The organism is Mesotoga sp. BH458_6_3_2_1 (genome assembly GCF_003664995.1).
GTDB lineage: Bacteria > Thermotogota > Thermotogae > Petrotogales > Kosmotogaceae > Mesotoga.
On sequence record NZ_JFHL01000026.1, the window covers coordinates 1 to 57,671 of the forward strand.

Annotated in this window: 46 protein-coding genes (1 of these 46 running past the window's edge); 32 read left to right on the forward strand and 14 right to left on the reverse strand. The window is 46.9% G+C overall.

Annotation, left to right across the window (positions count from 1 at the left end; genetic code table 11):
• Positions 1-48: 48 nt before the first annotated feature.
• Complete coding sequence (locus Y697_RS11700; RefSeq protein ID WP_121551784.1) at positions 49-687, forward strand: tetratricopeptide repeat protein; 639 nt, start codon at positions 49-51, stop codon at positions 685-687.
• Between the two features lie 250 nt (positions 688-937).
• Here Y697_RS11700 and Y697_RS11705 read toward each other — a convergent pair whose 3' ends face one another.
• Entirely contained in the window at positions 938-1,780 is an 843-nt protein-coding gene (locus Y697_RS11705) for an alpha/beta fold hydrolase (protein WP_259462537.1), read from the reverse strand.
• A 1,358-nt stretch (positions 1,781-3,138) separates the two neighbouring features.
• Between Y697_RS11705 and Y697_RS11710 the strand changes: the two genes are divergently transcribed.
• Positions 3,139-4,194 (forward strand): LVIVD repeat-containing protein, encoded by a 1,056-nt coding sequence (locus Y697_RS11710; protein ID WP_121551785.1) that lies wholly within the window; start codon positions 3,139-3,141, stop codon positions 4,192-4,194.
• A gap of 342 nt (positions 4,195-4,536) precedes the next feature.
• Here Y697_RS11710 and Y697_RS11715 read toward each other — a convergent pair whose 3' ends face one another.
• From Y697_RS11715 to Y697_RS11725, 3 genes are all read right to left on the reverse strand, one after another.
• Positions 4,537-5,325: an alpha/beta fold hydrolase gene (locus Y697_RS11715; protein ID WP_121551965.1), complete on the reverse strand. Its 789-nt coding sequence runs from the start codon at positions 5,323-5,325 to the stop codon at positions 4,537-4,539.
• Positions 5,326-5,987: 662 nt separating this feature from the next.
• The gene (locus Y697_RS11720; protein WP_183083803.1) at positions 5,988-7,007 is read right to left on the reverse strand and encodes a DNA-processing protein DprA; all 1,020 of its coding nucleotides are present in this window, start codon (positions 7,005-7,007) and stop codon (positions 5,988-5,990) included.
• Positions 6,991-7,572: a ComF family protein gene (locus Y697_RS11725; protein ID WP_183083804.1), complete on the reverse strand. Its 582-nt coding sequence runs from the start codon at positions 7,570-7,572 to the stop codon at positions 6,991-6,993. The genes Y697_RS11720 and Y697_RS11725 overlap by 17 nt, the downstream gene beginning before the upstream one ends.
• 544 nt (positions 7,573-8,116) lie before the next feature.
• Between Y697_RS11725 and Y697_RS11735 the strand changes: the two genes are divergently transcribed.
• A complete protein-coding gene (locus Y697_RS11735) occupies positions 8,117-8,425 on the forward strand; it encodes a hypothetical protein (protein WP_121551789.1) in 309 nt (102 codons plus the stop codon).
• A gap of 245 nt (positions 8,426-8,670) precedes the next feature.
• Here the strand turns inward: Y697_RS11735 and Y697_RS11740 are convergent, their stop codons facing one another.
• Together Y697_RS11740 and Y697_RS11745 are read right to left on the reverse strand one after the other, a co-directional pair.
• Positions 8,671-10,491 carry an MGH1-like glycoside hydrolase domain-containing protein gene (locus Y697_RS11740; RefSeq protein ID WP_259462539.1) on the reverse strand — a complete coding sequence of 607 codons (1,821 nt, stop codon included), beginning with the start codon at positions 10,489-10,491 and terminating at the stop codon, positions 8,671-8,673.
• A 157-nt stretch (positions 10,492-10,648) separates the two neighbouring features.
• A complete protein-coding gene (locus tag Y697_RS11745; RefSeq protein WP_121551791.1) occupies positions 10,649-12,634 on the reverse strand; it encodes a S9 family peptidase in 1,986 nt (661 codons plus the stop codon).
• Positions 12,635-12,934: 300 nt separating this feature from the next.
• On the opposite strand from Y697_RS11745, the gene Y697_RS11750 reads away from it, so the two are divergent.
• The 20 genes from Y697_RS11750 to pepV all read left to right on the forward strand — a co-directional run bounded on the left by Y697_RS11750 (position 12,935) and on the right by pepV (position 38,583).
• Entirely contained in the window at positions 12,935-14,161 is a 1,227-nt protein-coding gene (locus tag Y697_RS11750; protein WP_121551792.1) for a DUF5050 domain-containing protein, read from the forward strand.
• Positions 14,162-14,546: 385 nt separating this feature from the next.
• Positions 14,547-15,953 (forward strand): DUF1254 domain-containing protein, encoded by a 1,407-nt coding sequence (locus Y697_RS11755; protein WP_121551793.1) that lies wholly within the window; start codon positions 14,547-14,549, stop codon positions 15,951-15,953.
• A gap of 452 nt (positions 15,954-16,405) precedes the next feature.
• Positions 16,406-17,173 (forward strand): SGNH/GDSL hydrolase family protein, encoded by a 768-nt coding sequence (locus Y697_RS11760; protein WP_259462540.1) that lies wholly within the window; start codon positions 16,406-16,408, stop codon positions 17,171-17,173.
• A 595-nt stretch (positions 17,174-17,768) separates the two neighbouring features.
• On the forward strand, positions 17,769-18,674 hold the full coding sequence (locus Y697_RS11765; RefSeq protein ID WP_121551794.1) for a helix-turn-helix domain-containing protein: 906 nt from the start codon (positions 17,769-17,771) through the stop codon (positions 18,672-18,674).
• Between the two features lie 329 nt (positions 18,675-19,003).
• On the forward strand, positions 19,004-20,077 hold the full coding sequence (locus Y697_RS11770; RefSeq protein ID WP_121551796.1) for a LacI family DNA-binding transcriptional regulator: 1,074 nt from the start codon (positions 19,004-19,006) through the stop codon (positions 20,075-20,077).
• Positions 20,078-20,081: 4 nt separating this feature from the next.
• Complete coding sequence (locus Y697_RS11775) at positions 20,082-20,897, forward strand: metallophosphoesterase (RefSeq protein WP_121551798.1); 816 nt, start codon at positions 20,082-20,084, stop codon at positions 20,895-20,897.
• 3 nt (positions 20,898-20,900) lie between these two features.
• Positions 20,901-22,175: an ABC transporter substrate-binding protein gene (locus Y697_RS11780; protein WP_121551800.1), complete on the forward strand. Its 1,275-nt coding sequence runs from the start codon at positions 20,901-20,903 to the stop codon at positions 22,173-22,175.
• Between the two features lie 33 nt (positions 22,176-22,208).
• On the forward strand, positions 22,209-23,102 hold the full coding sequence (locus Y697_RS11785; RefSeq protein ID WP_121551802.1) for a carbohydrate ABC transporter permease: 894 nt from the start codon (positions 22,209-22,211) through the stop codon (positions 23,100-23,102).
• Positions 23,099-23,932 carry a carbohydrate ABC transporter permease gene (locus tag Y697_RS11790; RefSeq protein WP_183083805.1) on the forward strand — a complete coding sequence of 278 codons (834 nt, stop codon included), beginning with the start codon at positions 23,099-23,101 and terminating at the stop codon, positions 23,930-23,932. Before Y697_RS11785 ends, Y697_RS11790 begins: the two co-directional genes overlap by 4 nt.
• A gap of 1,016 nt (positions 23,933-24,948) precedes the next feature.
• Positions 24,949-26,553: a peptide ABC transporter substrate-binding protein gene (locus Y697_RS11795; RefSeq protein WP_220665748.1), complete on the forward strand. Its 1,605-nt coding sequence runs from the start codon at positions 24,949-24,951 to the stop codon at positions 26,551-26,553.
• A gap of 91 nt (positions 26,554-26,644) precedes the next feature.
• Positions 26,645-27,565: an ABC transporter permease gene (locus Y697_RS11800; protein ID WP_121551804.1), complete on the forward strand. Its 921-nt coding sequence runs from the start codon at positions 26,645-26,647 to the stop codon at positions 27,563-27,565.
• Positions 27,566-27,574: 9 nt separating this feature from the next.
• Complete coding sequence (locus Y697_RS11805) at positions 27,575-28,504, forward strand: ABC transporter permease (RefSeq protein WP_121551806.1); 930 nt, start codon at positions 27,575-27,577, stop codon at positions 28,502-28,504.
• Positions 28,505-28,520: 16 nt separating this feature from the next.
• On the forward strand, positions 28,521-29,564 hold the full coding sequence (locus Y697_RS11810; RefSeq protein WP_259462541.1) for an ABC transporter ATP-binding protein: 1,044 nt from the start codon (positions 28,521-28,523) through the stop codon (positions 29,562-29,564).
• 1 nt (position 29,565) lies between these two features.
• Positions 29,566-30,537 (forward strand): ABC transporter ATP-binding protein, encoded by a 972-nt coding sequence (locus Y697_RS11815; protein WP_121551810.1) that lies wholly within the window; start codon positions 29,566-29,568, stop codon positions 30,535-30,537.
• Between the two features lie 1,466 nt (positions 30,538-32,003).
• Positions 32,004-33,392, forward strand: a complete 1,389-nt coding sequence (locus Y697_RS11830) for a TldD/PmbA family protein (protein WP_121551814.1) — start codon at positions 32,004-32,006, stop codon at positions 33,390-33,392.
• A 5-nt stretch (positions 33,393-33,397) separates the two neighbouring features.
• A complete protein-coding gene (locus tag Y697_RS11835) occupies positions 33,398-34,753 on the forward strand; it encodes a TldD/PmbA family protein (RefSeq protein ID WP_121551816.1) in 1,356 nt (451 codons plus the stop codon).
• A gap of 90 nt (positions 34,754-34,843) precedes the next feature.
• The gene (locus tag Y697_RS11840; protein ID WP_121551818.1) at positions 34,844-35,461 is read left to right on the forward strand and encodes a transcriptional regulator; all 618 of its coding nucleotides are present in this window, start codon (positions 34,844-34,846) and stop codon (positions 35,459-35,461) included.
• 28 nt (positions 35,462-35,489) lie between these two features.
• Positions 35,490-35,957 (forward strand): RidA family protein, encoded by a 468-nt coding sequence (locus Y697_RS11845; RefSeq protein ID WP_121551820.1) that lies wholly within the window; start codon positions 35,490-35,492, stop codon positions 35,955-35,957.
• Between the two features lies 1 nt (position 35,958).
• Complete coding sequence (locus tag Y697_RS11850) at positions 35,959-37,170, forward strand: MalY/PatB family protein (RefSeq protein ID WP_121551822.1); 1,212 nt, start codon at positions 35,959-35,961, stop codon at positions 37,168-37,170.
• Positions 37,171-37,182: 12 nt separating this feature from the next.
• Entirely contained in the window at positions 37,183-38,583 is a 1,401-nt protein-coding gene (gene pepV, locus Y697_RS11855) for a dipeptidase PepV (protein WP_121551824.1), read from the forward strand.
• Between the two features lie 876 nt (positions 38,584-39,459).
• Here pepV and Y697_RS11860 read toward each other — a convergent pair.
• Entirely contained in the window at positions 39,460-39,891 is a 432-nt protein-coding gene (locus tag Y697_RS11860; protein WP_259462542.1) for a hypothetical protein, read from the reverse strand.
• 343 nt (positions 39,892-40,234) lie between these two features.
• On the opposite strand from Y697_RS11860, the gene Y697_RS11865 reads away from it, so the two are divergent.
• From Y697_RS11865 to Y697_RS11905, 9 genes are all read left to right on the forward strand, one after another.
• Positions 40,235-42,268, forward strand: a complete 2,034-nt coding sequence (locus tag Y697_RS11865; RefSeq protein ID WP_121551826.1) for a 5'-nucleotidase C-terminal domain-containing protein — start codon at positions 40,235-40,237, stop codon at positions 42,266-42,268.
• Positions 42,269-42,647: 379 nt separating this feature from the next.
• Positions 42,648-44,966, forward strand: a complete 2,319-nt coding sequence (locus Y697_RS11870; protein ID WP_121551828.1) for a penicillin acylase family protein — start codon at positions 42,648-42,650, stop codon at positions 44,964-44,966.
• A complete protein-coding gene (gene lipB, locus Y697_RS11875; protein ID WP_259462543.1) occupies positions 44,963-45,649 on the forward strand; it encodes a lipoyl(octanoyl) transferase LipB in 687 nt (228 codons plus the stop codon). The genes Y697_RS11870 and lipB overlap by 4 nt, the downstream gene beginning before the upstream one ends.
• A gap of 1 nt (position 45,650) precedes the next feature.
• Entirely contained in the window at positions 45,651-46,508 is an 858-nt protein-coding gene (gene lipA, locus Y697_RS11880; RefSeq protein ID WP_121551832.1) for a lipoyl synthase, read from the forward strand.
• A gap of 223 nt (positions 46,509-46,731) precedes the next feature.
• Positions 46,732-47,175 carry a nuclear transport factor 2 family protein gene (locus tag Y697_RS11885; RefSeq protein ID WP_121551834.1) on the forward strand — a complete coding sequence of 148 codons (444 nt, stop codon included), beginning with the start codon at positions 46,732-46,734 and terminating at the stop codon, positions 47,173-47,175.
• Between the two features lie 9 nt (positions 47,176-47,184).
• A complete protein-coding gene (locus Y697_RS11890) occupies positions 47,185-48,156 on the forward strand; it encodes an SDR family NAD(P)-dependent oxidoreductase (protein ID WP_121551836.1) in 972 nt (323 codons plus the stop codon).
• On the forward strand, positions 48,140-49,756 hold the full coding sequence (locus Y697_RS11895) for an NAD(P)/FAD-dependent oxidoreductase (RefSeq protein ID WP_121551838.1): 1,617 nt from the start codon (positions 48,140-48,142) through the stop codon (positions 49,754-49,756). Before Y697_RS11890 ends, Y697_RS11895 begins: the two co-directional genes overlap by 17 nt.
• A gap of 114 nt (positions 49,757-49,870) precedes the next feature.
• On the forward strand, positions 49,871-50,500 hold the full coding sequence (locus tag Y697_RS11900) for an NUDIX hydrolase (RefSeq protein ID WP_121551840.1): 630 nt from the start codon (positions 49,871-49,873) through the stop codon (positions 50,498-50,500).
• Positions 50,487-51,038, forward strand: coding sequence for a peptide deformylase (locus Y697_RS11905; RefSeq protein WP_121551842.1), 552 nt, complete (start codon positions 50,487-50,489; stop codon positions 51,036-51,038). The genes Y697_RS11900 and Y697_RS11905 overlap by 14 nt, the downstream gene beginning before the upstream one ends.
• Positions 51,039-51,053: 15 nt before the next feature.
• On the opposite strand, the gene Y697_RS11910 is transcribed toward Y697_RS11905, so the two are convergent.
• From Y697_RS11910 to Y697_RS11940, 7 genes are all read right to left on the reverse strand, one after another.
• The gene (locus tag Y697_RS11910) at positions 51,054-51,680 is read right to left on the reverse strand and encodes an SGNH/GDSL hydrolase family protein (RefSeq protein ID WP_183083806.1); all 627 of its coding nucleotides are present in this window, start codon (positions 51,678-51,680) and stop codon (positions 51,054-51,056) included.
• A gap of 69 nt (positions 51,681-51,749) precedes the next feature.
• Positions 51,750-52,643 carry a carbohydrate kinase family protein gene (locus tag Y697_RS11915; RefSeq protein ID WP_121551844.1) on the reverse strand — a complete coding sequence of 298 codons (894 nt, stop codon included), beginning with the start codon at positions 52,641-52,643 and terminating at the stop codon, positions 51,750-51,752.
• A gap of 270 nt (positions 52,644-52,913) precedes the next feature.
• Positions 52,914-53,117, reverse strand: coding sequence for a hypothetical protein (locus Y697_RS11920; RefSeq protein ID WP_121551845.1), 204 nt, complete (start codon positions 53,115-53,117; stop codon positions 52,914-52,916).
• A gap of 422 nt (positions 53,118-53,539) precedes the next feature.
• The gene (locus tag Y697_RS11925) at positions 53,540-55,024 is read right to left on the reverse strand and encodes an FGGY-family carbohydrate kinase (RefSeq protein ID WP_121551847.1); all 1,485 of its coding nucleotides are present in this window, start codon (positions 55,022-55,024) and stop codon (positions 53,540-53,542) included.
• A 171-nt stretch (positions 55,025-55,195) separates the two neighbouring features.
• Complete coding sequence (locus Y697_RS11930) at positions 55,196-56,125, reverse strand: sugar ABC transporter substrate-binding protein (protein ID WP_121551849.1); 930 nt, start codon at positions 56,123-56,125, stop codon at positions 55,196-55,198.
• Positions 56,126-56,150: 25 nt separating this feature from the next.
• Positions 56,151-57,092 (reverse strand): ABC transporter permease, encoded by a 942-nt coding sequence (locus Y697_RS11935; protein WP_121551851.1) that lies wholly within the window; start codon positions 57,090-57,092, stop codon positions 56,151-56,153.
• Positions 57,085-57,671 carry the 3' portion of a sugar ABC transporter ATP-binding protein gene (locus tag Y697_RS11940; RefSeq protein ID WP_121551853.1) on the reverse strand. 928 nt of this gene lie beyond the right edge of the window, so the window shows 587 of its 1,515 coding nt (coding positions 929-1,515); its start codon lies off the right edge, out of view; its stop codon occupies positions 57,085-57,087. The genes Y697_RS11935 and Y697_RS11940 overlap by 8 nt, the downstream gene beginning before the upstream one ends.

The window sequence follows — 57,671 nt, forward strand, 5'->3', positions numbered from 1 at the left end:
GGCTAATGCTTGTATACTATCGACTACTATAAGAGGTAACTGGAAACAATGGAAAGCCTGGTGAAGAAGGAGCCCGGCAGGACAGACTGGCAGAGAGATCTTGGAGTGAGCCTGAACAACGTTGGCAGAATATACGAGAATCTGGGCGAAGGCGAGAAGGATCTCGAGTACTATAACAGGTTACTGGAAACAATGGAAAGCCTGGTGAAGAGGGAGCCCGGCAGGACAGACTGGCAGAGAGATCTTGGAGTGAGCCTGAACAACGTTGGCAGAATATACGAGAATCTGGGCGAAGGCGAGAAGGCTCTCGAGTACTATATGAGGTCTCTTGAGATAATGGAGAGTCTGGTGAAGAAAGATCCGGAAAGAACCGACTGGCAGAGCGACCTGGGAGTGAGCCTTAACAACGTCGGCAGAATACACGAGAGTCTGGGCGAATGCGAGAAGGCTCTCGAGTACTATAGCAGAGCACTTAAGATAAAAAGATTACTTGTGGAAAAAGAGCCGGAAGTTGTCGATAGATACATTGGTCTGGCCTTTGCTCTACTAGATATGTCTAGAGTGACTGAAGATGAAGGCATGAAAAGAGAATTCGTTACGGAAGCATACACAATAACCAAATCACTTGTTGATTCAGGTGTTACGCATCTTCAGCTTGTCGATCTAGCAAAGATCTTATCGTTGTGATCTTAGAAAAGTAGACAAGTTTAGATCAATATTAGTGATTGTTCTTGGACCCAAGAAATCACGTATTTGGCCAAGTAAAATGATGAACTAGTTTCTAATCTGCAGCGCTTGTCAGTTTGTCGTTAGAATTTGCCGTTCTGTTCTCTGAATCCAATGTCTGTAGTTATTATCATGCCCCTTTTCTCAGAGAGTCTTCGATCAAATAAAAGAGTCTTCGTGAGAGGCTATCCTTTCTCAAGCCAGGCTTCTACTATCCTGTAGAACTCTTCTCTTGCATGTCTTTCCATCCAGGGCATGTGGCCGCATCTTTCCAGAAGCCTGAACTTGAAATCCTTGAAAGCGGGATCTCAACACCCTCTGCAGGATGGGGGTCGAAATCGCCATGGACTGCAAGGACGGGACAGCGAATTTTCTTGCCACTCTCGAGAAGCTCTCCGCTCTGTCTCATCTCTGAGGCCTCAGTCCAAACGCTCTTGTATATCTCTGCATCAATATTGACTTCTACTCTTTCTGCATCTTCGAGAAGATCAAAGTGGTCTGTCTTTGCCAGGAGTTTTCTGAATTCAGATAGCATTTCTCTATCTTTGAGTTCTGCATTGCTCAAGAGGCTCATGAGCTCTTCGGCTCTAGCCTTTTCTTTTGCGCCAAGACGATTCAAGCGAGTATTCATAATACCAGAAGCGTAGTGCTGTTCGAAAGGACCGCTGCTTATGAGTATTATCCTATGCACAAGATCGCTATACTTTGCCGCAAACAAGAAGACGAGCCATGCACCCCAAGAATGTCCCAAAAGAATAACCGGAGGAGAGCAATACTTCTCGACAGTCTCCCTCAATTCCTCTATTTGTCCTGATACTGTTTTCTTTGTCTGATAGGGCTCTACAACTCCCCGCTTCTTCCCCAGCTCTCTCGCAAGAGGCGCGACTCCTCCGGCCGCTCCTGGCCCTCCGTGGGCGACGACAACTCTGAATGGAGGGTTACCGTACATTTTGAGATTATCCATTTTTTTCGCCTCCGGTTTGGAGTGTTCTTCTCTGCGCTTTGCAGTTACCTCTCTTTCACTGCTGTATTCTACTCCTACTTCGACCGACATGATACTGGCGTTATATTAACTCAACTTTGACAGTAAGGAATCTGAAGATAGCCTAGCAAGCTGGAAAATGAAAAGAGAAACAAACGTACCACCACAGTGGTCGACTATGAAATATCTTTGAGTAGATCCCGTGGTCTTGTTTTGAGTTCTTTGAAAGCATCGTGAGCATTGCCCGTTATCTTGGTACATGAAAGTCCATGTATCAAGAATTAGAAGAAAATACTTGACACTAGACTTTTCAGGATTTGCTGATCTCAATCGATGGATTGGATACTCTCTCTTCAATTCATCTGTCCTAATGAGTGTACTGACAAAGAAATTGAAGGATACTTGACTGAACGAGCCGTATTCAGTCGGGAAGCTGTTCTCGAGATTGGAACTCTGGTGTGAGTCGACTATTCGGGAAGATATGGTCATATTCTTAACGAGGTTACAAAATCCTAGCGCCTTATCCAAAACGCTCTAAAATCTGTATATTGATTCATAGTTATAATTATGCGGATCTTTCCCTCTCAAAGTAATGAACTCATGCATTTTGCTTACCTTTGTGATGTCGAATTTCGTCAACTAGTGTTGTTTATGTCCATTTAAAAGCCGTTTCTTTGGATCACTTCGAGTTTGTGGCCTCTTAACACGAGGATTCATTGTTGGTCCAGATGTTTTTGGCACTAGGAAATACAGTACTTGGCCAAATAAAAATCCAGAACCCGGGATTAACTGTTTAGCCTCTAATGATAGAGTCTCCAATCTTTAAATCTGCAGACAAAAGTCGGGACTCCATTTTTTGAAGATCGGCTCTTTGTTCCGGAGCTAGGAGCTTTGTTCTTCGTTCGCAAGAGCGGAAGAGCGTCAAAACACGAGATGAAGAGAGAGGACGAGAAAAAGAGGGTTCTTTTCTCTCCTGAGCGAAGCGAACTCTCGAAATCTCTAGTGATCTCTCTTGGCTCTTAAAAGAACTCTCGACAAGAGATCGGAACCCGAGAAACCGGGGATTCTTTAATTTTGAAGTAACGCTTTCCTTTTCGGCTTCTACATTGCTTATCTGTCAATGTTTACAGACATTCATAACCGTTATGTTCTTCTTAAAGTGTTACCATCAACTTCGGAGCAAATGTACCCATTGATCCTTCAAAACAGGTTTATTGTAATGGTGGAAGGCAACTCTGACGTTTCAGTAAGCGCCGAAAATTGTCTCAAAATTTGAAAAAAGATATCAAGCTTTTGCTCCACTTAACCCTTTGCTCTTGCCTATCAGCGTCAGGAAAGGAGGTGTGAAGTCTGCTGAAGAGAACGTAAGAGAAAGGAGAAGTCGGGAGTGACAAGAGCGAGAAAATGAATCGATCAAAGGAGGGATTGTAATGAGAAAGTGGGTATTGGTTTTGATGCTACTGACTCTTCTGGTGATTATGGTTACCGCAAAGGAAGGAGTCTACGCATTTATGGGTATGGTAGGTACTGAAGGCCAGAGCAACGCTTATGTCCTCGATGTGACTGATCCCGCAAATCCCATAGTTCTCTTTCAGTCGAGTGAAATGGATGTTCCAGATGTCACTATAATCGGTGATTACGCCTATTTTGGGACAACATACGTTATGGACTTCTATGAATACGCTGACCTTGTAGTGGTTGACATCTCAGACATAAAGAAACCGGAGAAAGTCGGATACCTCAGAGACGACCAGGGTCAGTTCTTGCGTATGGTTACCAGGGATAACTATGCCTTTACTGCAGGCTACATTTCGGGACTCCATATCCTAGACCTTTCCGAACCGTCCAAACCTTCTATTATCAAGACTATGAAGTTCGACGACTTCAATGGCGATGACGGCGTAAGGGACGTATTGATCAACGGTAATTATCTCTATCTTTCAGGAGCGACGATAACCCCAGAGATGTACTATACAGGTGCGAACAGAATGGGTATATATGTTGCAGATATCTCAGATCCTGAGAATCCCGAGATCGTTGGTTTCGTCTACACAGGTCTTTATGGAGTGATTCAGTTCAGAATCCGAGAAAACTACCTGTATTGCTGCTCTGAAGGAAAGGGCATAGACATCTTCGACATCTCTAATCCGCGAGCGCCGGCTCATGTTAGAACTGTCTACTACACCAACGCCGGTCCCGAATGCATTGCTTTCCACGGAAGGTATGCTTACGTAGCAGACTTTATGGACAAAGGAATCCTCATATTCGACGCCACAAATCCGACAGATCTACGACTGCTCAATCTGGTTGCAACACAATCAAAGATGGGGTTTGCCGTGGATATCCTTGACGGGATGCTATATGTAGCAGACGGTCCGTCGGGCCTGCTAATTTACAGTCTAGAGAATCCCGAAATGCCGCAGTTTGTTGGTCAGTTCAGTATCGAAGCGGGGTTGGCATTCACCGTGAAGGTTATCAAACGGTAGCACCGATTGAAAACTAATACCGTATCAAGCAACTGGCGTCTGTCATTCGACAGGCGCCTTTTCTTTGTCAGAGAGGTTTGCTCAGTATCGCTCACAGAAGAATTAAGTCAATTTCTCATTTGGTATTGACTTAATTAAGGTCAGACTCCTATTTATGATTTGGCGAAGAGGATTATTGAATTCCGTTTGCACTTGGATTCAGAATGATTGCATCAAGCTGTTTATGAAGCCTTTCACTCCCCAGGCGCATTTGGGGTTGTGACTCCTTTTCTGCGAGATCTTGCTGAACCAATCGGTGTTTTTCTGTCAATTCCAGCTTCGTCATATTTGAATGTCGAGAGACTATCCTTCTTCAAGATCGGCTTCTACAATTTCGTAGAACTCTTCTCTTGCATGTCTTTCCATCCAGGGCATGTGGCCGCATCTTTCCAGAAGCCTGAACTTGAAATCCTTGAGTACCCTTGAAAGCGGGATCTCAACACCCTCTGCAGGATGGGGGTCGAAATCGCCATGGACTGCAAGGACGGGACAGCGAATTTTCTTGCCACTCTCGAGAAGCTCTCCGCTGCTTCTCATCTCTGAGGCCTCAGTCCAAACGCTCTTGAATATCTCTGCATCGATATTGACTTCTACTCTTTCTGCATCTTCGAGAAGATCAAAGTGATCTGTCTTTGCCATGAGTTTTCTGAATTCAGATAGCATTTCTCTATCTTTGAGTTCTGCATTGCTCAAGAGGCCCATTAGCTCTTCGACTCTAGCCTTCTCTTTTGCGCCAAGACGGTTCAAGCGAGTATTCATAATACCGGAAGCGTAGTGCTGTTCGAAAGGACCGCTGCTTATGAGTATTATCCTATTCACAAGATCGCTATACTCTGCCGCAAACAAGAAGACGAGCCATGCACCCCAAGAATGTCCCAAAAGAATAACCGGAGGAGAGCAATACTTCTCGACAGTCTCCCTCAATTCCTCTATTTGTCCTGATACTGTTTTCTTTGTCTGATAGGGCTCTAGAACTCCCCGCTTCTTTCCAAGCTCTCTAGCAAGAGGCGCGACTCCTCCGGCCGCTCCCGGCCCTCCGTGGGCAACTATAACTTTGAATGGAGGATCACCGTACATTCTGAGATTATTCATTTTTTTCGCCTCCAGTTTGGAGTGTTCTTCTCTGCTCTCTGCAATTACTTCTCTTTCACTGCTGTATTCTACTCCATCCTTATCCATGGTACTGGCATTCTCTTAGCTACATTAACGCCAAGAGAGTTTCGAACAGGGTATTCGAATACCGGTTGTTACATCCAAGCTTTGACAAAAACAAATTCTGAAGATAGCCAAGCTAGCTAGATAATTGGAAGAAAGAGATGATTATCTATCTCTTTGCCCTAGGGCATTATCAATATGATTCACTGCTTACTATGCTATATCAGCAGATAGGATGAGACTCCTATCCTTACCCCCAAAAAAATCTCACTTAGATCTCAACCTGATATTTCATACCAGTTCCATCGCTCTTTCTTTTCATTCGCTGAAGTCTAAGAACTGACAGGCAAACAGCGCGAAACCGTTTCCAAGCTTGAAGCAGAAGAGTGTCCAACCCACTTCGAAACCTGGCTTAACACCTAGTAACCCGCTTACAATCTTCACAAACTCCATAGCCCTTTCTGGGAAACTAACTCACGCGTCTTGTCTATCTATATGATGTCGAACTCTTGGAAATAGCCTGCTAAAAGAGCCCAGAGTATGAGGTTGAGGTCACAGAAAGGAGTCCCATTAATTATCAGACCAAGGATAGGAAGCTCTCAGAACCAAAGCGGAAGCTGTTTCACATTTTGACCAATGAACGGCTCCTCTTCACTGTCTCTTTCGATCATGCCGGATAACAGTCGGTATATGTCGGGCTCCCGGGAGATCATATCAATGTCAAGCGGTATCCCTCTCATATCTATTAGCTTTGCGTTTCCTCTTTCTTCCTTACCGAGGTCAAGCACAAACAGTGCGCAGTAATTCTTTTCAATGCATTCTGTAGCCCCTGACCAAGTCCCACCCTTTTCCAGATCACTTCGTACAACTACGCCAAAGTCGGAAAGCGAATAGATATATTTGTTTCTATCCATTGCCCTCCAAACAGTGAATTTTTCCCAAGGAGGGAACGCTGACAGCAATACGAGACGACCATCCCTAACAAATCTGGAGATCTCATCCTTTCTTATGAAACTCTTGAGAGAATCAGCTACAATACCGGCAGCAAGACCTCCGTTCTGAAGCGATCCCATCATAGCGTGCATATCAACACCTTTTGCAGCACCGGAAACTACTGTTACACCTGACTGGGCACATCTTTCTCCCAAGAGATGAGCTTGATCAAGCAAAGATTGAGAGGTTTTTCTGGAACCTACGATTGAAACCGCCTTATTGTTTAGTATTGAAAGGTCTCCCGCATAAAAAATCAATGGCGGTGCAAGATGCTTGAGCTTATCCAGCAGTTTGCTAGGGTACTCCGGTTCTGCACGCGATATCGCACGAATGCCTTTTTCTTCGAGATTTGAAAGCTCAATCGCGAGAGAGTGCTTCCTACTCAAAAGGCCAGCTATAAGCTTCGCAGATTTTTCGTCTATCTCAAGCTGCTCGCCAATTTGCGCTTCACTTAGCTCCAGGAGCTTGGAAGGCCTCGAAAGCGGAGAAGAGGCAATGCGCCTGGCAAGGTTGTTAAAGTTCTTCAAGTTGAGAGGTTTGAGATCGTTGTTCCGCTCTGCATCAAATCTGATTGTAAGGAGCATTATCGAATGCCTGTCGGATATGTAATCATGACTCGTCGTCATCATAACCACCTTCCCACGAAGCCGATAAAGCAAAGGGATAAACCGCACCGGCGTTTTTCTTCTTCAGCAGATAAGCTATTACTGTAAATGTCCATCTCGAATCGACAAGGTCGTCGACAAGGAGGACTCTTTTACCCCCAAGGTCAAGAGAAACATCAAAAGCGGAGAGTACATTTTCAAACTGCATAGATGAGTTTTTCATGGCCTTCTGTTCATGTGTTTCCTTTTTCTTCACGACACAATCCGGTATGTAACTCAGACCAATCTCTTTAGCCAAAGCTTCCGCAAATCTAGAGACCAGATAGGGACGTCTGAGAGACGGAACGGACACAACAATTTCTGGAAACGGTTCAGGCGACCAGTAATCGGTAATCAAGTCCTTAGAAGCGGCTACCAATTCACTTCTGAAATGTCCCCTTTCGTATTTATCCTCCTTAACCATTCTACCCCAACCGGCATCACCATAAATGCTCAACGAATAACCAGCTTCATATCTGAAGGGTTCCGGTATTTGTATCATGTCTTCAAATCGATAAGGGAACCTTTTCCTTGGCTCAATTCTCACGAATCTATTCTTAAGAAACTTCGCGGCTTTCTGAACGAGCTGAGGGTTTGTAGCCCTGGGTCGAAAATCCCCCGCACAGTTGCAGCATCTACCGCAATCTTAACTGAGATCATCAAAAAATCCAGCTTCACAAACCGTGCCCCCAAGAGCAAAGGATACCCTTCAAAGATACTGATTCACTCAGAAAGATGGATCTTCAATAGATCCTCCTAATTCTGTTTTCAGAGATTTAGAAGACGTTTCTTCAGATCACTTCGAGTCTGTGGCTCCTTCACACGTGTATTCGTTGTTGGTCCAGATTCACATTGGTTGCGAAGACGGTTCTATAAGAGTTTCTTTTTTGAGGTGGTTTTACTTGTCGAAAGCTTCATGTGCTAGACTTCCCTTGTCGGTCAAAGAATTGCTCTTAAACACCGGTAATCGAGGATTATTTCCTGAAGAGCCGAGATTATTCATATTGCATTAAGCAGCAGATGCAAAGGATAAATCACAGGGATATGCTCCTAACCGATTCGTGAATTCATAACAGCCCAGGGAGGCAATTATGGCCAACAAGAAAAGAGAAGAAGAATGGAAAGAAGTCAAGAAGAGATGCAAGGTCGGTGATGAAACGGTACGAATGGCGAAGGAACTGGGGATAAATCCAAAGACCCTGATCAAGAACATACCGAGCAAGGCCGAAAAGTGGAAGGCGCCCGTCGATGTCTGGATAAGAGAAATGTACGATAAGGTAAAAGAAAAGAGTGCAAAGAAAGCAAAAGCTAAGGCAAAGCGATTGCGGAAAGAAAGTGAGAAGTTGGCCGACAGTTCGTCTCGATTGGATTACAGCGATAAATCAGACAAGCAAGACTAAGGGTCGTCATTATAGAGATACACAGCCTAATGGCAGTCAAAGGACACGGGTCCCGATTGGTTATTTTGTATCTAAGAGACGAGGACCAGGAAGCGTAGATCGAATAACGGGACTTTCTATAGCTCCGAGATGAAAGATCTTCCGAGCAAAAGCCTCTACAGCTAGTGGAAACTATCACAGTTCTCTTAAGTTAGTTCGATAGCCAGAATGGTTTTTCAGGTCTTTCGAATGTCTAGAGATTCATTTCAGGCCGAATCAGGAGCCAGAACACTTGAGATCACAAAGAGCGTTCCAATTGACCAGAGCTGAGGGGAACAACTTGCGGGATATTCCGCAAGTCTCCCGGCTGTTTCAGACGTGGAGAGACCGCTGAAGAGTTCGGGGAGGCGATTGTCACGATACTTTTCCTTCGCTTTCAAGAGATCTGAGGCGAGCCTCTTTGCCTTTTCGAAAAAGCCGTAATTGGTAAGCCCAAGCATAATCAGCGAGTTGTCGTGCGGCCAGACGCTTCCGTTATGGTACGAGAAGGGATTATAGCGCTTCATCTTGCTCGAGAGAGTTCTTATTCCCCAGCCTGTGTACATATCCTCTGAGAAGAGTCTGTCTGCCAGAGCATCTGCTTTGTCTTCGTCCACTATTCCAGTCATGAGACAGTGGCCGGGGTTAGAGGTTATCGAATCTACCGGAGTTTTGTTCTTGTCGAGAGCCGTAGCAAAGTAGCTCTCATTTTCGAGCCAGAAATCACGGTTGAAATTGGGCTTCAGAGTTGCCGCTTTCGAAGCATAAAGAGAGGCCATCTCTTGTTTGTCAAAGAGAACAACGAGCTTCTCGAGGCATTTGAAAGCGTCGTACAGATAGCCCTGAACCTCTACGAGGGCAAGGGGAGGTTCGGCAAGCCTGCCGTCTGCAAAGTTCACCGAATCGGCAGAATCCTTCCAGCCCTGATTGACGAGGCCGCCGCCAGAAGGAGCAAATTCGACATATCCGTCGTTATCGGGGTCGGCATATTCATCGATCCACTTTGCGGCTGCCATGATGTTCTTCTCGATGGATTTAATGAAGTCAAGATCACCTGTCTGCCGGTAGTACCTGTGAGATAGCATTATGAAGAGAAGGGTCGCATCGATCGTTCCATAGTATCTTTCGAAAGGCAATCTTCCTGACAGAGAAAGCTCGTTCAGGCGGGTCTCGTGGACAATCTTTCCCGGCTGAGCCTCGGAATAAATCTCTTCTTCACAACTCTGGAGAAGAGAATGGATCTTCAGTATGTTCCTCGTGATCTCTGGAAGAAGATCGACCGTCTGGAGTCCGAAGATTAGACTGTCTCTTCCGAAGACGGTGGCGTACCATGGAAGTCCCGCGCCCGGAAAATCGCCATATACCGTCGGAATCATAAGCATCTTCAGATCTCCAATTTCCCTTTCGCCTACTTGATTAACGTTCCCAATCAACTGGAGATTCCCCACAGGTCTCTCTGAAAGCATATCCTTGAAGATCTCTTCTTTCTTCACGGCCTTGCTCAATCTCAGTTTGCCCGAGGCCGTCGCGCTTTGCCCCGGCCTGAGCTTTAGAGCGAGCGAGGGTAGCGAGTTTTCTATGACATCCTTTTCGTAGTCGCTTTCATACTCGAGGCTGTTGAGTGAAGAAGCAGATACCGTTCTGGACGTTTCCAGCCCACTGTAAGCATCGTTCTCTCCCCTTATCGTGAAGATATCATCGAAGGCGCAGCTGATTTCGTAATCGAAAGTCAGCTGAACCTCTTCAAGCGAATAGTTGCTCGCCATCAATTCTACGTACAACGTGTTTCCTACCACACGTAGGGTTTCAGACAGAAGGATATCGAAATGAGGAACTTCGGGCCTTGACCTTCCCAGATAGCGGGCTTCTGTTCGATCCCATGAGAAATCTATATGAAGTCTTTTGAGGTAAATCGAGGCTTTCAGAATCATTCTGGATATGAAGCGGGTATCTTCCAGATAAAGGCCTGCCGCCTTTTCGCTCTCACAGTCTATAATCCCTCTTTCATCGGTAACTGCCATGAGATTCCCGTTCTTCAAGATCTTCACGAGTTCACCTCTCTTGCCGATCGAGCTCGTAGATTCCGAAATCTTGTTTTGCATCAAAATTGGCCGCTTTCAGGACTTTGCTTTCAATAATCTCGACCAGCCGCCGTATTTTCGATTCGAAATCAAATAAGACAACTATGATAAGTATTTCTACTGGTTACTTCTCTTCGGTCTTCTCAATCTCTGACTGTTTAAGCATTAACGCCTCTTCGAGCGGTTCGTCGAGCAGATAGTGACTGAACCAGGCGAGATTCTGTCTCATTATCGCCCTGTGTATACCGGGCTTGTCTGCGCCGTGCCCCATTCCCTTGTATATCACGAGCCTTACAGGAACGCCCATCTCTCTCAACCCCTGATAAAGCTCAAAGGCGTTCGGTGGTGGAACTCTGGTGTCCGAGGCGCCGTGTTGTATGAGGGTCGGTGTCGAAGCATTCTTAATGTAAGTCATCGGCGATGTCTGCTCGTATATCTGAGGATCTTCCCAGGGGTTGTTGCCTAGGTGGCGGTGACAGAATTCATGAATATCGGTGTTAACGTGATAGGTCATCCAGTTGGATATCCCGGCTCCCACCGAAGCGGCTTTGAATCTGTTCCCGTAAGTCGCACAGAAGGCCGAGATGTAACCTCCCTGGCTCCATCCCATGACTCCAAGGAGGTCTTTGTCCACAAAACCTTTTTCGATAAGACGATCGACACCGCTAACCACGTCTTCATAATCTCCAATACCCAGGTTTCTGTAATTCAGCTTTCTGAAGTCTCTCCCTTGGCCTTCGCTGCCCCGGTAATTCGGCTCAAGTACGAGCACTCCTTTGGACACAAGCTGCTCCACAGGATAGTAGCTGCTCGTGATCATCGCCGCCAGGGCCGTCCATGTCGGACCGCCGTGTACAAGCACGACGAGCGGGTATCTCTTGGAGCTGTCGAAATCTTCTGGAAGATTGAGAACGCCGTGTATCTCCGTACCGTCGTAGCTCTTCCAGGAGATCCGTTCCTTCCTCACTCTTTTCCTATACGGGTAAAAAACGGCGATCTCCGTTATCTTCTTTCCATCTAAATAGATTTCAAGAGGCTCCGCATTGGTCCCCATCGCAGTCGCTATATGTTTACCATCAAGGGTCACGCTGGAGGTCAGGACCAACTCGTCCTGATCTGTCAGACGTTCGAGATGGCCATTCATGTCCAGAAGGCCAAGGCTAATTGTGCTGTTCTCGATCCAGCTGACGAAGAAGCCCCTCTCTGTCCAGGAGACCAGTTCAACGTTCAGATCGTCTTCGACGTTGATCCGTTCTTTTGAGAGATTGAAGAGATCTGCAATCTCAATAGCTCCGTTATCCATCCAGGGGTCTTCTCCATCTGGCACCACGACGGCGAGTTCCTTCGAGTCAGGAGAGAAGACGAAGCCTCTCGGATGCTTAAAGGGCAGTTCTTTCAGTTTTCTTTCGCTGTCCATAAGCATGACCTTGGCTTCATCGAAATCGTTGACGTCGCTTGTAGGCGGAGCCATGAGTGCGACGTAATTGCCGTCCGGAGAAAGAGAGATCGAAGAAACATGGAATTCCTTCTCATCTGTCAGTTTATCGAAGAGAGTCTCTTCAGATCTCATATCCTTGGGCAGTTCGAACCTTGAAAAGTACTTCTTCATCGCGCGTGAGAGATGAATGAAGAAAAGAGAGCTGTTTTTCGGTTCCTCGTCTATGTATTCGAATTCGCCGAAGTTCTCCTTCCTCTTTTTCAGTTCATCGCTTTCAGGAGAAGCGGCAACCAGGTAAAGCCCGTCGTTCTTTCTGCTCCACTTTATCTGACTTATGTCGTTTTCGAAAGTAAGCAGCTTGAAAGCTCGCTTCTCTTCGAAATCGAAGATCATGACGTCGTTCTTGTTTTCGCCGCCGGTCTTCTGGAGAAATGCAAGTTTACTCGAATCGGGAGACCAGTCGGGAAGTGAGCAGTCGAATTCATCGTTCGAGACATGTAAAATGGTCTTAATTGCTGCATCATAAACCACAACTGTTTGCAAATACTTGTTTGTGTTCCAGTCGGCGCGCTTCAGTATATAGGCAAGTTTCTTTCCATCGGGCGAAATTACCGGATTGTTTACGATCGGAAGCGAAAGCTGCTCTTCAATCGTGAGATATCTGTCGCTCAAATCATACCCCTCCCATCTAAGATAAGAAAACTATACTATCATAGTCTATCCTTTGGAAACAAACAAAATGCCTGCCAACAGCCTTCTCTCCGAATCAAAGTCTATTTCATGCGCCATGTCATGACATCACTTTAAGACACTAGATTCCGGCTCTCAGATATATAATCTTGAAGAAGCTACGTAGGAGAGGTTTTCTCTATCGTTCATATTTGCTATCTAATCCATTCTCTTGGCAGGATTCATTCGGGTTTCGGATAACAAATGTCAATCCCGCCTGAATGAACTAAAGGAGATGTTGGCATGAAGATTACCTTCCTTCCTCGCTCTCGATTAGGCAAGTGGGGCTTCTCTCTGAGTATGGCCTTCATCCTTTTGCTCTTTGCCCAGATACAGTTCTCATTGATTCCTTTGCCAGTCTTCTCTGTTATGACTCTAGGAGTGGCCGGCTTTGTCTTATCTATCATCGCTTTTATAAAGAGAGATAGAGCATTGGGAACACTGCTTTCCATAATTATCGGAGCCGTGATTATCTTCGTATTTGGATCGATACTGGTCATGTCTACCGACCTCTTCAAAGGCTTTCCCGTTGCGAAGGACTACCTGGAGAAGGCGGAAGGAAACGATATGTCAGGAGACGGAATGAATCTCGGAGATATTTCGCAGTCAGGAGAGCAGATCTTTTTCGTAGAAAAGAACAGGCTGTACACCATAAACATCGACTGGACGAATCGCAGAGAGGTAACGAATTCTCCGGTCAGTTCTATCTTTCTTTCCGGTGACTGGATTTACTTCACAAACGATCGAGATGTGAGCAACCTGTATAGAATGAGGAAGGACGGAAGCGAGCAAATGAAACTGAGTGAGGACAATGTCGCCCATTTCTACGTTCTAGGTGATCACATTGCCTACAGCACGAAGAAAACGCTGGCCGAGTTCAACGAAATAAAGAAGGAAGCGCTAAATACAGAAGACGCAACAGTGGAAAGCGATGTGGGGACACTATACATGATGAAAACGGACGGCTCGGAAAAAATCGCGCTCTGCAAAGTCTCCCTGGAGCCGGGCAGGGTAATGATATCCGAAGAGTGGATATACTTCGAAGACTATCAGAAGCTGTGCAAAATAAGGATCGATGGATCAGACTACACTTTGATCTCTGAAAGGGGAAGGTTGGGTTTCGTTGAGGATGGTTGGGTTTACTTCGTATCGGTTCTCGATCCAGAAACTCGAGCTTATGATGATCTTGAGATCTGCCGTATGAAGAAAGACGGATCCGAAACTACGGTTCTCTCCTCTGTGAACAAAGTTAGCAGCTCTTGTTTCGATAACGGTTGGTTCTATTACGTTCTCCATTCAGAAAAGGGTCTGTACCGAATGAGGCCAGATGGATCGGAAAGAGAGAAACTCAATGAAATAAACATCTGGCAATTCGACGGTGTAGCCGGAAACTGGATGTACATTACTGACTATGCCGGCCCCAGGTATCGCGTCAAGCTAGATGGCTCGGTAGGCACCAGAATAAACTGAACCCTTTCTTTTGACCGGGTTACACATTCCGCTTATCATCTTCAACAACCTTTTTTTACGAAGACCCGCAGATTCGAAATCCTTGTTCTTTTGCTGTATGAGTTTCCGGCCACGCTGATTTGGAGTGTCTCCCTGTATAATTGGCTCAAAGCTTGCACTCGCTTAATACCCTTTGACTTGCCGTATCTTGAATCGATCTTGAAATCGGTGAATTGGATGTAGTTCCTATAAAAAAGCAATTCCCGTCTCAAATTTGATCATCGCAGCTTCAGCTAAGTGTCACATTAGGCTAATTTGCTTTGGTTAGAAAGATAATTGAAGTTTTTATGATTGCCAAACCACACCGAACATTGGTCAGAGTTCCCAGGAAAGAGGAGGAATATTCGTGGTTTCAAAGAGACTGGTAATTACGTGCTTCCTACTGCTTGTGATGATCTCGAGCTTATTTTCCGTTCAGCCGGAGCTGACTCTTGATCCGGCTGAGGCAAAGTCCATAGCGAGAGAGGCCTATATTTTCGCCTACCCTATGCTTGAGAACTACAGAACAATGTACCTGCAATTATTGAGCTGGGGAAAGCCGAACGAATTCACACATTTCAAACAGCTGTACGGGCCCAAGAACACGATGATTGTCCGTCCTAACAACGACACCGTTTACTCAATGGTATGGATGGATCTTACGGTCGAACCAATTGTGATATCCATTCCAGAGATTCAAAACCGATACTTCGCATTCCAGCTAGTTGACATGTACACTCACAATCTAGATTATATTGGAGCGAGAACTACCGGCCCTGGCCCGACGACATTCATGGTTGCCGGTCCCAAATGGGAAGGGGAAATCCCCTCAGGGATAGATAAGGTGGTCTTCAGCGAAGGCAATTTCGTCTACTGTGTAGTGAGAACGGGCGTGAACAGTGAACTTGAAGGAGACCTTCAGAAGGTTCTCGAGATACAACAGCAGTACAAATCGCAAACTCTCAACGATTATTGCGGAAATCCCGTCATGGAAGAGAGTCACACCTTGGATCTTCCTCCTTTCGATCAAGCCGTTGCAGACTCGATCGGGTTTATCGGATACTTCAACTTTCTTCTCGGGCAGCTCGAGATACACCCTTCGGAGAAAGATCTCATTCAGGGTTTTTCGAAGATTGGAATCGGACCTGACTATCCGTTCGACCCCACAGGTTTTTCAGAACCGATCAGAGAAGCTATAGAGGCGGCGATTGTTGAAGCCCGGGATGAAATCTATGCAATGGAGACAAAGATAGGAACCATCCAGGACGGCTGGTCTCTGCCAGAGAGAATCTTCGGGAATAGAGAAAGGATGCAGGGACTATATCTGATGAGGGCGGCGGCGGCCCATCTGGGATTATATGGAAACGATCTCGAAGAGACTTTTTATCCTAACTGCCTGTTCGACGGTGATGGCGAAACGCTTGATGCTTCAGAATACAATTACGTGATTAACTTCAGTAAGGATCAGCTGCCTCCGGTTGATCCAAGAGGATTCTGGTCGCTAACAATGTACAACGAAGGCCAGCAATTTGTCGAGAATCCCCTAAATAGATACTCTATCGGCGATCGATCCAAACTGAAATATGGCGAGGACGGTTCTCTCGTTCTATATCTGCAACATGAATCTCCGGGAGCGTCGAAGGAGTCGAACTGGCTTCCGACACCTGACGGGGAGTTCAAGCTCACCATGAGAATCTACATACCGCTGCCCGAAGGTCTGGATCCTCTTTACTGTCCGCCGCCAGTTCAAAAAGCCGGTGCTGTCGGTGAGTAGTAAGCTGTTTACAAGACAACCCATGAACTCTACGGCGATTGGCAGGGACTGATTCTTAACCAAAACTGGAATACTTTGGCTCAACTTTGACAGCAAGGGATCTGCAAACAGCCGAGCAAGCGGGAAGACGAGAAGAAAAGGAGACGTGCCACCACAGGGATCTATGAGTGGATTGCGAAGCATTTTCTTGAGTGCTTTTAAGAGGTTCTATAAATGGGCGTCTTTCATAATGATGGACGCCGTTTTTGTTCTTGAAAGACTCTCCTTTCAACGATGCTAATCAGGGAGACCCTCCTTCCTATGAAACGCTAATTCCATTCAAATCAGATACGGAAATGCGGGGTAAGAAGTGTGTTTTAATTTCTTCCTATCTTGCATGTCTTTCACTTCGCACTATCTTCAAAGAGACGAAAGGCCTTCAAGCCGGTAGATTATCGAAGTGGGTAAAACGTATGAAAGACTATAATAGTTATGAATTGAAGATGAGGAGACTACACATGAATACTGTTGTCTGTATTGGAGATAGTATCACCTATGGCCGCGTGGGTGCAAGTTACTTCGAGATGCTGAAAAGTGAATTCGGGGGAAAGTTCAAGTTTATAAACAGTGGAATAAACGGAAATCTTTCTTACGACGTTCTCAAGAGAGTAGACGGAGTAACCAGTTTGAAGCCAGATATTGCTGTTCTCCTGGTAGGAACAAACGACGTGTGGGCGACCTACTCAGAAAAGACCATGAAAGCCTATATCAGAAAGAACAGACTACCCGAGAGACCTTCAAAAGAGAGCTACGCCAGAAACCTCGTAGAAATCCTGAAAAGGCTAAAGACCGCTCCCATTGCTCATATAGGAGTAATGTCGCTGCCTTTGATCACAGAAGAACCCGAACATATTCTCTTCAAGAGAAGCGTGGAATACTCTGAACTGATTAAGAGGATAACCTCACAGATGGACTTGTGCTATATAGATCTCAATGAACGTCAACGCGATTATCTGACAAAGGATAAGAAAAATCCTTCTTCAGGGCGGGAAGTCTCCTGGGAATTCACATTACGGATGATCTTCAAGCACATCCTATTGAGAAAGAGCTGGGACGAACTATCGCAGGAAAATGGATTTCTGTTGACGGTTGATCATGTTCATCAAAACAGCACGGGGGCGGCCTTGATCAAGGATTGCGCCTCTGAGTTCCTGAAAAAGCTTTCGCTTCCAGATGGCTGATTTCTTCAACGCACATACTTAGAATAGTGATCATTAGCTGTTCAATTATCCAATTCGATCGGGTTACTGTTTAGGGGAGCTCTTCCTTCTTCATAAATATGTTAGAACGAATCGTCTATAACGAACCGAAAGAGAGCACTGATAACGGAACAATATCTACTGTTTGATTCATCAAAAACCAGTAGATCCTGTGCAGAAGTACTAAAAGTGACCATTAAAGGAGCCTCAAACAGTAGCCCTGAACATGACCTCAAACAGAACCATTTTGGGGCAGGTTTTCAGGGCAGGCTATGCGGAATGATGAAGTAAGGAGTTGGTAAAGTCGCTGGAGACAAAGATCTTCTCTTTTTTCAGGTTATTCCCCTTCTCCAAGTCATTCTGAGATGATTCTGCTCAGAATCTCAACGCGAAAAAGTGAACAGCGGCAAGTACCAAGATCCAAGTTGTAAGTCATAAGTGCAAAAACTAAGAAGGCAGTTCTCGGCATAAGCAAGCCAAAAAAGGTTCTTCATTCATAATTGCATTTCTTATAGTGCAACTCAGATCAAGAATTCGACTCTCATTTCAGATATATTTGTTTCAGGAGGGGATCGCTATGTACGAATGGTACGAAAACGTTCAGCAGATCATCGAGCTTATCGAGCGAAATCTAGAAGATGGGCCGACTCTCTCGGAAGTGAGCGAAAACCTTTTCTATTCACCCTTCTACTGCACAAAGAAGTTTCACGCTCTAACAGGCATGAGGCTGAGAGACTACGTCCGACTTAGAAGGATCTGCAAGGCCGCACTAGAACTCCGAGACACAAAGAAGTCGATCGCAGAGATAGCAATCGACAACGGGTTTTCCTCACAGGCGGCTTTCAGCAGATCGTTCAAGAAAGCGTATTCGATTTCACCCAAAGAGTTCAGAACGTCTCCAAAGCCCCTTCCCCTTCTGCTTAAAAGGATCGTCTACGATCCCCACGTTTTGGGCATCAAAAGGAGGTGCGACTTGAGCGAAAAGGAACTGGAAAGGATCAAAGTGAAGATCGAAAGACTTCCAGCACACAAGTTTATCGGAATCAGGAACATCAACGCTAAGGGATACTTCCACTTCTGGGAACTTCAGGAAAGCATTCCCGGTCAAGACTGCCACACTGTTACGGGTCTGCTCGAAAGCATCCAGAGCCTTCACGGTCAGATCGGTGGATGGTACTTCGAAGGAGATAAGCGGGGCTATCTATACGGAATCGAAGTGCCGCTCGATTACAGTGGAGAGGTACCCGAAGGTATGGAGTGTACTATCGTTCCGGAAAGCGAGTATGTGGTCTTCTACTACCCGCCGTACGATTACGATGAAAACAACACAGCGGTAATGTCAACTGTCAATGAGCTTGCATGGAACTGGAATCCCGAAGATTCCGGCTACGAATGGAACACTGAAAATTCGATCTATCAGAGAAGCGACCCCGAGAATTATGGATATGCTATCTGCCGTCCCGTTAAACCTCTGAAAAAATAGCAGAAAAAGCCCCAGGCGCCGGGGCTTACTGTTGGACTTCCTTTAGGTCGATAATCATTGAACTTTCAAGTACTTTTGCTTTTGAGTACTATCTCTGCTGTAATCAAAGCAGCAAGATCATATCTGCAACGTCTGTTGATAGAGAGCCCTTGTTAATTAGGCATAGAAAGAAGAAAGAGCGAGTGTTCTTTCCGGGTATCTTGATTGCGATAACTTAAGCGAATACCTCATAATCGACACTAGAGTTTTCCTCAGTAAAGATTTCCGTCATATCTCCCTCCAGGCAAAAATAAACGACTCTCTTTCCTCTTGAGAGGACTTTGTTTCAGATGAAGCAAGATGGTATTCTTCTTATGAGTAATCGATTACGTAATCGATTACTTAGAGAAGGAGAAGTGAAGATGGCCGTTAGAATTAAAGATGTAGCGCGGAGGGCAGGAGTTTCAACTGCCACTGTTTCAAGAGTCCTGAATAACGTTTCCACAGTCAGTGAAGAGAATAGAGAAAACGTTCTCAAAGCGGTCAAGGAGATGGGCTACAGTCCTAACGTTCTGGCCAGGGGCTTCAGAATGAAGAAGACTTTCACCGTGGGGATGGTCCTTCCAGATCTATCCAATCCACACTTCCCGTTGATGATGAAAGGTGCGGAGGAAGAACTCCGAAGAAAGAGCTACAACCTGATAATTGCCAATTCAGATGGCAAGCTGGAATTCGAGAGGGAGGCAATAAGTACGCTCCTTTCAAAGCATGTCGATGGAATTCTCTTCATTGGATCCGGCTACAATAAATCGGTTGAAACCCTAATAGAGGAATCCGGGTGCCCGATCGTGTTATTGGGAAGACGCTGGTCCAAGACTCTTCCATCAGTTTCCATAGACAACTTCAGCGCCATGAAGCACGTTTTTGATCACCTTTACAGCGAAGGGCACAGGAGTTTTCTTTATCTTGGCGGTCCTGAAGATGTTTCGAGTTCAATAGATAGAGAAGAGGCTGCCAGGGCTGTTGCGCAAGAATATTCCGGCGTAGTGGTGAAGATAACGAGAGGGCAGTTCACATATGAATCCGGTTATGAAAGGGCGTTCTCTGAGCTGTCGGACCACGGAAGCGGTTATGACGCGGTTGTCTGTGCGAACGATCTGATAGCCTTCGGAGCTCTTGTTTCGTGTAAGGCTCTTTCGATAGGAGTTCCCGAAGAGGTATCGGTCACCGGATTCGACAACATCTTCCTTTCGGCCCAGTTCACTCCGGCTCTGACAACTCTGGATCAGAACACATACGAAATAGGAAGAAGGGCCGCGAACCTACTGCTCCAGTATATAAGCGGCGAGAGGAAGAACAAGATCTCTTTTCAACTAGGAACCAGGCTGATTATCAGAGAATCTTCAAGGGCACGAAGGAAGTGATTTAGTGAGAGCGACTAGGCTCGTCGTTATAGGGGATCTGCATGCAGGACCCGATAGGTCGTCACTCAGAGGTACCCTCGTTAACGATCTCCTGAACGAATGGATCGACTTCGTCAACAAAAGCATTGAACCGGACGCGATTGTCGAACTCGGAGACAGAATTAATCCCGTCGATAGGGAAAGCGATATCAGGACACTTGGAGAGATGTCTGGAATACTTTCTAGATCAAGATGTCCGGTGTACTACATTACCGGGAACCACGATCTGGACAATCTTACTCAAGAGGAACACGAAAAAGCTATAGGCAGCAAGCTTGGTAACCGATCCGTCGTACTAAAGGGATTACGTTTACTGCTTCTCAATACTCAGGACCCGGTTATCCATGGTATTGGAGGCATGGTCTCGGATGAAGCTCTCGACTGGCTGGAATGGGAAATTGGAGCTTCTCCAGAGAAGAAAGTCGTTTTCACTCATCAGGCATTAGATGAACAGCCGCTCAAGAGGAATGTCCATTTTGAGAGCATCGAGAATCTTGCCTACGTTGTGAACAAGCAAGAACTTCTGCGGATATTTGAAAAGGCCGGAAACGTAATTGCTGCAATAAATGGCCACGTTCACTGGCCAAGCATTGCCTCTGAAAACGGAATTCTCTACGTCTCGGTGCCCTCGTTCACAGACACATGGAATCAACTGGGGAGCATTCCGGGTTCGTTTACTTTGATCGACTTCAGCGGAGAAGAGATAATCGTCGAAAACCATATGTTTAAACCGTCTATCCTTATGGGTCGCTTCAGAACAAACCGCAAAAAGGAGGGGTAAGAGATGAAACTTGGTTTCAAGACTTTCTTAGTGATTTTGGTTTCACTTGTACTTATTACCGGAACGGTGTTCTCGGTAACAAACCTTAGATTTTTCTTTCCCGTTCAGGTAGCCGGAGCGCTTGCCGTTCTAATGGATGGAGTCGTTGCAGACTTCAACAGCGAGCATCCAGATATCTTCGTCGAACCGATTTACAGTGGAAATTACGACCAGACAATGCAGAAGGCTGTAACAGCCGCTCAGGGAAAGAATCCGCCAGATGTTGCTCTTCTTCTCGCCATAGATATCTTCTCGCTTCTGGACATGAATCTTATAGAAGATATGGATCAGTTCCTGGTGGGAGAAGATGCGAACTTCACAGAACCTTTCTATGCCGGTTTCCTCGAGAATTCGATGATTGACGGCGTGACATGGAGCATACCATTCCAGAGAAGCACACCGATCTTCTACTACAACAAGGATCACTTCAGAGAAGTGGGACTGGATCCCGAAAATCCCCCAAAGACTTGGGAGGAATTGCTTGAGGCAGCGAAAAAGCTGACAATAAAGGATTCGCGTGGCAACGTTACTCGCTGGGGCTTCGAAGACATTACAGACGATACATGGACAATTCAGGCATGGATTCTTCAGGCCGGTGGGAAGTACGCGAATGAAACGGGAACTGAGTCGTACTTCGACACACCTGAAGTGGTAAAGGCAGTTGAGCAATGGACCTACATGACTAATGTCGAGAGAGTAATGCCGAGGCACCGAAGCTATGGAGCCGCATCCCAGGACTTCGTTGCCGGTGCAGCATCTATGATGTTTAATTCTACCGGAAGTCTCAGCTTCGTAAAGAGCTCGGCCACATTTGATTTTGGAGTGGCCCCGCTTCCTGGAGAAGCCAAGACAGCAGTTCCAACGGGAGGTGGAAACCTCTACATCTTCAAAGGAATTCCCGAAGAGAACAAGGAAGCCGCATGGACCTTCGTCAAGTGGCTTAGTAAACCCGAGAACTCGGCGAGATGGAGCATCGGGACGGGATACATTCCGGTTAGAAAAGACGCCTTCGAGACTGAGGCTCTAAAGGAATTCGCGGAAGGATTCCCGTACATTCTTGTAGCAAGAGATCAGCTTGATGTCGCTAGAAGAGAGATGGCCTTCCACAGTAACTCGCAGATTAGGGAGGTTTTCTTGACAACTCTTCAGAATATCCTCGATGAGAGAGTGCCGATCTCAGCAGGGCTTAAGCAGTTGCAGGAAGAAGTCGAAATGATTCTTGCTCCATTCAAGCAATAAGACCTAAATGACCATTGCCGGGAGGTGTGTAGATTGAAGACGAAAACGAAAAAGAAGATTCTGCCGTGGATTTTCATAGCGCCGACATTCTTTTTCCTTGGCATGTTTACATACTACCCGGCATTCAGGTCTCTCTTTCTGAGTTTCATGAGAATGAATATGGCAACGCCGGAGCCGGTGTTTACGGGCCTCGACAATTTCAAGAGAGCCTTCTCGACTCCTCTCTTCTGGCAGGTAGCTGGGAACAATCTCTTCTACGCATTTGTGACGGTCCCCATAACTATGGCTCTGGCGTTGGTTCTTGCTCTTCTTGTGAACCAGAAGATCTTCGGCAGCTCTTTCTTCAAGACCACCTATTTCTACCCCAACGTCATACCGATGGCCGCCGCTTCAATGATCTGGTTGTACATCTTTCTTCCAGGCTATGGTTTTTTGAATTACACTCTCGGTAAGATAGGCATCCCCAGCATAGAGTGGGTAAGCGACAGCAGGTTTGCTATGTGGGCTTTGATCATAGTTGCCGTCTGGAAGAACGCAGGATACTATATGGTGATCTTTCTCGGCGGATTGCAGCAGCTTCCCACGGAGATCTATGAAGTCGCCACTATAGATGGGGCCTCAGCCTGGCGGAAATTCTGGAAGATAACCTGGCCCTTGCTATCGCCGACAACATTCTTCGCATTCATAATCGCGGTAATAAACTCCTTCCAGGCAGTTGATCAGATCTATCTAATGACGAGAGGCGGTCCGGCAAACACTACGAACATGTTTGTCTACTACATCTATCAGGTAGCCTTCAAGTACTGGGACTTCGGTTATGCCTCCGCACTAACCGTAATACTCCTTGTCCTCTTGTTGATATTCACAGTCCTCGCCTTCTTCTTCATGGAAAGGAGAGTCTTCTATGAATCGGGTGAGAGACTATGACGAAAAGAGGAAGAACGACCAGATTGGTCTCGATTACCCTGATGATAGTCTTTGCCGTGATTCTAGCTTTCCCTCTTTACTGGATAGTCGTTACGGCTTTCAAAGATCCGACTGAAGTCTTCTCGATGGTCCCAAAGTGGCTTCCCGAAAAATGGACGCTTGACAACTTCAAAGAGGTCTTCAACATAATCCCCTTCGGGAGATACTATTTCAACACGATTCTCTATGCCTTTGGACTTCTCGCAGTGCAGCTTGTAACAGTTACTCTTGCCGCTTACGCTTTCGCCAGAATGGAATTCAGATTCAAGAAGATTCTCTTCATAATTCTGCTTGTGCAGCTCATGATTGCTCCACAGACTCTCATAGTGCCGAACTACTTGACGATCAGCAACATGGGCCTGCTAGATACGAAAACGGCCATTGCACTTCCTTATGTGGCATCTGCGATCGGCGTCTTCTTGCTGAGGCAAGGCTTCGCCGCAATCCCGAGAGAACTGGAAGAAGCGGCGACTATTGACGGCTGCGGAACCTTCAGGTTCATGATCTCGATAGCAATTCCGTTGCTTAAGCCTACCTATCTTGCCTTTACGCTCATAAGCGTCACGTATCACTGGAACGAATTCTTCTGGCCCCTGATAGTTACAGACAGCGTGAAGGCCCGAACGCTGACAGTCGGTCTAGCCATGTTGGCCGAGGCTTCAGAGAGCGCAGCTGCATGGACGCTACTTATGGCGGCGACGCTTCTGGTAATACTGCCTTTAATAATCTTCTTCGCCATTTTCCAGAAGACATTCATATCCAGTTTCATGCAGTCAGGAATGAAGGGGTAACGGATAGGACCGGGGTCGGGGATTGGAAAGAGCGGAATAGGACGCAAGGCGCCGGAATGCATCGGCGGACGCAAGGCTGGGAAGAACATCCCAGGTCGCAATGCTGGCAAAGATCGCGCCAGGATGCAATGCCCGCTTCGCTGGGAAAGAACCGATTTCGCTTAGGAGAATACTCTGTCTGTTTTGAAGAGCATTTTCATGATGCAAGTTGTATGAATAACCGGGGTTACGGGTAGCAGGCTTGGAATTGGAAGGAGCATAGGAACTGGTTGGCCGTTGAGCGGTTCTTCGTTCTCCGAATAAAAAACCAGTTGTTCGTTCCAGAGCGAAGATCAGTTCTTCGTTCTTGGTTGGAGCCAATGAAGCAATAGCATCCAGATTCCGACCAGGAGCTTTGTCGGAATGACGGAATCTGGCCTTTTTGCAACAACCATTAGTTGTCATACCGCCTGCCTTGTTCTGTTTATGTCATCCCGCCCGAACTTGTTTCGGGATCTTGGTGTTGATTTTATGCAAGGATGGGTCCATGATCTGGGGCTGGATACGAGGCCCGTTTTTCACAGCGAGCAGCGGGTTTTTGCTCTTAAACGTAAAGAGGATCCTAGGATCTAGATGCTGAAACAAGTTCAGCATGACGGAATCCCTGACGAAGAACCAAGAAGAGGATTATGTGGGTAATAATGAGCCTTGGAGAAGGTGCCGACTACTCTGCCGTAGATGGGGTGTGTCTCACCGGGTCTTCTCGGAGGACGGTGGACCGATAACGGATAACCATTATCAAATCTAGACTTCTAATGATCAACTCGAGCAGCCCGTTTTGTCTTCTTCATCTCGGCGCTATTCATACACAATTTGTAAGGTAAAAAGTTGACATTTTGTTTATGAATGTGCTAGTATCTCAGTAATTACTTCTTTCTATTCTTATTTGGAGTTGTCCGGTTACTTATTCTGCTACTCCTGCCGTGTTCTGGCAGGAGTATAGATATACCGATTCAGGAAAATGGAGGGTGGAGACCGTGAAAAAGTGGATAGTAAGCATTATCTTGATTGCACTGATAACCATTCCTGTTAGTTGTTTCGCGGCAAGTGTTACACCCCAGGTCTTTACGTTTGCAGGCCACAATGACGTGATGACGCTGGACGTAAGCCAGATGAACGACGAAATGTCTGCCTTGATCATGTACGCGCTTAACGAATCATTGATCAGAAACAGCTATAATGAGATTATTCCCGGCCTGGCAGAGTCCTATGATGTTTCGGAAGACGGAACAGTATATACATTCCATCTTCGAGATGCGAAGTGGTCCGATGGAGTACCGGTGACGGCGAAGGATTTCGAGTATTCCTTCCTGAGAACAATGAATCCCGAAACCGGATCGTCTCAGGTATCGGAGTTCGACTCTATCCTGAATGCACAGGCTTACTACAACGGTGAGATTACCGATGCATCTCTCGTCGGTGTGAAAGCTGTAGATGAAAAGACACTGGTTTTGACTCTCACTTACAACGACCCCTTCTTCATGACGGAAATGGCTGAAGGAATCAACTTCTACCCGATTAGAGAAGACTACGTGGAGAAGTACGGAATGTCGTACGCATCCAGCCCGGAAACCTTCATAGGCTGCGGTCCGTTCGTCTTGAACGAATGGGTTCAGGGCGCACGAATCACTCTTGAGAAGAATCCTGAATACTGGAACGCCGACAAGGTTAAGCTGGAGAGGGTCGTGGAGCTTATCATTCCAGACGAGAACACCAGAGTCGGAATGTATGACCTCGGCGAAATCGACGGAATCTACTCTATCTCAAAAGTACAGACGATTATGCACCCTGAGTACGGCAGCAGAAGTGGTGGCACACTTCAGTATCTTGCCTTCAACTGCTCAGAGGGTCTTGTCATGGAGAACATGAATCTAAGGAAGGCACTGAGCTTTGCAATTGACAGAGAGGCAATAGTCGCTGCCATTACATCTCCCGGAACGATTCCTGTTGATAGAATGATCGACCCCAGCATAATTATCGATGGGAAATCCGTCACCGAGGCATATTCAAATTCAACGGGTGTTCCGCCAAGCGGTGACATCGAGAAGGCGAAGGAGTTCTTGAATAAGGCACTCTCTGAACTCGGTCTCTCCAAGCCGTCCGATCTTCCTTCAATAAACTATGTCTGTATGGATTCACCTGTTCACAAGCAGTACGCCGAAGCACTTCAGGCCGGCTGGAAGGATGGACTCGGTGTCGATGTCGGAATCAGTATCCTGCCGGTCCCTCAGGCTATCGGAGCTCTTCTCTCAGGCCAGTTCGACATATTCCTAGTCGGTCAGGCCTCTGGCGTAGACCCGGCAACAATAATGAACAACTTCACCATAGGCAACGGCAACAACTACGCAAGGTGGGACAGCAAAGAATACTCTAATCTAATTGCGGCACAGTCTGAGAACCCCAATCTTGCAGAGCGCTTGCTTCAAATTCAGCAGGCAGAAGCTATCATTCTGGATGAAGCGCCGGTTGCTCCTCTATGGACCCCCGGTACTGCATATCTTTGCCGTGAATTCGTGAAGGGCCTTCATTATGGAAGACAGACAGGATCTATCGAATTCATCTTTGCGTACATTGAAAACTGATTAGAAGGGATTCAATTTGAACTGAATGCAGCCGCTTATCCGCTCTGAAATGCGGCTGCGTTCTTTTGAAAGAGATAAGGAGTGAAACAATTTGGTTAGGTATATCTTTAGACGGCTCTTGATCTCCTTATTAACGTTGTGGCTACTGGCAACGATAACTTTTTTCCTGCTCAGGCTTCTGCCGGGCAATCCCTTTCAGACCGACCAGATTCTAACCTTCGAGATGCAGGAAAGAATGATGAATTACTATGGATTGAACAGGCCCATTGTCGAACAGTACTTCACATACATGGGGAATCTTCTGCAGGGGAATATGGGTTACTCCCTAAAATACACGAACAGAACGGTCAACAGCATAATTGCAAAGGCCTTCCCGGTCTCTGCCGATCTAGGTCTGCGATCGCTTGCGCTGGCATTGCCTATCGGACTGTTTCTAGGAATCGCTTCGGCGAGAAAACGTGGAAAGGCAGTCGATTATCTGTGCGTGATAATTTCGGTCATAGGCGTGTCTATACCGAGTTTCATTCTCGGTTCTTTTCTTCAATACATCTTTGCCCTCAAGCTGAGGATTCTGCCGATGGCCCAATGGACTACAGAAATGCACAAAGTACTTCCGACAGTTGCTATCGCCCTAGGCCTTCTCGCTACACTGACAAGAATCATGCGGGCGAGCATGCTTGAAGTTACAACTCAGGATTATGTGAAGACGGCAAAATCGAAGGGACTTTCAGAGGGGAAAATCGTTTGGAGTCACGAGATTCGGAACGCTCTTATCCCGATACTGACAATGATGGGCCCTATGGTGGCAAGTGTACTAATGGGTACCTTCGTCATTGAGAAGATCTTTGCGATACCGGGACTGGGGCTTCATTTCGTGAACTCCATTACCGGTCTTGACTACACGATGACGATGGGGCTCACAGTCTTTTTCGGGGCCTTCCTTGTGACAGCGAATTTTCTTGTAGACATAGCTTATGGAATTGTCGATCCGCGAATCAGGCTAGCTAAGTGAGGTATTGCCGTGATTAAAGACTTTGCAGGTATACCAAAAGACGAATTCGACTTTGTCGGGGAGATAGAGGAAAAATCAGAAGCTCTCACCCGACCTAGCATCTCCTTCTGGAAGGATGTCTGGAGAAGACTCTTCAAAAACAAAGTGGCAATGACCGGACTGATAATTATTCTGGCAATCGCTTTGTTTTCAATAATTATCCCTGAACTCTCGTCTTATTCATACAGCCAGCAGAACCTCAGAAATATCAACGCGGCACCGTCTTCGGAACACTGGTTCGGTACCGATTCACTGGGAAGGGATCTGTGGGTCAGGACATGGGTAGGGGCGAGAGTGTCGCTTGCAGTCGGAATCTTTGGCTCGATTATCCCAAGTATTATCGGCATTGTGATAGGAGGAATATCCGGATACTTCGGCGGTAAGGTGGACATGATAATAATGAGGCTTATAGATATAATAATCTGCATTCCGCAGATGATCTACATAATATTGATCATGCTCGTAATCGGTTCCGGTCCAGTACCGCTGATCATTGCCTTCGCGATAACGGGCTGGATGGGTTCTGCCCGAAATGTTCGCGGCCTGATTCTGAAGATAAAACAGGAGGAGTTTGTCCTGGCCTCCCGAATACTGGGAGCTCCACACGGGTACATAATATTCAAGCATCTGGTTCCGAACACTCTCGGTATTGTGGTTGTCAGCATGACCCTCGGAGTTCCGGCAGCAATATTCCAGGAAGCATATCTAAGTTTTATCGGCCTCGGGATAAAGCCTCCTATACCAAGCTGGGGGCAGCTTGCGAACCTGGGCACCTCGGTATTTAGAATTTTTCCGACGCAGTTGCTGATACCAGCAATCATGATTTCGTTGACAATGCTTTCTTTCAACCTCTTCGGAGACGGCCTAAGGGATGCGCTCGATCCGAAACTACGAAGCTGAATGGGAGATATTTACTGTGACTGAGAAGATACTCGAAGTTAAAGATCTCGAATTTTCTTTCGACACATATGCGGGAGAGGTACACGCCATACGGGGTGTCTCCTTTCACATAAACAGAAGCGAGTCTCTTGCGATCGTAGGGGAATCGGGATGCGGAAAGAGCGTAACCGTCCAATCAATAATGAGGCTCGTTCCTTCGCCACCCGGAAGGTTGAAGGGAGGAAAGATCTTCTACTTCGGCAAGGACATCACGAACTACAGTGACCGACAGATGGAGAAACTTAGAGGAAAGGAAATGTCCATGATCTTTCAGGATCCTATGACCAGCTTGAATCCAACGATGAGAATCGGCAGGCAGATATCCGAGGGAATAAAGAAACACGAGAAGATCTCGCCGGATGAAGCGCGCAAACGCAGCATCAATTTATTGAAAGAAGTCGGAATATCCGATCCGGAAAGGAACATCATGCGCTATCCTCACATGTATTCCGGTGGTATGCGACAGAGGGTCATGATAGCGATTGCTCTGGCCTGCAATCCCAAGATACTGTTCGCAGATGAACCGACCACGTCTCTGGATGTCACCACACAGGCCCAGATACTTGAAGTGATGAACCATCTGAAGCAGGAGTTCGAAATGGCTATCGTTCTTATAACTCACAATCTGGGAATCGTTGCGAGATTTGCCGAGAGGATTTCCGTCATGTATGCCGGAAAAATTGTAGAAACGGGAAAGACCAGCGATATCTTCTACGATCCACGACATCCATACACCTGGGGACTGCTTAACAGCGTACCGGCTGTAGGGAAGAAGAGGACGGAGAAACTTCCGACGATAACCGGCACACCGCCTGATCTTTTCATGCCGCCCAAAGGCTGCGCATTCTATGACCGTTGCGAATACAGGATGAAGGTATGCAAGGAGAACGATCCTCCAGAGAGGAAGATTGGAGAAGGCCATTATGCTTCCTGCTGGTTACTCGACGAAAGAGCTCCCGGTATAAAACCGTACGTAGTGAAGAGACATGCAGGCGAAAGTTCCGGCAAGGGTGTGATGTAAGATGTCGCAGACAATACTTGAAGTCAAGAACCTTAAGAAGTACTTCAACATATCCAAGGGACAGCTCCTGAAAGCCGTGGACAACATAAGCTTCTCGATCGATCGCGGGAAGATACTGGGAATGGTAGGGGAATCCGGCTGCGGGAAGACCACCGTGGGAAGGACAATTGTCCACCTATACAGTCCCGACGAAGGTGAAGTCTTATTCAACGGGAGTAACATTCACGAATTGAACAACAAGAAGTACAGACAGATAACGAAAAAGATTCAGATGATTTTTCAAGACCCTTACGCTTCTCTTGATCCAAGAAAGACCGTTAGCGCGATAGTAGGGGAAGGAATTGACATTCACAAACTCTGCAGAAACAAGACAGAACGGATGGAGAGAATCTACGAAATGCTAGAAATGGTCGGTTTAAACAGGGAGCATGCGAACCGCTTTCCACACGAATTCAGCGGCGGGCAGCGTCAGCGTATAGGAATCGCACGGGCACTTGCTGTCGGGCCGGAGTTTCTGGTCTGTGACGAAGCGATCTCTGCACTGGATGTCTCGATACAGGCACAGATAATAAACCTCCTGATCGATCTCCAGAAGCGGTTGAACCTGACTTATCTCTTCATTGCACATGATCTTAGCATGATCAGATATATTTCCGACGACACGATCGTTATGTACCTTGGCACTCTCGTCGAAAAATCCGAGACCGAAGAGCTCTTCGAGAATCCTTTGCATCCATACACTATCGGCTTGCTAGAAGCCGTTCCGATAGCAGATCCCGATTATGAAAAGAGCCACAAACACGATTTACTCTCAGGAGAAGTCCCGAGTCCGATCAATCCCGCACCCGGTTGCCGCTTCTCCTCAAGGTGCAAATTTGCGAAGGAGATCTGCAGGAAAGAAACACCTGTTTTGAAAGATGCCGGCGATGGTCACATGGTGGCCTGTCATATGGTTCATAGTGAGGAATGGTAGAACCGTGGTTGGGGGTCGGAGTTGGTGGCATCAAGATCAGAAGTGATGCTGCCTCCGGCAGGAAGTGAGGCTCGCTGGCGCGAGGAAGTGATGCCCGGGAGGAGCATCCGGGGAAGTGATGCTGGCACTTACGCACCAGGAGGCAAAAACCAAAGAAAAAGAGCAAGCAAATTGAAGTAATCAGATAAGGACGAACTTACTCTGTCATCCTGAAATGCTCCTATTCAGGATCTGGGATTTTCTAAGAACCGTGGTCGGGGGTAGCGGGTTGGTGGTAGGAAAGAGCAAAGGAACTGGTCCATCGTTGAACGGTTAGCCGTTCGCCGAAAAGAACAGTTGTAAGTTCCAAGATATGAGTTGTAAAAAAGGCCGGGGTCGGAGGTTGGTGGTTGGAGGTTCGTAAGAGCAAAAGAAACTGGCTGATGACCGCTGAGCGGTTCTCCGTTCTCCGAATAAAAAACCAGTTGTTCGTTCCAGAGCGAGGATCTTTTCTTTGTTCTTGGTTGAAGCCGTGAAGCACTAGCATCGAGATTCCGACCAGGAGCTTTGTCGGAATGACGGAATTGGGCGTTTTCGGAATAACCGTTCTTGGTCAGACCCATTTATTCAGAGAGTAGAGAGAAGGGAAAAGCAAAGAGAACAGGTAAGGATCTTGGATATCGAAGAGCCTTTAAGAGCTCTCTAATCCCCTCTCGAGAGGGGTGGCGACGGCTCCATCGTCGACGGGGTGTGTGCACACCAAGAACGGACCACGTTCAGAATGATTAAATTGGGAGTGCCTCGGATATGGTGAAAAAACGATTTGGTCTGCAGTCATCCCGGACTTGACCCAGGATCTGGTTCCAACAAGGAACAACGAAGGGAACCATTCTTCTCAGCGGAGGACGGTGGACTGTTGACGGGTAACGCGGTTTTTATCAGCGATCAACGAATTTTTGCTCTTAAGCGCAAAGCGGATCTTAGGATCGAGATGCTGAAACAAGTTCAGCATGACGGAATCCCGGACGAAGAATCAAGAACTTGGACGCGTAGCGTTGGAACGAAGAACCGTTCTTTGACGATTTTTTATTCTTGGGCTTGCAACTTGGAACTACAACTTGCACCTGCTCTTTCGAAGGACGGGTTCATGATCTTGGACGAAGGACCAAGGACGGCTCTTTGCAGCGATCAGCGGGTTTTTGTTCTTAAGCGCAAAGCGGATCTTAGGATCGAGATGCTGAAACAAGTTCAGCATGACGAGTTGTAACGTTTTTGGAATAACCATTCGCTGTCATCCAGAATTTGACCCAGGATCTGGTTCCAAGAAGGAACAACGAAGAACCGGTCTTCTGGACAGTGGACCGTTGACGGGTAACGCGGTTTTCATAGGTATGAAAGATTGAAAGGTTTAGCGACAGAGAATTCCGGAAGTGAGGCAGGGAAATATATTCATCTATATCCCTCACCTCTGGTTTGGGAGGTTCACTGTGCTTGAAGAAGAGATTCTCAAGAAAGTTATCTCGCAAGCTCTTTCAAAGGGCGGCGATTTCGCCGAGATTTTCATTGAAGACAAGGATGAGTTGAACATAAAATGCTCTGAAGACTCGATAAACGGAATAACTACCGTTCGGATCAAAGGGGCAGGAATATACGTTCTCTGTGGCGAAAAGAGCGTATACGTTTACACCAACGATCTCAGCTCTCGAGGTCTCACTGACTGCGCAGAGCGGGCCTCGGAGCTTTTGAATTCCTGCTCTGAGAGATTCACCGGAAACATTTCTTTTTCAATGCGGAAAGCGGAAAACCCGAATAGATTCGAGATATTTCCCTCATCTGTGGGTCATGGAAAAAAGATCAGGATACTTAGAGAGACGAGCCTTGCTGCGAGAAGCGCAGGAGAGACAATCAGACAGCTGAATGTCGATTACTTCGATACTGATCAGAGAGTCGAGATTTTCAACAGCGAAGGCCTGCGCACTGAAGACAGGCGTATAACGAGCAGATTGAGACTTCAGGCCACAGTCGAGGCCGATGGCCGCTCGAAGTACGAATGGGGAGACTTTACACGTCCGCAGGGATTCGAGGCCTTCCGGATAGAGAACGACTACACCTCCTTTGCAGAAGAATTCATAAAGGATATGGCTGAGGATCTAAGAGCCGCTCCGGTGAAGTCCTGTATCGTCCCGGTGGTCTTTGAGGCCGGTCCATGCGGCACTTTCTGGCATGAAACCTGCGGTCATCAACTTGAGGCCTCTGCTGTCTCAAGAAACGCGAGCGATTTCGCGGGCAAAGTTGGGCAGGTCGTCGCTTCGGAAAAGGTTACGCTGATCGATGACGGGACGATACCGGGTCTATATGGCTCTGCGGCAATCGACGATGAAGGCTTTCCAACGCAGAAAAATGTCCTCATAGAGAATGGGGTTCTGAAAGGGTATCTATGCGACAGGCTTTGCGGGAGGAGATTGGGAATCCCATCTACGGGAAGCGGAAGAAGGCAGGGATACACATACGCTCCCGTACCAAGAATGAGCAATACATATCTGGCCCCTGGAAGCGACAATGACGAAGAGATGATCAGCTCCGTCAACGAGGGTCTTTTCGTCAAGAGGCTGGGGGGCGGAACAGGCGGACGAGAGTTTTCCATAGCGGTGAGCGAAGGATACTGGATAGAGAACGGCAAGATATCCCACAGGCTAAGAAGCGGCTTCGTTCTCAACGGAAGGGGCATTGACATGATCAAGAGGGTCGACATGGTCGGAAGGATACTGAAGACTGACAGCGGCGGCTTTTGCGGCGCCGATTCCGGATTGTGCCCCGTCACGAGTTTTCAGCCGAGGATGAGAATATCGCTCATGCCGGTCGGCGGGGAGGACTGATCTGAATGGATTATCTAGAAAACTATCGAAACATGATGAAGGCTCTTCCCGCAAGGTTTTCCGAAGCCGAAGTAGATGTCGAACGCAATGGGAGCACAGTGATCAAGTGTGCGAACGGAGAGATAATCGAAACTCGTTCCTCCGACACCACCGAACTTTTCATACGCGTTTCCGACGAGAAGACGGGCTACGCATATACCCAGGATCTGGAGGAAGAACCGATAGAAGTCCTTCTAAGGGGCCTCAACAACTCGAATTTCGTCCAGCGTCGGCAAAAGGACAAACTCAACGAGTCGACCGTAAAACGAACAGCTGTAGTCGACGATAGATCAAAAGGACCCGACTTAGGATCAATGAAACTGGCCGCAGAGAAGATTGAAAAGACCGTAAGAGAGGCCGACGGCAGTATTTCAAGCGTCGCGATTGAAATCAGCTCGGACACTCATTCGAGAAACGTTATCAACTCTCACGGACTCGATGTAGAGTCGACCATGAATCTCTATTGCGCCAGGGCAACTGTGATGGCAGAGAAAGACGGCGACCAGTACGATGCCACTTTCTTTCAGAGTGTGTCCAATATAGGTGAGCTGAATCTCGATAGGTTCAGAGAAAGGATTACAGCCAGTCTGAGACATCAGTACAATGCGATGGAGCTTCGATCGGGAGTTTACAAGGTATTGCTGGACAGCACCGTCGTGACGAACATAATGATGACGGCGTGGCAGGTTTTCAGCGGAATGAAGTACAACAACGGTTCTTCGGCGCTCTCCGGAAGACTGGGAGAAACGATCGGATCGTCCGAGCTTAACATAGTCGATTCGCCAACCCATGAGCAAACCGGTTATCATTACGAATTTGATTGTGAAGGGACTCCTTCCGAAGAACAGCGCTTGGTTGAGAGGGGAAAGTTCGTCGGACTGATGCACAATATCTCCAGTGCCGCCGGACTGGACTCATCTTCAAGCGGGAACGCAGGGAGGTATGCCCTGCTTAGCGGATCTATTCCAACAGATATTATAATAACGCCGAAGATCTTCTATGTTGAGCCGGGTGAAAACTCCATTGAGGAAATGATAGAGGAGATGGCGGATGGAGTTTATATAACTCATTCATATGACGTTTTCCACTCGATCAACATAGGTTCGGGAAGCTTCTCTATTCCATGTAGAGGAACTGTAATAAAAAACGGTAAGCCCGGCCACAATGTAACGGGGTTAACGATCAATGGAAGGTTGACAGACTTGTTTGCCAGAGTAAAAGCGGCTGGGAATGATCTATACATCGAAGAGTTCCTTCGAAAGAGTTACTGCGTCGGCGCCCCCAGCATTCTGGTGGAAAGACTTCAGATCAACGGAAAATGATATCATCTAAGTCCCAAATGCCGTTCTCGGAATTGCAGATGATCAATAGACCTGGATTTGACTGTTAAGCAGGGGAGTGAGTCTATAACCATGAATAAGAAGGAAGCGCTGGAATTTCTCGACAGACTGGCGAAAGGCATCTCAGAAATGTTTGGTAGCAATTGCGAGACGCTTGTTCATGACATGAGCGTTCCAAAGCATCCGATCGTTGTTATATACAACGGGCACGTCACGAACAGGAAAGCTGGTTCGACGGAGGACGTCTATGGCGATCTTGCCAAGTACAAGTCGTCATATCTGGAAGGTGATTTCATAAACCATTTAGCGGTGTACAAGTCCGGAAAATTCATAAAGTCAACGACCTTTCATCTGAAGGGCGAAGATTATCACTATGCGCTTGGTATAAACTATGACTTCACCCACATGAGGGAGTTTTCAAACGTTCTGGAGAACTTCATGAAGGTCGAATCCGATTTGCAGTCTGCTATAAGCGAGGCGGGAGAGAACAAGCTCTCTTCGATCTTCGACAGCTGTCTCGAGGCTGTAGGCAAGCCCATCGAAAGGATGAACAAATCGGACCGGTTGAGACTGATAAGTCTTCTTAAGAGAGAAAAGGCCTTCGACTTTTCTAAGGCAGTCCCGTACGTTTCAAGCAGGCTCAATCTATCTAGATACACGATATACAAATACATAAAGGAAAGCAGCTGACATAAATAAAGAAAAAGAGGAGAAGATGATGCTTATAGAGAAGAGGATAAAGGAACTGGGAATCGAGCTGCCGCCGTCTTCACCGCCAGGAGCCATGTATATTCCCGTTAAAAGGCTCGGAAATGCTCTTTTCGTTTCGGGTCAGGTACCGATGAAGGACGGAAAGCCTGCTTACACGGGTAAAGTGGGAAAGGAGAGATCAATCGAATACGCCGAGGAAGGGGCCAGACTGTGCATTGTCAACATGCTGGCAGCCGTCAAGGCTTACCTCGGTGATCTCGACAGGGTAGTTGGCATTGTGAAGCTCCAGGCCTTTGTGAACAGCGAAACAGGCTTCGACAGGCAGCATATCGTTGCTAATGCGGCTTCGGAACTCCTTTATGAAATATTCGGTGAGGCCGGAAGGCACGCACGTACTGCAGTTGGAACGAACCAGCTGCCGTTGGATTTCACGGTCGAGATCGAGGCAGTAATCGAAATCAGAGAGAACGATTAATATGGACTACGACTTCGATACTCTGGTAAACAGAGAGAATCAGGGGAACATGAAATTCATGCTCACTCCCGATTTAGTCAAGAAGATGAATCTGATCAGTTATGCCGGCGCAGAGATGGATTTCAAGACTGCTCCCGCAATAATCGACGCTCTTGTTGAGCGGGCCAGGAATGGCCTTCTTGGATTCACACTTGCCGACGAAAAGTATCTTTCCGGCGTACAGTGGTGGATGAAGAACATGCGTAACTGGGAGATAGAGAGAGACTGGATTGTGCCTACCTATGGTACTATTCACTCGGTTGCGACGGCCATCAGGGCATTCACGAAAGAGGGAGACGGTGTAATCGTACAACCTCCTGTATACAACAGATACGAACAGGCTGTAAGAAGGACAAACCGAGAGATAGTGAGCAATCCTCTGATCTACAGGGACGGAAAGTACTCAATGGACTTCGATGACCTAGAGAGATGTATGAGGGTTGAGAAAAACCGACTTTTCATACTGTGCAATCCTCATAACCCCATCGCAAAAGTCTGGCAGCGTTCTGATCTGGAGAAAATCTCCTCGCTTGCACAGAGATATAACGTCCTTGTATTCAGCGACGAAATATTCGGGGAAATAACCTTCAACGGCAATTCGGCTATTCCATACTCCACTGTTGCAGGAAAGGAAGGCTTCTCGGTAGTTGCGACCTCACTTGGAAAGGTCTTCAATCTGACTGGCGTCAATAGCGCAAATATAGTTATACCCGACCCCTCCACAAGGAAGAGATTCAGGATCCAGCGAGACGCAGATCACTACGGAAGCATAGATCCCATGGTTCATGCGGCAGTATGCGCAGGCTACGGACCCGACGGAGCCGACTGGGTTAGAGAGATGAGGGAGTACGTGTGGGAGAATGTCTCCATAATGAAGGACTTCTTCACCAGAAACATTCCAGCAGTCACAATGACCGAAGTAGAGGGTTCATTCGTAATCTGGATAGACTGGCGGAGGCTTAAACTAGATGATGAGGAGCTGCACTCATTCCTGCTGAACGAGGCATATCTCGATCTGGATAGAGGCGTAAACTATGGAGAAGGTGGAAAGGGTTTTACACGAATGAACATCGCTGCACCCAGAAGGAAGATAGAAGAGTCACTGGGATTCCTTTTCGAAGCAGCCGCGAGACGTGGGTACGCAGTATCCGAGACTTTGAACAGGTGGAGGTGAAGATCCATTCCTATGAAGAAACTGATTGAAGATTACTTCGAACAGAACAAGGGACTAATGATAAGAGACATCATGAGACTGGTAAGGATAAAGAGCGACAAAGAAGAGGCTAAAGCGGGCAAGCCATACGGCGACGGACCGGCCGAAGTGCTGGCTGCAGCACTTGAGATGGCATCTGAAATGGGATTTAGGACCAAAAACTACGACAATTATGTTGGAGCGATTGACTTCGACGATCAAAAAAACAAGCTTGACATTCTTGCTCATCTCGATGTGGTACCGGGAGGAGACGGTTGGTCGGTCACAGAACCCTTCAACCCGGTAGTCAAGGACGGAAGGCTCTACGGTAGAGGAACGATAGACGACAAGGGCCCCGCCGTAGCGGCTCTTTACGCCATGAAGGCTGTCAAGGATCTCAATATTCCTCTGAAGGCCGGCGTGAGGTTGATACTGGGAACCGATGAGGAATGCGGGTCGTCCGACATAAGATACTATTACGGAATTGAAGAAGAGGCTCCGATGACCTTTTCGCCGGATGCAAGCTTCCCGGTTGTGAACATAGAGAAGGGGGGACTTCAGGGCAAGTTCGAATCGAGATTTGAAGAGTCAACTGAATCTCCCCGAATTGTAAGCTTCAAGGCAGGGATCAAGAGCAATGTTATCCCCGGTGAAGCGGCCGCAGTGGTCGAGGGGATCGATCCTGAAGAGATCCGCGATTGCTGCGATGCCGTGACCAAGATTAGCGGTATCTCGTTCAACTTATCCACCGAGGGAAACAAGACTACAATCAGGGCTAAAGGTCTTCAGGGGCACGCTTCGACTCCAGATAAGGGGAAAAATGCTTTGACGGGTTTGCTTGAGGTCATCTCAAAACTTCCAGCTTCTCGAAGTACCGGCTTTGAAAGACTGCGAGCTCTAAACTCGGTATTTCCTCATGGAGATTGGCTCGGTGAGGCTGCTGGCATTGCGATGAGCGATGAACTTTCCGGCAAGCTTACAGTAAGCCTAAACATGTTGGAATACGACGGTTCGAGCCTAAACGGGACATTCGATTGCAGGGCTCCTTTATGTGCAACGAAGGAGAACCTCCTTGACGTAATCAAAACCAAACTGGCTGACCGTGGCATAGATCTGCAAAACGATGACATAAAACCTCCTCATCACGTACCGGGTGACTCCGAGTTCGTCAAGACACTTCTCAGATGCTACGAAAGCTACACCGGAGAGAAGGGGTACTGCATTTCAATGGGCGGCGGAACGTACGTACATCGACTTAAGAACGGCGTGGCATTTGGCTGTACTATGCCCGGAAGCGAAAACAATATGCACGGCCCCGATGAATTTGCGGTCATTGAAGATCTCGTGACGAGCGCCAAGATATTCACTCAGGCAATCATAGAGCTTTGCCGGTGAACGAACCTGTTCTGAAACCGAGAAACGACGATCGTTGACCGTTGAGCGGTTCTCCGTTCGCCGAAAAGAACAGTTGCAAGTTCCAAGATGTGAGTTGTAAGAAACGAGGACCGTTGAAGCCGTGAAGCAATAGCATCCGGATTCCGACCAGGAGCTTTGTCGGAATGACAGAATTGGGCGTTTTCGGAATAACCGTTCTTGGTCAAACCATTATTCAGAGAGTAGAGAGAAGGTAAAAGCATAGAGGGCAAGTAAGGTTCTGGGATCTTGAAAAGCCTTGAAGAACTCTTCAATTTCCCTCAAGAACTCATCATTACACATGAGTCAGGGAGTTAAATTCCATTAATATGTTGGTTCTCGTGCGAATGCTGTGTTTGGCTCCTGATGATCCTGATCTTAAGTCCTCCCTTGAGGGAGGAGGGCCACGTAGTGGCGGAGGGTGTTGGTCTTTGTATGCGAGAAAAGCCGATGCTCTGAAATAGTCCGATGTGAGTGGTTGCTCGATGTTAGTTCTTGGTCTCTGGTAGGAGCATACATATGGATCACAGACCAAATAACGTTAAGAGTGAATTTGTCGTTCAATTGCGAACAGGCCAATCTATTCTAAACGTTGTTCAAAGAGCACACACCCCACCGCAAGCGGTCCCCCCCGCTCAAGCGGGGATTTAAGATCAAGAACGGACCACGTTCAGAATGATGAAATTGGGAGTGCCTCGGATATGGTGAAAAAACGATTTGGTCTGCAGTCATCCAGGACTTGACCCAGGATCTGGTTCCAACAAGGAACAACGAAGGGAACCGTTCTTCTCAGCGGAGGACGGTGGACCGTTGACGGGTAACGCGGTTTTTATCAGCGAGCAGCGGATCCAGGAAGAACTAGGAGTTTATTGTATCACCAAGATTTGCGTATATTCTTTTGAAATTTCCATCGAAGAATCTCCCAGCCAGCATCGTCTGGCAGCTGAAGTACACCATAGGTGGGGGAGTCCAGCCTAGATAGACTATTGCTTCGTTTTCTGCAAGTTTGTATGTCCAGGGATACTTGTTCGGAGCTTCCTGGCAAGGTCCCTCGGGAATGAGATAGACTGCGTAAGGTGAATCCGTGTTGTCACAAAAGCAACTGGGAGTTATGAAATTGCCAAAGATATCTGCTGGATTGAAGAGATACAAACTGCCCTCCTGTACTATGAATCCATGACCTTCAAGAAGATCGACGAATCGCTCAATGCTTTCCTCTGTGAAGTGGTTGCCAAAGGAAATACTTATCACTGAAAAGAGAATGGCAACTAGAGTCGTGCTTTTTCTCATTTCCATCCCCCCTTATTTTGGCTTCCCTGGATAGAGAAAGCTAGAAAACTCAAAGTCGTAATCTCTAACCACTAGATCATATTCCTCATGATAGAGTTTTCAGCTTAGAATCTAGCATTCCCTTCGAAGAAGCTGAACCATTGAAAAGAGCTATAGTCCCCTGTAAGAAAGACTTACCAAGCATAGAGCAAACGTGGGATTCTCTTCATCTCATCCCTCTAAACCCATCCGTCGAATTGATTGGCTGACGTATAATAGTCTTGGTGACAAAGGGAACTTCAGCGGCTCTTTCTTGAACTCTTTCTATTTCATTTCATACAACCTTACAAAGAGGAGGGATACTATGTTATTGAGAAACAAGTTCGTCCTGATTGCGACGTTACTGATCTGTGCACTTTCCTTTGCCGGACTCAAGGACATTGCGGCAAGCCCTTATTCGGCTGCTATTGAAAAGCTATTCGCCGCGGGGATAGTCGAGGCAGAGAACGATCTCTTCAATCCGACCGAAGTGCTTTCGAGAGCCGATGCTGCCGAGTGGATAGTAAAGACATTCAAGTTGTCGACGATCCAGTCCATGAAGCTCGAAGAAGAGGTCGAGAAGAAGTTCGTTTATACAGACCCGCTTGGTGTTATCGATGAGGCTTTCGTTGTTCCGTCTGCCAAAGATATTGTAGATATCGAAGGTGAGGAATACATCGAGGGTCTTATCAAGGTACGCGCTGAAGAGGTTATCGATGGTCTTTACAGGCCATTCGAAGCAGTAACGGGCGCCGAATTCGCACTTGCGGTGGCAAAGGTTCTATTTGGCGTTGATGAACCGATAGACTATTCGGCAAAGCTTTCACAACTTGTCTACGTGCCTGCGGAATTGCTCTCTATGGAAAGACCGTTGAGGCGAGAGGAAGCTGCACAGATTCTTTCAAACTTCGTAGACAATCCGGATTTTAAGATAATCACAATGCTCGCTACCGCCGATATACATGGGCACATAGAGCCTTATTTACCAAGCGGCGCAAAGTACCCTGTAGGCGCGGTGGAAAAGATGGCCTACTACGTTAAGACAGAACGAGCGATTCAGCCGGATCTTCTGCTTATGGACGTTGGAGACGCTCCTTACAACACCAATGTCGCCAACCTTTTCGAAGGAGAACCTGTAATAAGGATCATGAACATGATGGGCTACGACGCCATGGTTCTCGGTAACCACGATTTTGATTTCCCGTTCAACGTGATGGAAAGAAATAGCAAACTTGCGAATTTCCCATTCCTTGGCGCAAATACCTTATACCTTGGAGAATCTCCCTATTTTCTTGAGCCATACATAATAAAAGAAGTCGACGGAATAAAGATCGCCATTGTTGGGCTTACTGACGACAGCAGCGCCTGGTACACCCATCCAAGAAACGTAGCGGGAATTACCTTCGAAGAACAGTACTCTGCCGCTAAGAGACTCCTGGATGAAGTATCTCCGCAGGCAGATCTGGTGGTCGCCCTCGCCCACTTGCATGGTGGTAACAGAGTCCTTCCTACGAAGGTCACCGGCTACGATCTTATATTCGAAGGAGGAAGGGACGTTGTTGCCTTCCCGGAAAAGATAAACGGTAGTTGGGTGATCTCTTCAGGAAAACATGCAGAGCTGATCTCGAAAACAAATCTAAACATCTACAACGGGGAAGTTATTGGTATCAACTTCGCTCACGTATTCATGAGTCAGAACCTTCCGCAGGATGAAGAAGTAGTCGAAGTAGTGCAAAGTTATGTCTCTCAGCTTGACGAAAAGCTCGGCACGGTGATTGGAAAGACCGAGGTTGATCTCGATGGAGAAAGGGGCACGGTAAGGTTGAAGGAATCCAACCTTGCAAACGCGATTGCCGATAGCCTTCGAGAAATGACCGGAACGGAATTTGCCATACAGAACGGTGGAGGAGTTCGAGCCAGCGTTCCAGCTGGAGACATTACGATTAAGGACGTCTACACGGTTTTACCGTTCGACAACCTCGTAGTTGCCGTGAAGGCAACCGGAAAGCAGATATGGGACGTACTTGAACACGGGATTTCGGCTTATCCGGCTGCTGCTGGCCAGTTTCTACAGGTTTCCGGACTGGAGTACACATTCGATGCTTCGAAACCTCCCTATGAACGGCTGCTGTCCGTTACATCCAACGGTATCCCGCTAGATCCAGAAAAGACTTACACTCTAACCGCCAACGACTTCCTAACGGGTGGGGGAGACAAGTTCATCATGTTCCTGGAAATGGAGAAGTTCATTGAAACAAAGTCCTTCCTCAGAGATGCATTTGCAGAATACGTTGAAAGACATGGAACAATCGCTCCAGTCAACGAGGGAAGAATAACGATTATCAACCCGGCCAATTAATCCTGATCGCCAGTCGAATGGAGAGGGAAACCTCTCCGTTTTTCTTTGGGCTGCAAATTCCAGATGTAATCTGAATTCCTCCAGGTTACACTACCGTTTCAGAAAAGCTTTCAATAATACGAGTGAGTGTTTGACATCCTGCGCCAAGAAGATTTCATTGCTTTCACGTGCCTCTCTTCAAAGATACCGTGGAATCGTAGCCGATGTATAAAAATCACATCTCTCATTGGGAAGGTTCGTCGGATTGTTGATTTCGGAAAGTCTATTCCTATGTTCATTATCGGCTTGGATCACGGACAATGGCTTGAATTTCTTACTATCATTAGTAGTGATCTATAATTGTAAGGTCACTCCAGACAGTAAGCAAAAGGGGGCAGCTATGAGGAAGCAAACCGCACCGTGGATGGTTTTGATCTCTATCATTGTGCTTCTTTCTATATTTTCTGTAAGATTATTTGGTGGTCAAATCGAGATAGTACGTGATTCATGGGGAATAGCACACATCTATGCCGACAATGACTTGGAACTCTTTTTCGGGGCAGGATATGCCACTGCCGAAGACCGGATGTTTCAAATGGAACTTTCAAGGAGAAAAGTTGCCGGGACGCTATCCGAGATTTACGGCAAGGACTTGCTCGAGTCCGACAAGCTCATGCGCACACTCGGTCTCTACAAACACGCACAGGAGATCGCAGCCAGTCTACAGGGCGATACTATGGATATACTCAAGGCTTACGCTGATGGTGTGAACTACTATCTTGAAACCCATCTCGACAACTTGAATCCTGCATTCGATGAAGTTGGAGTCATTCCCGACCAATGGACGGTTGCCGATAGTATTGCGGTGTGGATGCGCGTATCTGAGAGATTTGACAGGTCCTGGCAAAACGAAGTCACAGCCCTTCGGAACTATGAACAGCGTTTGCGGAGCGGCTTGATTCAGGACCCCGCTGTAATTGACAACTCAGCTGCAATAGTAACTGAATCGGATTTTCTTCGAACTGACCCCGAAGCATACCGACGTTTAATGGAAATGAAACCGCGCGAATCAAGTGAGTGGATGGAATGGGACTCAATTAAGGCAAGCCACGCCTGGACAGTTTCCGGGAGCAAGACTCTCACAGACGGTCCTCTTCTTGAGAGCGACCCCCAGATTGCAGTCACTCTTCCTTCTCTTTGGTATGAAATTCATCTAAGCGGCGGCAGCTACAATGCCAGGGGAATCTGTGTGGCAGGTTCACCGGGATTTCTCATTGGCTGGAATGAAGATCTCGCATGGGGTGCAACCGCGCTCGGTTCTGACAACAGCGACTTGTTTCAGGAGAAGCTCAGCCGCGATGGATCTATGTTTCTCTTTGGAGAGAGTTGGTACCCTTTACAGTCACATACTGAAGTAATATCTGTTCGAAACGAAGATCCGGTTGAGATTACTGTTTACAGAACGATTCACGGGCCACTTGTTGATGAATTCGTAAAAGGAGTGGGGCCCACAGAGCACTTCTCTTTGAAGTACGTGGCTACAGAAGAACTGAATACACCTATAACTGGAATGCTGGCAATGATGAGATCAAGGAACTGGGAAGAATTTACAGGTGGATTGAATGATTATATGTTTCCGGGTATTCACGTCGTCTACGCCGATGTCTCAGGCAACATTGGCTATTACACAGCAGCTGCAATTCCTATTCGCTCGGGAAAACCCGGACTTCCACAGATTGGCTGGACGGGCGATGAGGAATGGAATGGCTACGTGCCGTTTGATGAGCTTCCGCATGTTTTGAATCCTTCTTCGGGATTTGTTGCCAGTGCAAATCATCTGCCAGTCGGAGACTGGTACCCGTATTCTCTAACTATAGGAACCGGGGGAACAGGCCATAACCCAAGAAGTATGAGGCTTTACGAGCTCCTTGATGATCAAAACGAATTTACTTTTGAGAGCTTTTCGGAGATTCATCGAGACAATGTCTCGGCAATTGCCAGAGATTTTCTATCTCTCGCAGACATTTTGTCTGAGAGGAATCTTCTGTCACAAAATTCAACGAGGCTTCTGAAAACCCTAATTGATTGGGACTATCGCCTTCTGGAGAACAATAGAACGGCCGATGTTGCCGAGACTATAGTACAGGTAATGCATCGCAGTCTGCGTCCCAATACGGTCACAGCTCTCCTTGCCTCGAAATACGGCGGGGGCCATGCCGGAAATATCTTCCTGCTCCGTTCTGCCCTGGAAGAGTTTGAAAGAACTCAGAAGTTGCCGGACGAGGAGGAATTGGCAGTCTGGGTCAACCAGATACTTGAGGCTTCGGCTGGCAGCCTTCGGGAGAACGTTTCTCAAACCAGAAAGGTGGTTATGGTATATCAGACTAATCTTGAAGGCCTCCCCTCGATTTACCCAGATGCGAATCGAAACATGCCCGATCTCGTGACCACCTCGGGAAATACTATCTGGTCGCAACTGGGAAACTCTTACACACAGATCGTCGACCTTTCAAACATAGACAACTCCAGAGCATTTCTGCCGCCAGGAGTTTCAGAAGACCCACGCAGCCCTCATTTCTTCGATCAAGTCGAGCTATGGGTTGCCGGAGAAACCAGACCGGCTCCTCTGAGTCGAGAAGAAGTAATGAAATATGCAGAATCGATAGAAACACTATCTTCGGCGTTAAATGAGACTATGCGTCAATCAGGATCCGAGTGAACTTGGAAAGTCGAAGTTGCTTCTCAATTAGACTGAATGGGCTCACAAAATACCTTGACGGGCTAAATCTGCAGAATCTAGCTCTTGAAAAGGTTATGTCGGAGAAGGCCGATTGCATACTGCTTCTCCTTGAACACGAACCAGTTCTTACCGTGGGCAAATCGGGCGGAAGAGAGAATCTTCTCGTCGATGAACGAGAGCTCGAGAGACTGGGGGTTGAGCTCTGTAATACCTGCAGGGGAGGAAACATAACTTATCACGGTCCGGGACAGGTTGTCGCATACCCCGTTCTGAATCTTGGGAAATGGAAGAAAGAACTTCCGTGGTACGTGCACTCTCTCGAAGAGGTGGTAATTAGAGTGCTGGAAGATTATGGCATTGAAGCCGGAAGGAAAACTGAATACAGGGGTGTGTGGGTAGAAGAAAGAAAGATCGCCGCCGTCGGTATCGCCGTCAAAAGATGGTTCACAATGCACGGATTTGCCCTTAACGTACGGGTGAACAAGGAACACTTCAGATTGATCAATCCCTGCGGCATTAAAGACTATACGATCGCTTCGATGGACGATTTTGTAGACAACGTCGACTTCCATGAGATCATGGAGAGTGTGGAAGAGAATTTTTCTCTTGTCTTTGAAAGCAAACTGATAGAAGTTTCGAGAGAATGGCTGGAGAGTGGTTAGAGTGAAGGAGAAACCAGACTGGCTTAAGAAAAAACTCAATGCCGACCGGAGCAGGCTGAGCGAAATAAAGGTCATGTTGAGAAGCCTGCGTCTTAATACTGTGTGTGAAGAGGCGAAATGTCCAAATATAGGAGAGTGTTTTGCATCCAGAACCGCTACATTCATGATACTTGGAAATGTCTGCACAAGGAACTGTCGATTCTGTGCAGTCTCAAAGGGAATACCAGGCTCTCCAGATCCAAAGGAGCCGGAGAACATTTCTCGCGCCGTTCATGTTCTCAAATTGAGGCATGCTGTAATCACCTCGGTTACCAGGGACGATCTTGACGATGGTGGCGCTTCTCACTTCGTCGATGTAGTCCGTGAATTGAGGAAGAACTGTCCAGATACGACGACCGAGCTACTTATCCCTGACCTAAATGGTAACTGGAAGGCTCTCGAAAGAATCGTTAGAGAGCATCCGGACGTGTTGAATCACAATGTAGAGACCGTACCTTCCCTGTACGTTTCTGTAAGGCCCGGAGCAACCTACGAACGTTCTATCGGTCTCTTGAGGAGAGTAAAGGAAATTGATTCTTCGATAATTACGAAGTCCGGGATAATGGTGGGCCTGGGTGAGGACGAAGACGAGGTTAAGTCTGTTATAGATGACCTGATTGGCGCAGGGTGCAGAATGTTGACTATTGGTCAGTATCTGCAGCCGTCTCATAAACACCTTCCGGTAGTGGAGTACATTACGCCGGAACAGTTTGAAAGCTACAGAATCTTCGCTTTGGAGAGAGGCTTTTCCTTCGTCGCATCTGGTCCTCTCGTTCGTAGCTCCTATCATGCCGCTCTTGGCTTCTCAAGTTTGCACTAGAAAGAAGTTTTTCAACGGCATTGTTTCTGTATCCTTTCAAACATTTTGTTCACAGGGTGTCAGGAAGAATCAAAGATTGCTATTTTGTTATCTTCCAAATATTGCTTAGTAAGAGTCGCTGTGATACGATTTGCTTATGATGTTCTCTATGTTGGACTAATCACCTTAGGGAATACAGAACTCTGGTGGTTTGTTCTACTTACTGTCTTAGGGAGTTGTGATTATGGATGGTTTTTGTATAGAGAGTGCCGATCAAATTCGAGAACTATGGTCAAAGACTTACAACACAGAAGGGAAACCTGACTGGTCCCACATTCTTCCATACTACGACGACAACATTCTTTTTAAAGACACGATCCAGGAAATCCGGGGAATCGAAGAATTCAAGAAGATGACGGAAAGACTTGCCGAGAGATCTAAAGAGCTGAAAATGACTGTTCTTAGAGTAATTAAGGAAGACAACGTGGTCTTTGTTGAATGGGAAATGACTATACTTTTCAAAAAGACTAGGACTTCCGTGATTTATGGTGCGAGCCGTCTCTCTCTTAGCGAAGAGGGAAAGATAAGAGAGCAAAGAGATTACTATGACCTATGGGGTGATATCTTCGACAACATACCCTCATTCAGAAAGCCTTACAGGCGTTTCATGAGAAAACACTTCGGGTAGGTGCTGCATATGGAGAGAGGCAAGAGCCCCGTCCGCAAATACTGGAAGCAATACAAGTGGTCCAACATCCGAGCGATGATGAAGAACAACAAGTCTGATCCAAAGATCTGCAATGATAATTTTGAGGATCGCCTAATGGTCATTACCGGAGGCACATCGGGTATTGGATACTACACTTGCAGGAAGTATGCTAGCCACGGGGCGAGGATTCTTTCCATAAATCGAAACAGGGAAAAATCGGAAAGTCTTTGCGACGAACTCAAACGCGACTTCGGCGTTGAATGTTCATATATGATAGCCGACTTCAGCAGTCTAGACGATAGCTTGAGAGTCGGTAAAGAGCTCTCTGCTATGGGAGATACGATAGATGTCTTGATACACAACGCGGGAGTCTTTCTGAAGCGCAAAGAACTTACAAAGGAAGGCTTCGAAACGACTTTCGTAGTCAATTATCTCTCGTCATTCGTCATAGACTATCTAATTAGAGAGAAGATGAAAGCTCGGGGAAAGGGCCGCATTCTGATGGTGAATTCGGAAGGCCATCGCTTTGCCGTCTGGGGAATAGAAACGGAGGACCTCAACTGGCAGAAGAGACGTTACAGTGGCCTTAAGGCCTACGGCTCTGCAAAGACTTGCCAGCTGCTTAGTATGCTTATTCTCGATCAATACTTCGAAGGAAGCGGCGTCACAATAAACGCTATGCACCCCGGTGCAGTCAAGACGGGTACGGGAAAGGAAAATGGGGCGTTCTACAAATGGTATAAGAGAAATGTTGTCGACAGATTCTCACGCTCACCGGAAATCTCGGCAGAAGCCCTTTACTATCTAGGTGTTTCCGGTGATCTCCAGGATATCGGTGGAAGGTTCTTCAATCTAACCACAGAAGAGATTCCCGCCCCTCCCGCACTAGACATGGAAATAGCTAAAAAACTCTGGCAGGAAAGCCTACGAATGGGGGGCATCGATGACGGAAATCTATGACGCGATAATAGTTGGCGGCGGAATAGCCGGAATGACCAGTGCCGCATATATTGCAAAGCACGGAGCCAAAGTCCTCTTGTTGGAGAAGAACGAGAAGTGTGGCGGCCCGATCAACTCCTTTTGGAGAGATGGCTTCCTCTTTGACGGCGGTGTGAGGGCGCTCGAAAGCGCGGGAATTATTCTCCCCATGCTGAGGGAGCTTGGGATTGAAATCGAAAGAGTCAAGAGTCCTGTATCTGTGGGGATTGAAGACAGCGTTATACGCGTGACCTCGAAGGAAAGTTTGAAGGAGTATTCAGATCTCCTTAGAAAGATGTATCCTGGAAGCGAGGATGAAATCGAGAGAGTCGTTTCATTCATAAAGAGAATCATGAAGGACATGGAAATTCTCTACGGAGTCGATAATCCACTCTTCATGGACTTCAAGAATAACAAGTCGTATTTTGTCAAAGTGTACCTGCCCTGGCTGTTCAAGTTCATTTTCACCCTCCGAAGAATTGGAAAATTCAGGATGCCGGTCGAGGAATTCCTCGAGGAGATTGTCCAAGACAGCTCTTTAAGAGACATCATTGATCAGCACTTCTTCAAGAACACACCAACTTTTTTCGCCATGAGTTATTTCTACCTTTATCAGGATTACTTCTATCCGAAGGGTGGAGTTGGAACTATGGCGGAACGCGTAAGAGAAAAGATAGTCCAGTTCGGTGGGGAAATCGAGACGGGTAGGGAAGTGACCGAGATCCATGCCGGGAAAAAAGTAATCGTGGATAGCAATGGAAAATCTTATAAGTACAGGAAACTCGTGTGGGCTGCCGACCTAAAGAGGCTCTACTCCATTGTAAAAACAGACGGCCTGCACGAGACCGCAACGGAAACGGTCAACGCATTCAGATCCGAGATATCGAAGAAACACGGGACCGATTCTATCTTCAGCGTCTTCATCGCGGTCGACGAAGTGCCTGAGAAATTTGAAGCGATCTCCAGCGGGCACTTCTTCTATACCCCCTCAAAGAAAGGCCTTGGCGAGACTCATCGCAGCGAAATGAAGTCCGTTCTAGAGAACTGGTCTGTCAATTCAAAAGAAGAAGTCTTGAGCTGGCTGGACAGGTTTTGCAAGCTGAGCACCTACGAGATTTCGATCCCCGTTCTCAAGGACAGAGACCTAGCCCCACAAGGAAAGACCGGTCTGATTGTAAGCACACTCTTCGAATACGATATAGTGAAGAAAGCGTATGAGTCCGGCTGGTACGGAGAGCTGAAAGAAGAGCTAGAAAAGAGAATAATCGAAGTTCTATCTAATTCAATCTACCCGATTTTGAAAGACAGGATCCTCTTTTCATTCTCCAGCAGTCCGCTTTCAATAGAGAGTTACTCCGGCAGCTCTGAAGGCTCGATCGTAGGATGGTCTTTCGAGGAACCGATACCAGTAGTAGCCAGTATGATGAAGGTAAACAGTTCGGTTAAAACGAAAATACCGGATGTTCTTCAGGCCGGCCAGTGGGCTTATAGCCCTGCAGGTGTACCGATAAGCATCCTTACGGGAAAGCTGGCTGCCGATTCCGTTATAAAGAATTTGAATAGGGATCGATCCGGCGGCTAAAGACCATTACGTTGTCTGTAGACCAGCGACAGTGGTCTTCGGACATGTAGAACATAGCCTCTTTAAATAAATAGATGATTGTCTCGACAATCAAGTAATGAAGGAAAGAATACTATGAATATCAACAGTTTGGTTCCAGATAATTCCGAAAAGGGTACTGGACTGATTCTAGAAGACCGGGGCCTTTACCTCTTTCAGGTTTCTGGAAGGAAACACCGAACAGAGCCCGGAGAAAGGTTTTTCGCTGGAATCGGCGGCCACTGTGAAGAAGGCGAGGGTTTCATCCAGGCAGCAAAACGCGAATCAGTCGAAGAGACTGGAAAGAACGTCGAAATAATCCATTCAGCCAAAACGTATATAGTACAATCAGATGGAAGCGTTGTTGACACGATCGAGCTTACATCACCCGCCCCCAGAATGATTTACGAAATGATTGATCGACGAAAGGACTTACCCGAGAAAGAGCCTTACTTCATAGCCTGCTTTAATGCGCATTTCATAGATGACACTCCCTTCGAACTCGACCCTGAAGAGGTCAGCGCTTTAATTGCCATACCGGAGGAATTGCTCTGCGAAAGTCTTGAGCGCAAGATAGCACTTGAAGATATAATCTCCTCAGGGGGAGAGGTTGTCGCCGGCTCTCTGGAGACCGGAACTTTGCTCTTTCCCCTAGGAACGGCAGCGGCTCTTGCAAACCTCTTGAAAAGGGCCAAAGAGCTTTCGGAGGTTGATGATTACGAGTGAAGTGTTGCTTCTTGGAAATCCGTTGCTCCGCGAAAAATCCTCTACCGTTACTGACTTTCGAAGTCAAGAGACGATAGGCCAGATCGTCATGCTCAAACAGGCCCTTGATGAATTCAGAAAAGAGAATGGCTTCGGCCGCGGAATTTCAGCCCCGCAAATCGGCATTCTTAAGAGAATGGTTGCGCTCAATCTAGGTCAAGGAAGTCTTGTAATTGCAAACCCGAGAATAGTCGACCGCAGTAGGGCTACATTCACAATGTGGGATGACTGCATGTCATTTCCACATCTGCTCATTAGGCTCGAAAGAAGCCTTTCGATGGATGTCGTGTATGAAGATGAAAGGGGAATCGAACACGAGTGGAAGGGGGTCGATCAGGCAAGATCGGAACTGCTTCAGCATGAGATAGACCATCTCGACGGCATTCTAGCAATAGATCACGCATTAGATGAAAGAAGTATCATTTACCGTTCGGAATATGTAAGGAATCGCGAATACTACGATCACCTTGTGGACTACAGCATCGAGCCGACAATTTGAGGTTAACTACCCTAATCAAAGAATGATATTCATTGCCTGAAGCCAGTGGCGGGCAATCAGGGCGTGGCCCTCGGGAGTTGGGTGAACACCGTCTTCGGCCCAGAATTCCGCCTCACGTCTCGCAGCTGCAGCAGCAAAAATTCCATCGAGCGGAACAAAATTTGCTCCAAATTCCCTCGCAATTCTCCTGATTATCTGGATCTTCGGTCCAAGATCTTCAGTCCATCTCTCCATCCCTGAGAAGACTGGAAGGAAAAAGGGTTCCATTATTATCACAGATGCTCCCTTTGAGCTGACCGATTCCAGCAGATACCTGTAGTCGTTTTCAAAGCTCTCCGGCTCCGTTCTATCGTTGCTGTCGTAGAGGCGCCAGCAGTCGTTTATACCCACAAGTATCGAAACCCAGTCAGGAGAGAGATCAAGGCAATCAACTTCCCAGCGTCGGCGAAGATCCCGTACTCTATCTCCTCCAACACCCCTGTTCAGAAACTCGATTCTCAGTTCCGGAAGCGCAGAACCCACCAGTCCGGAGATAATTGCAGGATAACCGTCCCCAAGAGAAAAGAAGTCATCTCTGTCTCTATCAGTATCAGTTACGCTATCCCCTTGAAAGAGCACTCTTTGACCTTCTTTAAGAAACACTCTCCTCATCCCCTTGTTCATAAATAGACAGTATACTTCCAAAAAACCGCGAAAACTAATCAGAGAAACCTACAAGGAAATCTTTTCCCTGTATCTTCCCTCGATCCAGTCTCTGGCGATCCTGTGGGCAAGGTCGACATCATAACTCCCTTTGACGGCCGCCGAATAGATGAACCCGGCATTGAAGGAATCCCCGGCTCCAATTGTATCCACAATATTTTCTGAAATTTCAGTCGAATACTCTTTTGAACTCTCTCTAGAGATCATGAGCGAACCTTCAGAGCCCATCTTCACCATCGCATTACTACCGAAGTCTCTCTGAAAGCTTTCTACGGCTCTGGAAATCGGAGTTTCCTGTGTCACCGCAATCAATTCGGCTTCGTTGGGTAGGAACCAGTCTAGTGAATCCAGCAGACTTCTTATCTGAGGTCTGAATGACTTCCAGCCGTCGGGAGGCCATCCCGGATCCATGTAGATAACGTTATCCTCATTGAGAGATTCCAGAAGTGCTTTCAGGTTTCCCCTTCTCAAACCGTTAAGAACATTGATACCACAGAATAGAATATGAGCGCCTCTTACCTTAGCAAGCTTACTACTCACAAAGTCAATATCCATGAAACGCATGACAGACTCGTCGCTCAAAAAGCTTCTCTCACTGTTTGTATGAGTTATCGCAACTGTATGCGGAGTCTTGCCCTCGATAAGGTCAAGCCCTTCAACAGAAATTCCCATTTCAATGAATCTTCTCTCTAAGGCCTTCCCGAAGAGATCATTTCCTGCTACAGTGACTATTTCCACCGGTACTCCGAGGTCGGCAAGCACGACAGCCGTGTTGGCCGCCTGCCCGCCTATACGAATATCGACATTATCGACGCCTATCTCCGTTCCCCACTCAGGCCAGTTTTCAATCGGACCCGCTACTATATCGACATCGACATTGCCAACGATAACAACTCTGTCCATTCCACCACTCTCTTCTCCAATATTTGCGGGTAAGAAACATCAATTACGAATGATTATAGCATCCGTGAAGAATGCACTGCTTTGAAAGGAAATACGATTTACCGTCTCAGGACGTCATCTCATAATAGACTGCGAAGTGGACAATAAACAAAATGCCCCGCGGCCGGAAGAATTAACAGAAAAGAGCGAATACGCCGGCTAGACGAATCGGCAAGAAAGATGTATTTATTCCTTACGAGCGACCACTAATCTAGAGTTTATGAAGATGCTTCAGCCCTTATGGCATTCACTGCAACAATGAACGCAACCGTCGACATTTGGGTATATCTCTCTCGCTTTCTGAAGGGCCCCGAAGCAGTTAACGAAATCTCCAAGCCTTCTCTTCGATTCCACTTCCTTGAGCCTATCGCAGTACTCAGTATGAATTTCATGTTCTCCGGTCGGCTTTGCGCTGTCATCTACGTAGTAAATCACTTCACAACACCTCCTTCAAACAAATACTTCATAGTCGAAGAAAGAGTTCATCTAGAACGCCTCACACCAAAATTATAGCACCAGGTGCTCCTCACAAGAAAAAGATCAGACCCACGTAGATTCAAGACGTCGTTTCCTAATCTTTCGGATCTATGCATCCTGAATGGGCGATATTCTTTCAACCTTTTTTGAAGCGAAATCCTGCAAATTCCAAGCCAAATTAAGATTAGGGAAAATCCCAATTTCATGACCGCCAACTCCCTTGAAAGACTTTGCTTCTAAAGACTTATGATATACAGAAAACTGGCGCAATCTTTCTTTGAAGCCTCATCCCTGTTAATCTCTCAGCAAATAATCAAGCCGGGGGTTATCCCCGGCTGATTTCCTCATCTATAATATTCTTCTTCTTTCTCAAAGAAACTTCATCTCTTCAAAAAGAGATCTCGATTGCAGTTGTACAGCTCCTTGAAGGCTTCCTTCCTTTCGAAAATGTATTCTCTGAATTCGTTCCAGGGTTCGACAATTACATATCTCTCTTTGATTTTGTCTATAACTTCCGAGAGACTCGATTCCGAAAACGCCGACAAAGCAATCAGTCCGGCACCGCTAGCAGAATCGTATTCCTGCGGACAAACCAAGAGCTCACGATCGAGCACGGTGGCAATCAGCCCGAGGAGAACCTCGCTCCTGGTTCCTCCTCCAGAGGCACAGATTTGGCCTGGTTCAAGTGCCGTCCTCTTTATCTCATCGCTTATCATGCTGATGTCAATTGCTATGGATTCAAACAACGCAGAGAGAATATTCTCCCTGTCCGTTTCCATAGAAAGGCCGAAGAAGATACCCTTTGCCCCTGGATCGTTGAAGGGTGTCCGGGCTCCCCCAAAGAAGGGCAGAAGAATGAGATTTGAAGGTCTATACTTCTTAACGTCGAAATCCCTCAAAAGAACCTCTTTTTCCGATCCCTTGAGACCAAACAATCGCTCAACTATCCAGTCTGTCAGGAGGCCCCCACAGCTCGTTGCACCTCCTATGGTAAAGGAACCGGGAGTTGCACCGGTTTCAACAAATAGATCTGGAGACCATACCGGTTTCTCCAGAGACTGGATGAATATCGATGTTCCTCCAAGAGAAACCGAAACGCTACCGGGCTCAATGCAGGCATTTGTAATTGCATCCGCGCAAGCATCACCAGTTCCCGTAAATATCGTTATTCCCTCTCTCAGTCCTGTTTCCAGCGAGGCGCTACGAGTTAAATTACCAATTGGCTCCAGTGCCCATCTTATTTCCGGGAAGAGACTCGTCGCTAGATCGAAACGATCAAAAGGCTCTTTGAAGAGCTCAAGGCTATTTAGATCGATCAGATTCCCGGCCGAAGCTGAGAAATAATCCATTACGAATGACTGTGTAAGCTTAAATCCAATGTAGCCGTTCGCAGTAAGGATTCGCGAAGTACTCTTGAAAACGGCAGACTGGTTCTCTCTTAACCAGAGAAGCTTAGGGAGAATTGACTGACTGGAGTAATTCGTATAGATAGATCTGTTTCTTTCGCGGTTGAAGGATTCATTGAGAAGTCCTACCTCTTTCGAAGCACGCTGGTCTATTCCGTACATGAGAGACTTTCTCAATGGAATTCCCTCATCTGAAACGGGAAGCACACATGGACACATTGAACTCAGTCCGATCGCTTCTATTCTCGAAAGCGAAATCTCTTTGCCAACAATCGAAGTCAATTTCTTGAAGTCTTCCCACCAGTTATTAGCATCCTGTTCGGGAAAACCATCTATCGAGAACTCTTGAGGATGGTTCACCTTGGCATTTGAGATAACATGACCTTCAGCATCTAAAATAGAAACCTTGCTCGAAGTCGTTCCAATATCATATCCTGCGAAAAGCACACTTGAATTCATCTTTAATAACCGCTCCTTGAAAGTCTTCCAATGATGATAACGTTGGAAGACATTAATTAGGCAAGGGAGTCTGCTCAGACAGTTCGCTACTTACGAATGAGAATATCACCATGTTTAATAATGTCGCGGCAGACTCCCTTTACTACTTTTACCTACACGTTGTGAAAACCCTTACTTGATGTACTCCTGAGCGTTCGCTGAGATAATCAGCGGGGCGTCCATGTATATTACCCTGACGGTGCCGATAACTTCCTCGGGACTCTTTCCTTCTACAACTATTTTGTTGATAAGATCGGCCGCTATTAGCGCCGAGTCTCCAAACGGCTGAAGAATCGTGGCGACAACGGCAGTGTTGTTCGCAGCTATCATCTCTATGTTTCTATCGCTCCCATCAATACCTACAACAAACATATCGTCCTGGCTGTAACCCGCTGCCCTGATCGCTAGAGATACTGCATATGCAGGATCATCCCACGCGCACCATACTGCATCGATTTTGTCTCCGTATTTGAGCAGATAAGACTCCATGGTTCTCTGGGCGTCTTCGACGAAACCTGCAGGGGGAAGATGGTGGACTTCCAGTACATTTATGTTTGGCTCTTCCGAAAGGACCATATCGATTGCTTTTCCTCTGAAACGAGTCCCGTAGAACTGATCAAATTTAAATACAATTATGTTCCCTTTGTGATTTAGTCTGTCCACAAGATATGTGGCGATCTTAGCACCCATTTCCCAGTTGTTTGTTAGAATGTCGGCAGTCAGAAGATCACTGTACTCGGAATCGATTCCAATAACTGGAATCCCCGCTTCCTTTGCGGCAGTCAACGATGATGTCAGTGAACTTGCTTGACCCATTGCAATCACAATTAGATCGACTTTCTTAGAAACATAGTTCTCAACTAGATTGTTCATTGTTTCCCATGATCCGGCAGAATTTGAAACATAGATCGTCCAGCCATTATCTTTGGAGATCGCCTCAAGGTTCTCGGCGATCGTTGCCTGGGTTACCGCAGAAAGATTGGCCGCAACGAATCCGATTTCCACACTTACACCAATTGAAACAGCAAGAACAATTGCGAGAATTAAAACTGCCTTTTTCATACTTGCAACACCTCCAGATGATTGCCTAGAAGCTCTCAGCGTTCTTGAACGATGTCAATGCAACCGCTAGAATTATGATTGCTCCTTTGGCGATGTATTGAAAGAAATATGACACTCCCATAATTACGAGACCGTTGTTTATCACTCCAATTATCAGAGCGCCGACGAATGTTCCCAAAACGTTGGGTCTGCCCACTTTTATGGCGGTCATCCCCAAAAATGAAGCTGCAATTGCGTCCATCAAGTACGCATCTCCAGCCGTAGGTTGCCCCGACCCCAGTCTCGAAGCAAGGATGCATCCGGTGAAGGCCGCGAGAGCTCCCGAGATTATCATTCCCACGACACGCAGCAGCCTGACATTGATTCCCGAGAGGAATGAAGCCTTCACACTTCCCCCTATTGAATACATCCATTTACCCATCTTGGTCTTCTCCATAACGAAGGCGAAAACGAGAACGACCGCAGCCATTATGAAAACCTGAATAGGAATTCCTATCACTCTGCCTTGTGCTATCATCAGAAATGAATCGGGGAAGATCCCGTATACTTCCTGACCTCTCGTGAACATGAAGTTTATGCCCGTCGCGATGGTTCCAAGAGCAAGAGTTGCTATGAATGCGGATATCTTCAAGGTGGTTATCAAGATGCCGGCGACCACACCAAAGAGCGCCCCCATACCAACTGTTATAACTATTGAACCAACAACTCCAAACCCGCTGAGAATAAGAGAAGTCGCTATCACACCTGCGAGACTCGCAACTGAGGCAATAGACATGTCGAAATCCCCTGGAATCATACACACGGTCATTCCCGTTGCTATTATGGTCAACATTGAAATATGAGAAAGTATGTTTATTAGGTTTCTAGAAGTAAGAAAGGTATCAGTCATAACCGAGAAAAAGACGACAATCCCGATCAGGGCCAGTATCGTTCCGTACTTCTGGAAAAGTTGTCCAGCTTTATTCACAATTCCCACTCCCCGTTGAAACTGTATCGCTCAGTGCATTCTCGAGAATTACGCTCTGATCGAACTCTTCGCGTTCAAATTCGGCAGTGATTTTCCCAAGTCGCATTACGTATATTCTGTCTGCAACACCAATAAGTTCCCTGATATCCGAAGAAACAAATATCACTCCGCAACCTTTACTGGCTATGTCCTGCATGATTTTGTAGAACTCCGTCTTCGCCCCCACATCGATTCCCTGTGTAGGTTCATCGAAAATAAAGACTCTAGACTTTGGTCCCATTAGCCACTTCCCAAGCACGACTTTCTGCTGATTTCCACCGCTCAAATTGGATACGATAGTCTTCAGTGAAGGAGTCTTTATCTCCAGATCTTTGGAGAGCTTTTTTGCCTTTGAATTGGCTATCTTTGAGTAGATGACGCCAAACTTCGTAAGGGTTCCCAAAAAAGGAATGGAGAGATTGTCGACAACCGACATGTCCTGCACCAGTCCCTCTCTCCTGCGATCCTCTGGGCAAAGATAGATTCCGGTCTTCATTGCCCTTGATGGATTCGAAATCTTTGCAGGTTGGTTCTCAATGA

Bases quoted from the DNA above. Each gene is read 5' to 3' on its own strand.
- Y697_RS11705 (WP_259462537.1), bottom strand. From the start codon at position 1,780: ATGTCGGTCGAAGTAGGAGTAGAATACAGCAGTGAAAGAGAGGTAACT.
- Y697_RS11765 (WP_121551794.1), top strand. From the start codon at position 17,769: ATGTACGAATGGTACGAAAACGTTCAGCAGATCATCGAGCTTATCGAG.
- Y697_RS11720 (WP_183083803.1), bottom strand. From the start codon at position 7,007: ATGACGACGAGTCATGATTACATATCCGACAGGCATTCGATAATGCTC.
- Y697_RS11885 (WP_121551834.1), top strand. From the start codon at position 46,732: ATGGATGGTTTTTGTATAGAGAGTGCCGATCAAATTCGAGAACTATGG.
- Y697_RS11925 (WP_121551847.1), bottom strand. From the start codon at position 55,024: ATGAATTCAAGTGTGCTTTTCGCAGGATATGATATTGGAACGACTTCG.
- Y697_RS11900 (WP_121551840.1), top strand. From the start codon at position 49,871: ATGAATATCAACAGTTTGGTTCCAGATAATTCCGAAAAGGGTACTGGA.
- Y697_RS11700 (WP_121551784.1), top strand. From the start codon at position 49: ATGGAAAGCCTGGTGAAGAAGGAGCCCGGCAGGACAGACTGGCAGAGA.
- Y697_RS11715 (WP_121551965.1), bottom strand. From the start codon at position 5,325: ATGAATAATCTCAGAATGTACGGTGATCCTCCATTCAAAGTTATAGTT.
- Y697_RS11905 (WP_121551842.1), top strand. From the start codon at position 50,487: ATGATTACGAGTGAAGTGTTGCTTCTTGGAAATCCGTTGCTCCGCGAA.
- Y697_RS11835 (WP_121551816.1), top strand. From the start codon at position 33,398: ATGGATTATCTAGAAAACTATCGAAACATGATGAAGGCTCTTCCCGCA.
- Y697_RS11780 (WP_121551800.1), top strand. From the start codon at position 20,901: ATGAAACTTGGTTTCAAGACTTTCTTAGTGATTTTGGTTTCACTTGTA.
- Y697_RS11850 (WP_121551822.1), top strand. From the start codon at position 35,959: ATGGACTACGACTTCGATACTCTGGTAAACAGAGAGAATCAGGGGAAC.
- Y697_RS11815 (WP_121551810.1), top strand. From the start codon at position 29,566: ATGTCGCAGACAATACTTGAAGTCAAGAACCTTAAGAAGTACTTCAAC.
- Y697_RS11865 (WP_121551826.1), top strand. From the start codon at position 40,235: ATGTTATTGAGAAACAAGTTCGTCCTGATTGCGACGTTACTGATCTGT.
- Y697_RS11735 (WP_121551789.1), top strand. From the start codon at position 8,117: ATGGCCAACAAGAAAAGAGAAGAAGAATGGAAAGAAGTCAAGAAGAGA.
- Y697_RS11845 (WP_121551820.1), top strand. From the start codon at position 35,490: ATGCTTATAGAGAAGAGGATAAAGGAACTGGGAATCGAGCTGCCGCCG.
- Y697_RS11790 (WP_183083805.1), top strand. From the start codon at position 23,099: ATGACGAAAAGAGGAAGAACGACCAGATTGGTCTCGATTACCCTGATG.
- Y697_RS11870 (WP_121551828.1), top strand. From the start codon at position 42,648: ATGAGGAAGCAAACCGCACCGTGGATGGTTTTGATCTCTATCATTGTG.
- Y697_RS11915 (WP_121551844.1), bottom strand. From the start codon at position 52,643: ATGGACAGAGTTGTTATCGTTGGCAATGTCGATGTCGATATAGTAGCG.
- pepV (WP_121551824.1), top strand. From the start codon at position 37,183: ATGAAGAAACTGATTGAAGATTACTTCGAACAGAACAAGGGACTAATG.
- Y697_RS11840 (WP_121551818.1), top strand. From the start codon at position 34,844: ATGAATAAGAAGGAAGCGCTGGAATTTCTCGACAGACTGGCGAAAGGC.
- Y697_RS11930 (WP_121551849.1), bottom strand. From the start codon at position 56,125: ATGAAAAAGGCAGTTTTAATTCTCGCAATTGTTCTTGCTGTTTCAATT.
- Y697_RS11760 (WP_259462540.1), top strand. From the start codon at position 16,406: ATGAAAGACTATAATAGTTATGAATTGAAGATGAGGAGACTACACATG.
- Y697_RS11710 (WP_121551785.1), top strand. From the start codon at position 3,139: ATGAGAAAGTGGGTATTGGTTTTGATGCTACTGACTCTTCTGGTGATT.
- Y697_RS11895 (WP_121551838.1), top strand. From the start codon at position 48,140: ATGACGGAAATCTATGACGCGATAATAGTTGGCGGCGGAATAGCCGGA.
- Y697_RS11770 (WP_121551796.1), top strand. From the start codon at position 19,004: ATGAAGCAAGATGGTATTCTTCTTATGAGTAATCGATTACGTAATCGA.
- Y697_RS11860 (WP_259462542.1), bottom strand. From the start codon at position 39,891: ATGAGAAAAAGCACGACTCTAGTTGCCATTCTCTTTTCAGTGATAAGT.
- Y697_RS11890 (WP_121551836.1), top strand. From the start codon at position 47,185: ATGGAGAGAGGCAAGAGCCCCGTCCGCAAATACTGGAAGCAATACAAG.
- Y697_RS11750 (WP_121551792.1), top strand. From the start codon at position 12,935: ATGAAGATTACCTTCCTTCCTCGCTCTCGATTAGGCAAGTGGGGCTTC.